We start from the raw sequence: 57,671 nt of genomic DNA on the forward strand, positions 1-57,671 counted from the left end.
GTGCCGGGTGAAGCCGCGCCGGAAGGCAGTGGTGGACGGTACACGAGTGAGAATGCAGGCATGAGTAGCGATACACACGTGAGAAACGTGTGCGCCGATTGACTAAGGGTTCCTGGGTCAAGCTGATCTGCCCAGGGTAAGTCGGGACCTAAGGCGAGGCCGACAGGCGTAGTCGATGGACAACCGGTTGATATTCCGGTACCCGCTTTGAAACGCCCAGTATCGAATCCTCTGATGCTAAGGCCGTGAAGCCGTCCCGGAGCCTTCGGGCAAAGGGAAGTGGTGGAGCCGCCGGCCCAAGGTGGTAGTAGGTAAGCGATGGGGTGACGCAGGAAGGTAGTCCAGCCCGGGCGGTGGTTGTCCCGGGGTAAGGGTGTAGGCCGAGGGGTAGGCAAATCCGTCCCTCATCAAGGCTGAGACCTGATGCCGAGCCGATTGTGGTGAAGTGGATGATCCTATGCTGTCGAGAAAAGCCTCTAGCGAGTTTCATGGCGGCCCGTACCCTAAACCGACTCAGGTGGTCAGGTAGAGAATACCGAGGCGTTCGGGTGAACTATGGTTAAGGAACTCGGCAAAATGCCCCCGTAACTTCGGGAGAAGGGGGGCCATCACCGGTGACGAGTCTTGCACTCCGAGCTGGGGGTGGCCGCAGAGACCAGCGAGAAGCGACTGTTTACTAAAAACACAGGTCCGTGCGAAGCCGTAAGGCGATGTATACGGACTGACGCCTGCCCGGTGCTGGAACGTTAAGGGGACCGGTTAGTGACCTTTCGGGGTTGCGAAGCTGAGAACTTAAGCGCCAGTAAACGGCGGTGGTAACTATAACCATCCTAAGGTAGCGAAATTCCTTGTCGGGTAAGTTCCGACCTGCACGAATGGCGTAACGACTTCTCGACTGTCTCAACCATAGGCCCGGTGAAATTGCACTACGAGTAAAGATGCTCGTTTCGCGCAGAAGGACGGAAAGACCCCGGGACCTTTACTACAGTTTGATATTGGTGTTCGGTTCGGCTTGTGTAGGATAGGTGGGAGACTTTGAAGCATGCACGCCAGTGTGTGTGGAGTCAATCTTGAAATACCACTCTGGTCGTGCTGGATGTCTAACCTCGGTCCGTGATCCGGATCAGGGACAGTGTCTGATGGGTAGTTTAACTGGGGCGGTTGCCTCCTAAAGAGTAACGGAGGCGCCCAAAGGTTCCCTCAGCCTGGTTGGCAATCAGGTGTTGAGTGTAAGTGCACAAGGGAGCTTGACTGTGAGACCGACGGGTCGAGCAGGGACGAAAGTCGGGACTAGTGATCCGGCAGTGGCTTGTGGAAGCGCTGTCGCTCAACGGATAAAAGGTACCCCGGGGATAACAGGCTGATCTTCCCCAAGAGTCCATATCGACGGGATGGTTTGGCACCTCGATGTCGGCTCGTCGCATCCTGGGGCTGGAGTCGGTCCCAAGGGTTGGGCTGTTCGCCCATTAAAGCGGTACGCGAGCTGGGTTTAGAACGTCGTGAGACAGTTCGGTCCCTATCCTCTGCGCGCGTAGGAATATTGAGAAGGGCTGTCCCTAGTACGAGAGGACCGGGACGGACGAACCTCTGGTGTGCCAGTTGTCCTGCCAAGGGCATGGCTGGTTGGCTACGTTCGGAAAGGATAACCGCTGAAAGCATCTAAGCGGGAAGCCTGCTTCGAGATGAGTGTTCCCACCCCCTTCGAGGGGTTAAGGCTCCCAGTAGACGACTGGGTTGATAGGCCAGATGTGGAAGCCCGGCAACGGGTGGAGCTGACTGGTACTAATAGGCCGAGGGCTTGTCCTCAGTTGCTCGCGTCCACTGTGTTGTTCCCGGGTTGCGAACAGTTATCGCACCGGTTGAACAGCTCCACTTACTTAATTGAAGAGTGTGCTTGTTCGCTAAACCCGATAGGGTTTCGGTGGTCATAGCGTTAGGGAAACGCCCGGTTACATTCCGAACCCGGAAGCTAAGCCTTTCAGCGCCGATGGTACTGCAGGGGGGACCCTGTGGGAGAGTAGGACACCGCCGAACAATCTTTCAGGACCCTTGGTCCAGCGTTCATGCTGGACCAAGGGTCCTTTTTGTTTTTCCGAAGCGCGTCGGACGACCGACTGCGCGAGAATGACTGCGTTACCCCAAGACAGGAGCCAACCGATGTCCACCAACTCTTCCGACGATCGTCCGGAGCGCGAGCCGCGCCGGCGAGACGGCGATGACAGGGGCGGCTACCGCGGCGGTCGTGACGACCGTGCGCCGCGCCGGGACAACGATCGCGGTGGGTTCCGTCGTGACGACCGTCCCACCGGCGGAGCTGCGCAAGGCGGTCGTGATGACCGAGGCGGGCGCCCGAGCGGTGGTGGCGGTGGCTTCCAGCGTCGTGACGACCGGCCGAGCAGCGGCCCTCGTCGGGACGACAGCCGAGGTGGCCGTCCGGCCGGCGCTGGTGGCGGTTACCAGCGTCGTGATGATGAGCGTGGTGGGTTCCGTGGTGGTCGTGACGACCGCGGGCCGCGTCGTGACGATCGTCCGGCCGGTGGTGGCTTCCAGCGGCGTGACGACCGTCCCAGCGGTGGTGGTTACCAGCGTCGTGATGATCGTCCGGCCGGTGGTGGGTATCAGCGTCGTGATGACCGTCCCAGCAGTGGCGGTGGGTTCCGTGGTGGTCGTGATGACCGTGGGCCGCGTCGGGATGATGACCGCGGTGGTTTCCAGCGTCGTGACGACCGTCCCAGCGGTGGTGGGTATCAGCGTCGTGATGACCGTCCCAGCAGTGGCGGTGGGTTCCGTGGTGGTCATGACGACCGCGGGCCGCGTCGTGACGATCGTCCGGCCGGTGGTGGGTATCAGCGTCGTGACGACCGCCCCAGCGGTGGTGGGTATCAGCGTCGTGATGACCGTCCCAGCAGTGGCGGTGGGTTCCGTGGTGGTCGTGACGACCGTGGGCCGCGTCGGGATGATGACCGCGGTGGTTTCCAGCGTCGTGACGACCGTCCCAGCGGCGGTGGTTTCCAGCGTCGTGATGATCGTCCGGCCGGTGGTGGGTATCAGCGTCGTGACGACCGCCCCAGCGGTGGTGGTTACCAGCGTCGTGACGACCGTCCCAGTGGTGGTTTCCAGCGTCGTGATGACCGTCCCAGCAGTGGCGGTGGGTTCCGTGGTGGTCATGACGACCGCGGGCCGCGTCGTGATGATCGTCCGGCCGGTGGTGGGTATCAGCGTCGTGACGACCGCCCCAGCGGTGGTGGTTACCAGCGTCGTGATGATCGGCCGAGCAGTGGGCCGCGCCGTGATGACGAGCGTGGTGGGTTCCGTGGCGGTCGTGACGACCGCGGGCCCCGCCGTGACGACCGGGCGCCGCGTCGTGACGACCGCGGGCCCCGCCGTGACGACCGGGCGCCGCGTCGGGACGACCGCGGTGACCGTGACGCGTACCGCGGGCAGCGTGACGACCGGGAGCGTGAGCCCATCAGGCGGCTCCCCATTCCTGAGGACGTCACGGGTCACGAGATCGACAAGGACGTTCGCCAGGAGCTCCAGAGCCTGCCGAAGACCCTTGCCGAGGACGTCGCCAAGAACCTCGTCATGGTCGCGAACCTCATCGACGACGATCCCGAGGAGGCGTACGCCTACTCGCGCATCGCGCTGAGGCTCGCCTCGCGGGTGGCCGCAGTGCGTGAGGCCGCGGGCTTCGCGGCGTACGCGACTCAGCGGTACACGGAGGCGCTCGCGGAGTTCCGCGCGGCCCGCCGTATGACCGGGAGCGTGGAGCTGTGGCCCGTCATGGCCGACTGCGAGCGCGGTCTCGGGCGGCCGGAGCGGGCGATGGCGATGGCCGGTGAGCCCGAGGTGCAGAAGCTCGACAAGGCGGGTCAGGTCGAGATGCGTCTGGTCGCGGCCGGAGCGCGCCGGGACATGGGGCAGATCGATGCCGCCATCGTGACTCTTCAGGGGCCCGAGCTGGCGTCGAACTCGGTGCAGCCGTGGACCGCGCGACTGCGGTACGCGTACGCCGATGCGTTGCTGACGGCCGGGCGCGAGGCTGAGGCCCGCGAGTGGTTCGCCAAGGCGATCGAGGCCGACAAGGACGGTTTGACGGACGCTTCCGATCGGCTTGCCCAGCTCGACGGTGTCGACTTCGTCGACGCTCTCGACGAGGAGAGCGGTGGGAGTGGTGAGCCGGTGGCCGAGCCTGCCGCGGAGGATCAGGACGAGGCCGGCGTGGAGCCTGTCGAGGGCGACAAGGACTGAGTCCGTGTGAGTGAGGGCGGCACCCCGACGGGTGCCGCCCTTTCGCGTTCCGGGACCGGTTCGGCTCAGCTCAGGTCGAGGCTGCGCAGGACCAGGCCCGTCGCCGGCTTCGGGCCGAACGACGTGGACTTGCGGGGCATCGTGACGCCCTGGCGGGCCAGGTCCCGGACGACTTCTTCGCGTACCGGATGCATCAGGACGGCCGTGCCGCCGTGGCGCTCCGCCTGGGTGACGGCCGCCTCGGCGCCGTGGATGTACGTGATGTCCTCGGGGGCGTCGGGGATCGACCACACGTGGTCCAGGAGCGTGGCGTGCAGGACGGTCGCGTCCAGGGTCCGCCAGGCTTCGGGCCGGCCGGCCGGGACCGTACGTGACAGCAGGGCCTCGTCGGGGCGGTCGACGAGGTGGAAGGTGCCGTCTCCGGCCAGGAGGAACGCGTTGCCGGCGGTGGCCGCCTCGCCGAGGGCGTCCAGGGCCCGGGGGAGCGGGCCCGGGACTTCGCGGATGCGGAAGGCGTCCGCGGCGGCGGCGAGGGCGTCGGCGACGGGGAGGCGGCGCAGCAGGCGGTGGATGGCCCGGACCTGGAGCGGGTAGCGGACCGTGTCGATGAGGAGGACGAGACCGGAGTCCCAGGGGCCGGGGGCAGGTTGTTCCGCCTTGAGGCGGAGGTACGTGGCCCAGCGGTGGTGGCCGTCCGCGATGAGCGCCTGGCGGTGGGACAGGTCCGCCGTGACTTCGGCCAGCTCGGCCGGATCCGTGATGGACCACAGGCGGTGGCTGAAACCGTCCTCGGTGGTGGTGGCCAGGAGGGGGGAGCGGAGGATGGTGCGTTCGATGACAGCGGTCGCGCCGGTGGCGTCCCCGCGGCTGCGGTAGGTCAGCAGGAGCGGTTCGAGGTTGGCCGCGGTGGCGCGCATCAGGGCCGCGCGGTCGGCGACGACGTGCGGCATGACGTCCTCGTGGGGGAGGACGATGCCCTCGGCGGGCGGGGTGAGGGCGAGGGCGCCGATGAGGCCGCGCTGGAGGAGATCGCCGCTGCGCTGCTCGTACACGTACAGGGCGGGCTCGGGGTCCAGGGCGAGCACGCCCTCCGACAGCCAGTGGTGGAGGGTGTCGGCGGCCTGCTGGTTGCGGGACGCGGAGGTGGCGGCCTGCGGGAGGATCAGGCGGACGATGTTGTACGGGTCGGCCGATTCCAGGTGGTGGAGGCCGTCGGGCCGTACGACGACGTCGTACGGCGGGGACGTCACGGCGGCCAGGCTGCTCACGCGTTCGGGGACGTAGCGCAGTCCACGGAACGGAGCCAGGCGCAGGCCGTGGTCCTCCTCGGGCCGACCAGGTGTGCTCATTGGTGCATCGTAAGTGGGGTCCTGTGATGAGCGATGATCGGGGGACAAGCAGCTATCTAGGAGCGAGGCCCGATGAGCCAGCAGACCAGGACCCGGCCCGACGCGAGCGCGCGTGCGCTGAGGGAGGCGTACGACACGGCTCTGCTGGACCTGGACGGTGTCGTCTACGCGGGCGGTGAGGCCATCGCGCACGCGGTGGACGCGCTCAGGGTGGCCCGGCAGGGCGGGATGCATCTCGCATATGTGACCAACAACGCGCTGCGGACGCCCGATGCGGTCGCCGGGCACCTCACGGAACTCGGGGTGCCTGCGGAGGCCGGGGACGTCATCACGTCGGCGCAGGCCGTGGCCCGGCTGATCGCCGATCAGATTCCGCAGGGGGCGCGGGTCCTGGTGGTGGGCGGGGACGGGCTGCGGATCGCACTGCGCGAGCGCGGGCTGGTGCCGGTGGAGTCGGCCGACGACGGCCCAGTGGCCGTGGCGCAGGGTTACGGCGGGCCCGACATGTCGTGGGGGAGGCTCGCGGAAGCCTCGTACGCCGTCGCGCGCGGGCTGCCGTGGTTCGCGTCCAACACCGATCTGACGATTCCCAGTCCGCGGGGGATCGCGCCGGGCAACGGTGCGGCGGTGGAGGTCGTACGGATCGCCACGGGCGCCGAGCCGCAGGTGGCGGGCAAGCCGCTGCCGCCGATGCACAGGGAAACGATCCTGCGGACCGGCGCCGAGCGGCCGCTGGTGGTCGGGGACCGGCTGGACACGGACATCGAGGGCGCGAACGCGGGCGGCGTGGACTCGCTGCTCGTACTGACCGGGGTGACGGACGCCGCGCAACTGCTGGCGGCCGCGCCGAAGTACCGGCCGACGTATGTGGACGCGGATCTGCGGGGATTGCTCACCGGGCAGCCGGAAGTGTCCGGGGCGGACGGCGGGTTCACGTGCGGCGGGTGGACCGCTTCCGTGCGGGGCGAGGCGCTGGTGATCGACGGCGAGGGCGCGGCGCTGGACGGGCTGCGGGCGCTGTGCGCGGCGGCCTGGACGTACGCCGGGGACGGGGAGTGCGGGCTGGACGCGGGCAAGGCGCTGGCCCGGGTGGGTCTTTGACGCACGCGCTGTGACGCACGCGCTGTGCCTGCCCCGGCCGCGGTCGCGGCTCTGGGGGCGGGTGCGGGTGCGGGTGCCCGGGGGCCGGGAGGGGCAGGACTGTTTGTCGCGATGCCAGGGTAGGCTAACCTAACTCCGTGTTGGTCGACAGTCCTCCCAGACAGAGCGCGATACAGGCCCCGCCGGCCCCCGCGCCCCGGAAACGCAACGCCGTACGAGCTGTGGGATTGTTCCTCTCCCTCGGCGTGCTGCTGCTGGTCGTCGTCGCGAGTATCGCGATCGGCGCCAAACCGCTTGCCCCGGGCGACGTGTGGCACGGCCTGTTCCACGCCTCGGGCACCGGCAACGACGTGATCGTCCAGGACGTGCGGGTGCCCCGCACCCTGCTGGGCGTGCTCGTCGGCGCGGCGCTCGGGCTCTCCGGAGCGGTCATGCAGGGGCTCACCCGCAACCCGCTCGCGGAGCCGGGGATCCTGGGCGTGAACGCGGGGGCCGCGGCCGCCGTCGTCTCCGCGATCAGCTTCCTCGGGGTCACCTCGCTGACCGGGTACGTGTGGTTCTCCTTCGTCGGCGCGGGAGTCGTCTCCGTGCTGGTGTACTTCCTCGGCGGCAGCCGCGGTGCGACGCCGATACGGCTCGCGCTCGCCGGCACCGCCGCGACCGCCGCGCTCTACGGCTACGTCAACGCCGTACAGCTGATGGACTCGGCGGCGCTGGAGCAGATCCGTTTCTGGACCGTCGGCTCGCTGGCCTCCGCCGACATGGAGATCATCGGCAAGGTGTGGCCGTTCATCGCCGTCGGTGTCGTGCTCGCGCTGTTCATCGCGCGGCCGCTCAACGCGATGGAGATGGGTGAGGACACGGCGAGGGCCCTGGGCGCGCATCTGACCCGTACCCGCGTACTCGCGATGGTCGCCGTGACGCTGCTGTGCGGCGCCGCGACCGCCGCCTGCGGGCCGATCGTCTTCATCGGGCTGATGGTGCCGCACCTCGTCCGGACCCTCACGGGGCCCGACATGCGCTGGATCCTGCCGTACGCCACGGTGCTCTCGCCGGTGCTGCTGCTGGGCTCGGACGTCATCGGGCGGGTCGTCGCCCGGCCCTCCGAACTCCAGGTCGGCATCGTGACCGCGCTGGTCGGCGGGCCCGTGTTCATCTATCTCGTACGCCGCCGGAAGATGGCCCAACTGTGACTGTTACCTCTCCCGCCCCCCGTTCCGCCCGGGGGGTCCGCGCGATACGCACCCGCGGCGGACTCTCCTTCAGGATCGAGCCCAGGGCGCTCCTCGTCGTGCTGCTGCTCAGCGCCGCGGCACTGGCCATGGGGGTCGTGCTCATCGGCAGCGGTGACTTCCCGATGTCGCCGGGCGACGTCGTCCGTACGCTCCTCGGAAACGGCACCTCGTCGCAGGAATTCATCGTCACCGAGCTGCGTCTGCCGAGGGTCGTCGTCGCGCTGCTCGTCGGTGCGGCGCTCGGGATGTCCGGGGCGGTCTTCCAGTCCATCTCCCGCAATCCGCTCGGCAGTCCCGACATGATCGGCTTCGGACAGGGTGCGACGGCCGGCGCGCTGGTCGTGATCGTGCTGTTCAAGGGCAACGCCTTCGCGGTGACGGGCGGCGCGCTCGTCGGCTGTCTGCTGACGGGAGCCGCCGTCTATTTCCTCGCGTGGAAGCGGGGCGTGCACGGCTTCCGCCTGGTGCTCGTCGGAATCGGCGCCGCCGCCATGCTCACGGCGCTCAACCACTACCTCATCACCAAGGCCAGCATCGTCGACGCGACCCGGGCCACGGTGTGGATGACGGGCTCGCTCGACGGGCGGGGCTGGGAGCAGGCGTGGCCGCTGCTCGGCGTGTGCGCCGTGCTCGTTCCGCTGGTGCTGGGGCACGGGCGGTCGCTGCGGATGATGGAGATGGGCGACGACGCGGCGTACGCCCTCGGAGTCGGCGTCGAACGCGGCCGGCTGGTGCTGATGCTGTCCGCCGTGCTGCTCATCGCGGTGGCCACGGCCGCCGCCGGCCCCATCGCCTTCGTGGCGCTGAGCGCGCCGCAGCTCGCCCGCAGGCTGACGCGCTCGCCGGGGGCCAACCTCGGGGCCTCGGCCTCCATGGGAGCCGTCCTGCTGGTGGTCGCCGACTGGGTCGCGCAGCAGGCCTTCGGCGGCAAGCAGCTGCCGGTGGGTGTGGTGACCGGGGTGCTCGGCGGCTGCTATCTGCTGTGGCTGCTGGTCACCGAACGCAAGGCGGGACGCATATGAGCCGTCGCCGTACGGAACCGGACGCGGATGCGGGTCCGGACCCGCATCCGACGATCCCGCACGTGAACGAGAAGAACCCCAGGAGCATGCCAGTGCAGCGTCAGCGCCTCAGTGCGGAATCGGTGACCCTCGCCTACGACCAGCGGGTCATCGCCGAAGACCTGTCCGTCGAGATACCCGACAACTCCTTCACCGTCATCGTCGGGCCGAACGCCTGCGGCAAGTCGACGCTGCTGCGCGCCCTCTCACGGATGCTCAAGCCCACGCAGGGGCGGGTGCTGCTGGACGGGAACGCCATCGGCTCCATGCCCGCGAAGAAGGTGGCCAGGACCCTCGGGCTGCTGCCGCAGTCGTCCATCGCGCCGGACGGGATCACGGTCGCGGACCTGGTGGCGCGCGGCCGCTACCCGCACCAGGGGCTGCTGCGGCAGTGGTCGCCCGAGGACGAGCGGATCGTGGAGGAATCGATGGCCTCGACGGGCGTCGGCGAACTGGCCGACCGTTACGTCGACGAGCTGTCCGGCGGACAGCGCCAGCGCGTCTGGATCGCGATGGCCCTCGCCCAGCAGACGCCGCTGCTGCTGCTCGACGAACCGACGACATTCCTCGACATCCAGCACCAGATCGACGTGCTCGATCTGTGCGCGGAACTGCACGAGACGCGGGGGCGCACCCTCGTCGCCGTACTGCACGACCTGAACCATGCCGCGCGCTACGCCACGCACCTGATCGCCATGCGGGGCGGCGAGGTCATCGCGCAGGGGCCGCCGGCCGAAGTGGTCACGGCGGAGCTCGTGGAGCGGGTCTTCGGGCTGCGCTGCCAGGTCATCGACGATCCGGAGACCGGGACGCCGCTGGTGGTGCCCGCGGCGCGGAAGGCGCGCGACGGCCGGACGGTGGCCGCGGCGGCCACAGCAGCTTCCTGAGGCGGCTACAGCAGCTTCCTGAGCCGGATCAGGTCACGGAAACCGGCCTCCAGCCTCACCCGGCCCGAGGCCCAGGCCTTCGCGAAGTTCAGCTCGCCGCCGACCAGGGCGACCAGGTCGTCACCGGTCATGGCCAGGCGGATCTCGGCGCGCTCGCGCGGGGGTCCGTCGTGCATGTCCCGTACGTCGATGCGGCCGTCCGCGAGACGGCCGGTGAACGTGGTGTCCAGATCCGTGATGTGACAGCTCAGGGAACGGTCGAGCGAGGCGGCGCTGCGTACGCCGTCGTCGCCGGCCCGAGCCAGATTGTCCGAGAGTTCACCGAGTGCACTGCGGCACTCTTCCATCGTTGCCATCGGGACCGACGGTACCCCAGCCCTTCGGGGTAGCGTCGGGGCATGAACGACGAGGACGAGACGGCGGCAGCCGCCGCCGCGGTGTACGACCCGGCCGCACCGGCGCCGCTCGGGGCCGGGCGCACCCCCACCGGGCACGCCGCTGTCGACGCGCTGCTCGAGCGGCTGGGCGCTGCGGACGACCTCCCGGCGGACGGGCACATCGCGGTGTACGAGGATGTACACCAGGGGCTGCGTGAGGCGCTGACCGCGCTGGACGCACGACCGGGTCCTCCGGCGCCCCTTCCCTCGTACGACCACAGGAGCTGAACCGAACGTGGCAGGAGTCGCGCGCCGACGCCTCGACGCCGAGCTGGTCCGCCGGAACCTCGCACGCTCACGGGAGCACGCGAGCCAGCTGATCGCCGCAGGGCGGGTGAAGGTGGGCGGCGCCGTCGCGACCAAGGCCGCCACGCAGGTCGAGACCAGCGCTCCCGTGGTGGTGCTCAAGGACGACAACGACCCCGACTACGTCTCGCGGGGCGGGCACAAGCTGGCCGGCGCGCTGGCGGCGTTCGTACCGCTGGGGCTGGAGGTCGAGGGGCGGCGGGCGCTGGACGCCGGGGCTTCGACCGGCGGGTTCACCGATGTCCTGCTGCGGGCCGGGGCCCGGGAGGTCGTCGCCGTCGACGTCGGGTACGGCCAGCTCGCGTGGTCGCTCCAGTCCGATGAACGCGTGGTCGTCAAGGACCGTACCAATGTGCGGGAAATGACGCTGGAGACGATCGACGGGGAGGCGGCCGACCTGGTCGTCGGTGATCTGTCCTTCATCCCGCTGGGGCTGGTGCTGCCGGCGTTGGTGCGGTGCGCCGCGCCGGACGCCGATCTCGTGATGATGGTGAAGCCGCAGTTCGAGGTGGGCAAGGACCGGCTGGGCAGCGGCGGTGTCGTACGCAGCGCCGAGCTCCGGGCCGAAACGGTACGGGCGGTGGCCCGGCAGGCGTGGGAGCTCGGGCTGGGCGTACGGGGCGTCACCGCCAGTCCGCTGCCCGGGCCTTCGGGGAACGTCGAGTACTTTCTGTGGCTCCGGGCCGGAGCTCCCGAGCTCGACCCGGCGGATGTTGACCGTGCAGTGGCGGAGGGGCCGAGTTGACAGTGACGACGACAGACAGACCTGCTGGAACACGCACCGTATTCCTGCTCGCGCACACCGGGCGCCCGGCGGCGATCCGCAGTGCGGAACTGGTCGTACAGGGGCTGCTGCGCAGTGGAATCGGCGTACGCGTGCTGGTGGCGGAGGCGGCCGACCTGCCGCTGCCGCCGTCCGTCGAGCTGGTGGCGGAAGCCTCGCCCGCCGTACTCGACGGGTGTGAACTGCTGATCGTCCTCGGCGGGGACGGAACGCTCCTGCGCGGCGCCGAGTTCGCGCGCGCCTCCGGGGTGCCGATGCTCGGCGTCAACCTCGGCCGCGTCGGCTTCCTCGCGGAGGCCGAGCGGGACGACCTCGACAAGGTGGTCGACCGGGTCGTCACGCGTGCCTACGAGGTCGAGGAACGTATGACCCTCGACGTCACCGTGCGCAACAACGGCGATGTCGTGCACGAGGACTGGGCACTCAACGAGGCCGCCGTGCAGAAGGTTTCGCCCGAGCGGATGCTCGAAGTCGTCCTGGAGATCGACGGCCGGCCGGTGACCGGTTTCGGCTGCGACGGCATCGTCTGCGCCACCCCGACCGGCTCCACGGCGTACGCCTTCTCGGCGGGCGGGCCGGTGGTCTGGCCCGAGGTGGAGGCGCTGCTGATGGTGCCGATCAGCGCGCACGCGCTGTTCGCCAAGCCCCTGGTGACGTCGCCGGCCTCGGTGCTCGCGGTGGAGGTGCAGCAGCACACGCCGCACGGCGTGCTGTGGTGCGACGGACGCAGGACCGTCGAACTGCCCGCCGGTGCGCGGGTGGAGGTGCGGCGGGGCGCCGTTCCCGTGCGGCTGGCGCGGCTGCACCATGCGTCGTTCACCGATCGGCTCGTCGCCAAGTTCGCCCTTCCCGTGTCGGGGTGGCGCGGGGCGCCGCACTGATCACCGGCCGTTCCGGCGCGCCCGCGCCGTCGCGCCGGCCGTGGTGATCACGCGGCGAAGCCCTCGTGGAGGAGGGTCAGGACGAGGAAAGCGCCCTCGGCGGCCGGCCGATGCTCGCCGGGGGCCTCGCCCGGGCGGAGCGGGGGAGAAGCACGGGGACGCCGGCAGAGCGGCCTCCGCCGGCGTCACCACCGCCTCCGCGAGGCAGACCGGCGCCGGCCCAGACGGTGCGGAAGGCCGTGTCCCGGAGGATCGGACCGGCACCCCGCCGAAGGGGGAGCCGACGCGGTGCCCGGGTGGGTACGACCATGAAAATCGACATGTAGATCAAACCGATCGGGAGGGCCGCGGCCGTGCCGCTCACGCTCGCGGACACGCCGTCTGCGGCGGCGAAGGCGGGGCGGCGAAGGCGGGGCGCCGGCCGCGCAGGGCCGGCCCTGCCCTCCCGGTCCCATGGATTCAGGGTGTGGGCGGGAGAGCATGTCGCGCCCGGGGGTGATCACCCGGACCCGGACGGGGTTTTCGGCAGGACAGTGAGGCCGGAGCGCACGGGAGCGAGGGGCAGCGCGGGGGAGTGTCGGAGCGGGGTCCGTCGCACAGTGGGGTCAGGACCTCGTAAGGTCGTGTCCGTGTTGGAGGAGATGCGGATACGGTCGCTGGGCGTCATTGACGATGCCGTCGTCGAGCTGTCACCGGGGTTCACCGCGGTGACCGGCGAGACCGGCGCGGGCAAGACCATGGTCGTCACCAGCCTCGGGCTGCTGCTCGGCGGGCGCGCCGACCCCGCCCTCGTGCGGATCGGGGCCAAGGCGGCGGTCGTCGAGGGGCGGATCACCGTGCCCGCCGACGCGCCCGCCGCCGTACGGGCCCGGGAGGCGGGTGCCGAACTCGACGACGGGGCGCTGCTGGTCAGCAGAACGATCTCGGCCGAGGGACGCTCGCGCGCCCACGTGGGCGGGCGGTCGGTTCCGGTGGGGCTCCTCGCGGAGCTGGCCGACGACCTCGTCGCCGTACACGGGCAGACCGATCAGCAGGGCCTGATGAGGCCGGCCCGGCAGCGGCAGGCGCTGGACCGGTACGCGGGCGACGCCGTCGCCGTCCCCCATACGAAGTACGCGGCCGCGTACCGGCGGCTGCGTACCGTCGTGGCGGAGCTGGACGAGCTGACCACCCGGGCGCGTGAGCGTGCGCAGGAGGCCGATCTGCTGCGCTTCGGGCTCGACGAGATCGCGGCGGTGGAGCCCCGGGCGGACGAGGACGTGGAACTCGCCGCGGAGGCCGAGCGGCTCGGGCACGCCGAAGCCCTGGCCTCGGCGGCTGCCGTCGCGCACGCCGCGCTCGTCGGGAACCCCGAGGACCCGGAGAGCGTCGACGCGACCACCCTGGTCGCCGGGGCGCACCGGGCGCTGGACGCCGTACGCGCCCACGACCCGGCGCTCGCCGCGCTGGCCGAGCGCATCGGTGAGATCGGCATCCTGCTGGGGGACGTGGCGGGGGAACTGGCCGGGTACGCCGACGACCTCGACGCCGATCCGCTGCGGCTCTCCGCGGTGGAGGAGCGGCGGGCCGCGCTCACCCAGCTCACGCGCAAGTACGGCGAGGACATCAGGGCGGTGCTCGCGTGGGCCCAGGACGGCTCCGCACGCCTGACCGAGCTGGAGGGCGACGACGACCGGATCGGCGAGCTGACGGCCGAGCGGGACGCGCTGCGGGAAGAACTGGCCGGGCTGGCGCAGGCATTGACCGACGCGCGCACGGAGGCGGCGAAGAGATTCGCCGACGCCGTCACCGAGGAACTGGCGTCGCTCGCCATGCCGCACGCGCGGGTCACCATCGACGTACGGCAGGCCGAGGACCCGGAGGGCATCGAGGTCGGCGGGCGGCTGGTGGCGTACGGGCCGTCCGGGGCCGACGAGGTCGAGCTGCTGCTCGCGCCGCACCCCGGTGCCCAGCCCCGGCCGATCGCCAAGGGCGCTTCGGGCGGTGAGCTCTCCCGGGTGATGCTGGCGGTGGAGGTGGTCTTCGCCGGGTCCGATCCGGTGCCGACCTACCTGTTCGACGAGGTCGACGCGGGTGTGGGCGGCAAGGCGGCGGTCGAGGTCGGACGGCGGCTGGCGAAGCTCGCCAAGTCGGCGCAGGTCGTCGTGGTGACGCACCTGCCGCAGGTCGCGGCGTTCGCCGATCGGCAGTTGCTGGTGGAGAAGACCAGTGACGGGTCGGTCACCCGCAGCGGGGTCACGGTGCTGGAGGGCGAGGACCGGGTGCGGGAGCTGTCGCGGATGCTGGCCGGGCAGGAGGACTCGCAGACGGCCCGGGCGCACGCGGAGGAACTGCTGGCGGCGGCGCGGAGCGACGGGTAGGGCGGTGGCGGTGGTGGCCGCCCGCGCCGCTCACTTGGCCGGCCCCGCCGCTGTACGGCCGCCGGCCCGGGGGCGCCGGGTCCGCTGACACCGGGCGCCGGCGGCGTGCGTGCTGCGGTGTTCCACGGAGACCGTTGATCACCTATGTGGGTGACACCGGTGAAGTGCGACCAGGGGTTCGACCCTTCCGCGGCGCCGGAACGCACGTACGGACTGGCATTCTTGGCGCAGCACGCCCGCTGTTCGCGGCACGCCCCGTGCGCAGCACGCCCGCCGTTCGACGCCGACTCAGGAGCTCCGACCGACGTGAGCAGCACCCCGGTCCCGCCGTACGGCCAGTCGCCGCTGAGCGTGGTCCAAGTCCTCGGTGGCGACAGCGCGGGCAGCAGCGCGCACGTCAGGTCGCTGGCCGCGGGGCTCGTCGCGCACGGTCTGCGAGTGGCGGTCTGCGCCCCCGCGGGGGTCGAGGTCCCGTACGACTTCAATGGTTCGGGGGCGAGTTTCGTCCCCGTGCCGCGGCGCAGTGATCCCGTGGCCGTGGCGGCGCTGCGGGCGGCCTGCGCCGGGGCGGACCTCGTGCACGCCCATGGGCTGCACGCCGCCGTGCGCAGCGCGCTGGCGCTGAAGGGGCGGCGGATCCCCCTCGTGGTCACCTGGCACACCCGGGCGGACGCCGACGGACCGCGCGGTCCCGTGGTGCGGCTGCTGGAGCGCAGGGCCGCCAGGGCGGCCGCGGTCGTGCTGGGCACGTCGTCCGACCTGGTCGCCCGGGCCCGCAGCCGGGGTGCCCGTGACGCGCGGCTCGCGCCGGTCACCGTGCCCGCGCCGCGTCCGCCCGTGAACGCGTCCGAGAACAAGGCGCGCGCGGAACTCGGCGCCGTGGAACGGCCGTTGGTCATGGCCGTCGGAAGCCTCGTGCGCGGCCGGGGGTACGAGGCACTCCTCGACGCCGCCCGGACCTGGCGCGATCTCGACCCCGCGCCCCTCCTGGTCGTCGCGGGCGAGGGGCGCGAGCGCGGCGCCCTCCAGCGGCGTATCGAGGACGAATCGCTGCCTGTCAGGCTCATCGGCCGCCGTGACGACATCGGCGAACTCCTCGCCGCCGCCGATGTCGCGGTGCTCGCCAGCCGGTGGGAGGCACGTTCCGTGCTCGCCCAGGAAGCGCTGCGCTGCGGCGTGCCGCTCGTCGCCACAGCGGTCGGTGGGGTGCCGGAGCTGGTCGGCGACGCCGCCGAACTCGTCCCGTACGGGGACAGCGAGGCGCTCGCGGGAGCGGTCGTCCGGCTGCTGGCCGACCCCGCGCGACGGCTGTGGCTGGCCGAGGCGGGCAGGGCGCAGGCCGCGACCTGGCCGACCGAGGACGAGACCGTGGTGCAAGTGCTCAGCGTGTACGACGAGTTGACCGGCCAGGGTTAGCCGGACGGGGTGGCGCCCTGGGCCGTGTGGCGACGGGCGCGCAGGGCGAGACTCAGGGCCAGGACCGTCTGGGGATCGTCCAGGTCCGTGCCGAGGAGTTCGGAGATGCGGGCCAGGCGGTTGTAGAGGGTCTGGCGGTTCAGATGCAGCTCGCGGGCCGTCTCCGCCTTGCGGCCCGCGTGCGCGAGATACGTCTGCAGCGTGGGCAGCAGGGGCGGGCGGGACGTCCGGTCGTGGTCGCGGAGCGGGCCGATCGCCCGGTCCACGAAGGCCGCCAGGTCCGGATGGTCGCGCAGGCGCCACAGCAGCAGGTCGATGTCGAGACGCCGGGCGTCGTACCAGGGACGGTCGGAGAGCCCCTGGGCCGCCGTGGCCGTCTCCGCCGCGTGCCGCAGGCCCGCGGACGCCGCCGCCCAGCTGCCCGCGACGCCGACGACCACGACCGGGGAGTGGCCGCCCGCGCGCTCCAGGCCGGCCCGCTGCACCCCGGCGCGCAGCGCGGCGGCCACCCGGTCGGCGACCGCCGTACGTTCCGATTCGGAGCGCAGGCCGAGCAGCAGCGGTACGCGGCCTTCCACGGGGCGTACACCGAGGAGGACCGGCACGCCGACAGCCGAGAGCTCTTCCAGGACGGCCCGCGCCAGCACCGCCCAGTTGCCGGCCGGCGCCAGCTCGGCCGCGAGCCGCATCACCACCGGCAGCAGCGGCCCCTCGCCCGGTTTGAAGCCGAGCACCCCGGCCTGCGCGGGCGCGTCCTCGGCCGCGATGCGGCCCTCCGCCAGGTCTGTCAGGAAGTCACCTCGCCCGCGCGCGGCGAGCTCCTCCTCCTGGCGCGCCTGCATCAGGACGACCGCGAGGATCCCGGCCGCCCGCTCGGCCGCGATCCGGTGGACGGGCAGAAGGGGCGACACGACCGCGAGCAGGGCGATCCTGGCCCGCACCGCCCCCGCGCCGTGTCCGCCACCCGGTACGTCCACCAGCACGCCGTTCGCGGGCGGGCCCGCCTCGCGCGTCTCCCGCTGACCGCGCAGGCCCTCCCACACCTGGAGGAGGTCCGCGCACGCCTCGCCCGATCCGGGCGCCGCCGCGTACAGCAACTGCCCGTCCACCGTCTCCAGGAAGACCGGGTTGGCGGTGAAGTCCGCGAGGATGCCGAGGACCTGGGGGATGCCGCCCCCGCCGAGCAGCGCCTCCGTACAGCGCCGGTGGACCTCCTCGGCGCGCCGCAGAAGGGTGTAGTGGCCGTTGACGATCTCGGTGTGGACCTCTTCGGTCACGGACACGAACGGCACCTCGCGGTGCAGCTGCACGAGCGGCAGCCCGGCCGTCCGCGCGGTCTCCACGATCGTCGAAGGCAGCCGGCTGAAGCGCGGGCCCAGCTCCACCACCAGCGCCGCGATGCCGCGGTCCGCGAGGCGGCGTACGAAGGCGCGCTGCTCGGCGGGGCGCGTACCGAGGCCGAGGCCGGTCGTCAGGAGCAGCTCGCCGCCCTTGAGCAGCGAGGCGATGTTCGGCACCTCGCCCGCGTGCACCCAGCGCACCGTGCGGTTCAGCCGGTCGGCGCCGGCGACGACCTCGGGAAGTCCGCCGCGGAGCCCCGGCAGCTCCAGCGCCCGCTGCACGGTGATGCCGCCTTGCGTTTCCACTGAGATGTACCTCGTGACGTCGTTCCTGCCGTGCCCCGGGAGGGCACCGCATCCGGTGGACGCTACCCGCGTGTCCGTTCCGGGAACATCCCCCTGCGGTCACGAGACACACCGCGTGGTCCCGCGGGCCGACAAGTCGTCGCTCCCGCACGGCTTTTGAGTGACCCCGTGTCGATTGTGCCCTGTGTCACCCGGGCCGAGACTGTCGCCCTCCGTACACAGAGAGGGCGCGGCATGTCTGACGAACCCGCACGTGAGGTCCAGCGGCTCGAGGCGAACTCCGTCGGACTGGTCGGTGTGGTCCCCATGGCGGTCGCCACCGCGGCGCCGATCACCACGATGACCGGGAACCTCCCCATGTCGTGCTCGTCGCCGAGATCACCGTGCTCTTCGCCGTCGCCGTCGCCGTCGCCGCCGCCGTGCTGCTCGCGGGCGGCGGCCCGGACGGCACCCCCGTGGAACCCGTCAACCCGGTGAACGCCTTCACCGGCACGTCGGCCGGGCTCGGTCTCTTCTTCGACCCGGCGCGGGCGTTCATCGGCGCCTGGGCCGTCGACGCCTTCCAGTGGCTGCTGCTCACCGGTTCGTTCGCCTGCGGCATGGCGTTCCACCAGTGCGCCTCGCGCTACCTCTACGCGATCGGCCGCGAGGGCTTCCTGCACCCCGCCCTCGGCCGTACGCACCCCGCGCACGGATCGCCGTGCATCGCGTCGTACGTCCAGTCCGCCGTCGCCACCTCCTGGTCGCGGCCTTCTGGCTGATCGGCGAGGACCCGTACATCCACCTGTACACGCTGCTGGCGATCCTCGGCACGATGGCGATCCTCATCGTCCAGACGCTCTGCTCGTTCGCGGTGATCGGCTACTTCCGCAAGAACAACCCGCAGGACCGGCACCGGTTCGGGACCTTCACCGCCCCGCTGCTCGGCGGCATCGGCATGATCGCCGTCGTCGTACTGCTCGTGATCACCATGGAGACCGCGGCCGGACTCGCCGCCGACTCCCTCTTCTTCGAGCTGATCCCGTGGATCGTCGGCCTGGTCCTCTCCGGCGGCCTCGGACTCGGTTTCTGCCTCAAGGCCAAGCGGCCCGGCCGCTACGCGGTCATCGGCCGGATCGTCCTGGAGGACGCGGTCGAGCGCACCGACGACAGCGAGACCGGTCAACCGGCCGCGACCGTCTGAGGGGCGCTCCCGCGTTCCGTACGCACGCGGTGCGCGGACCGGGCGCCGGGCGGCGCGGGCGAAGGAGCCCGCGCCGCCCGGAAGCGACCGGTGAGCCGGCCCGGTCAGCCGCCGTACGCCCCACTGGCCGTCAGCCGCAGTGCCGTGTCGATCAGCGGCACGTGGCTGAAGGCCTGCGGGAAGTTGCCGACCTGGCGCTGCAGCCGGGAGTCCCACTCCTCGGCCAGCAGTCCGAGGTCGTTGCGCAGCCCCAGCAGCTTCTCGAAGAGATCGCGCGCCTCGTCGACCCGGCCGATCATCGCCAGGTCGTCGGCCAGCCAGAACGAGCACGCCAGGAACGCGCCCTCGTCACCCGCGAGACCGTCCACACCCGCGTCCTCACCCGCGGTCGGGTAGCGCAGTACGAAACCGTCCTCCGTGGACAGCTCGCGCTGGATCGCCTCGATCGTGCCGATGACCCGCTTGTCGTCGGGCGGCAGGAAACCCACCTGCGGAATGAGCAGCAGGGAGGCGTCCAGCTCCTTCGACCCGTACGACTGGGTGAAGGTGTTGCGCTCCGGGTCGTAGCCCTTCTCGCACACCGTGCGGTGGATCTCGTCGCGCAGTTCGCGCCACTTCTCGATCGGGCCGTCCGCGTCGCCCATCTCGATCAGTTTGATGGTCCGGTCGACGGCGACCCAGGCCATCACCTTGGAGTGCACGAAGTGGCGGCGCGGACCGCGTACCTCCCAGATGCCCTCGTCCGGCTGGTCCCAGTGGGTCTCCAGGTAGCGGATCAGCTTGAGCTGGAGCAGCGAGGCGTAGTCGTTGCGCGCCAGACCCGTCATGTGGGCCAGGTGCAGCGCCTCCGTGACCTCTCCGTACACATCGAGCTGCAACTGGTGCGCGGCGCCGTTGCCGACCCGTACGGGGGTCGAGTTCTCGTAGCCGGGCAGCCAGTCCAGCTCGGCCTCGCCCAGCTCCCGCTCACCCGCGATCCCGTACATGATCTGGAGGTTCTCCGGGTCGCCCGCGACCGCCCGCAGCAACCACTCGCGCCAGGCGCGCGCCTCTTCGCGGTAGCCGGTGCGCAGCAGCGACGACAGCGTGATCGCGGCGTCCCGCAGCCAGGTGTAGCGGTAGTCCCAGTTGCGTACGCCGCCGATCTCCTCCGGCAGCGACGTCGTCGGCGCGGCGACGATGCCGCCGGTCGGGGCGTACGTCAGCGCCTTCAGGGTGATCAGCGAGCGGATCACGGCCTCGCGGTAGGGCCCGTGGTACGTGCACTGCTCGACCCAGTCGCGCCAGAAATCGGCGGTCGCCTCCAGCGCGGCCTCGGGCTCCGGCAGCGGCGGCTCCTCCTTGTGCGAGGGCTGCCAGCTGAGGGTGAAGGCGATCCGCTCACCGGGCGAGACGGTGAAGTCGGAGTACGTCGTGAGGTCCTCGCCGTGCGTTTCGGCGTCGGTGTCGAGCCACACCGAGTCGGGCCCGGCGACGGCGACCGTCCGCGCCTCGACCTTGTGGACCCAGGGCACCACACGGCCGTAACTGAAACGCATCCGCAGCGCGGAGCGCATCCGCACCCGGCCGCTGACGCCCTCGACGATCCGGATCAGCTGGGGCGCGCCGTCGCGCGGCGGCATGAAATCGGTCACCTTGACCGTGCCGCGCGGTGTGTCCCACTCCGACTCGAGGATCAGGGAGTCCCCGCGGTAGCGGCGGCGGTCGGCCGCCGGCGGGCCGGCCTCGGCCGCGTGCGCGGGGCCGATCCGCCAGAATCCGTGTTCCTCGGTGCCGAGGATCCCGGCAAAAATGGCGTGTGAGTCGAAGCGCGGGAGACACAGCCAGTCGACCGTGCCGTCCCTGCAGACCAGTGCCGCTGTCTGCATGTCTCCGATGAGTGCGTAGTCCTCGATGCGCCCGGCCACGTTGCAATCTCCAGTCGAACGGCCACGTCCGCCCTCTAAGGGGCACTTGCGGTCAGGGGATTCTCGACGAGCTCTTGGTCCCGGGAGCGGGCGATGATGGTGCCTTCGCCGGCCGGCTCGCAGCGATGTATCAGAGCAGGATACGTCGCGTCCAAGTGCTCTGCGCGACGGTACCGGCAACACCGGTCGGCCGAACGGGCGAGCTAAGGGTGAGTCGCCGGTCGCGGACGATGCGGCGTGTGGCCGGAAGCGGCCTCCTCCCGTCGCTGATACCCTGGTACCCCGTGGACCGGTGGCCAGTCTGTGAAATTCAGAGGCCCCGAAACCGCAGCGACGGCACCACCCGCACTCCGGGCCGGCAGCCGGTACGCACCTCACCTCGCGACCACGGGAGCCCCCTCTTGGCGATGCCGCCCAAATCCATGACGACCAAGCACATCTTCGTCACCGGGGGTGTCGCCTCCTCCCTCGGTAAGGGCCTGACGGCCTCCAGCCTGGGTGCGCTGCTCAAGGCGCGGGGCCTTCGGGTCACGATGCAGAAGCTCGACCCCTACCTCAACGTCGACCCCGGCACGATGAACCCCTTCCAGCACGGTGAGGTGTTCGTCACCAACGACGGCGCCGAGACCGACCTGGACATCGGCCACTACGAGCGCTTCCTCGACGTCGACCTCGACGGCTCGGCCAACGTCACCACCGGCCAGGTCTACTCGCAGGTCATCGCCAAGGAGCGGCGCGGCGAGTACCTCGGCGACACCGTCCAGGTCATCCCGCACATCACCAACGAGATCAAGCACCGCATCCGGCGCATGGCGACCGACGACGTCGACGTCGTCATCACCGAGGTCGGCGGCACGGTCGGCGACATCGAGTCGCTGCCGTTCCTGGAGACGGTCCGCCAGGTCCGCCACGAGGTCGGCCGCGACAACGTCTTCGTCGTGCACATCTCGCTGCTGCCCTACATCGGCCCGTCCGGTGAGCTGAAGACCAAGCCGACGCAGCACTCGGTCGCGGCGCTGCGCAACATCGGTATCCAGCCGGACGCCATCGTGCTGCGCGCCGACCGCGAGGTCCCGCTCTCCATCAAGCGCAAGATCTCGCTGATGTGCGACGTCGACGAGGCCGCCGTGGTCGCCGCGATCGACGCCAAGTCCATCTACGACATCCCGAAGGTGTTGCACACCGAGGGCCTGGACGCGTACGTCGTCCGCAAGCTGGACCTGCCGTTCCGCGACGTGAACTGGACCCAGTGGGAGGACCTGCTGGACCGCGTCCACAACCCCGACCACGAGGTCACGGTCGCGCTCGTCGGCAAGTACATCGACCTGCCCGACGCCTACCTGTCGGTGACCGAGGCCATGCGCGCCGGCGGTTTCGCCAACAAGGCCCGCGTCAAGGTGAAGTGGGTCACCTCCGACGACTGCAAGACGCAGGCGGCCGCCGAGAAGCAGCTCGGGGACGTCGACGCGATCGTCATCCCCGGCGGTTTCGGCGAGCGCGGCGTCAACGGCAAGGTCGGCGCCATCCAGTACGCCCGCGAGAACAAGATCCCGCTGCTCGGCCTCTGCCTGGGCCTCCAGTGCATCGTCGTCGAGGCGGCGCGCAACCTCGCGGGCATCGCGGACGCCAACTCCACCGAGTTCGACGCGGCGACCGCCCACCCGGTGATCTCCACCATGGAGGAGCAGCTCGCGTACGTCGAGGGCGCGGGCGACCTGGGCGGCACCATGCGCCTGGGCCTGTACCCGGCGAAGCTCGCCGAGGGCTCGATCGTCCGTGAGGTCTACGGCGACCAGCCCTACGTCGACGAGCGCCACCGCCACCGCTACGAGGTGAACAACGCCTACCGCGCGGAACTGGAGAAGAAGACGGGAATCGTCTTCTCCGGCACGTCCCCGGACAACAAGCTCGTCGAGTACGTCGAGTACCCGCGCGAGGTGCACCCCTACCTGGTCGCCACCCAGGCGCACCCCGAGCTCCGCTCCCGCCCGACCCGCCCGCACCCGCTCTTCGCGGGCCTGGTGAAGGCGGCCGTGGAGCGCAAGACCGGCAAGTAGGCGCAAGAGATACGGTTGCCGGGGTACGGGCCTTTCGGGCCCGCACCCCGGCTTTCTGCTTTCTGCTTTGGGAGGACGCTTTCATGGCCATCAAGGACACCCCCGAGGAGTGGCAGGTCACCGCGACCGTGGTTCCCTTCACGGGCAACAAGACGAGCGTCCGCACCGACGACGTGGTCATGCCCGACGGCACCGTGGTACGCCGCGACTACCAGGTCCACCCCGGTTCCGTGGCGGTCCTGGCCCTCGACGACGACGACCGCGTCCTGCTCATCCGCCAGTACCGGCACCCCGTGCGCCAGCGGCTCTGGGAGATCCCGGCGGGCCTGCTCGACGTACCCGGCGAGAATCCGCTGAGCGCCGCTCAGCGCGAGCTCTACGAAGAGGCACACGTCAAGGCCGAGGACTGGCGGGTGCTGGCCGACATCTACCCCACGCCGGGAGGGTGCGACGAGGCCGTACGGATCTTCTTCGCCAGCGGTCTCTCCGAGGCCGAGGGCGAGCGCTTCCTGGTCGAGGAGGAGGAGGCGGACATGGAGCACGCGCGGGTCCCGCTCCCGGAGCTCGTGCGGGGCGTGCTGGCCGGGGACCTGCACAACACCTGCCTGGTGACGGGCGTTCTCGCGCTGACGGCCGCGCTCGCCGGTGACGGGGTCGACGCGCTCCGCCCGGCCGGTACGCCGTGGCCGGCGCGCCCCTTCGACGCCTAGACCGGCCCGCGGGACTCCGTCGTCCCGCCCTGCCGCCGAGCCGGGGCGGGGAATGAAAATCTGCTGATCCGATCGGGGGACGTCCCCGCCGCGCTCCGCACAGTCCGTAGCAGAGAGTGAACTACGCTCGAAGTTCCCGGCCGCAGACGCGGACGGGCTTGTGCGCAGGCGGACGGGAGCGTGGCCCGTGACGGATCAGGCGGTGGACACCAGCGGCACGGCGGCGGGTTCCGCGGCAGGGCGGGCGACGGGTGAGTTCTTCGGCAGAGCGCGCGAGCTGAAGGAGCTGCGGGCCGACATCGAGCGGGCCGGGCTCGACACCCTCGCCGGCCGCAAGGCGCCGAGGGCGCGCGTGCTGCTGATCGCGGGACGCCCGGGCTCCGGGCGCACCGCCCTCGCCGGGGAACTCACCGCGAGCCTCGCCGGCGACTACCCCGACGGCGTGCTGCGTGCCCGGCTGACCGACCCGGGCGGCGAGCGCGTGCCCACCGAGCGCACGGCCCGCGCGCTGCTCGACGACCTCCGGATCGCCGCCCCGCCCGGGGCCGGGGACGACGAGCTGTCCGAGCTGGTGCGCGAGGCGCTCACCGTACGGCGCGTCCTGCTGGTCCTCGACGACGCCGCCGACGCCGAGCAGGTCGATCCGCTGCTGCCCGACAACCCGGACTGCCTGGTCGTGGCCACGGCCCGGGGCCCGCTCACCGGTATCCCCGGCGTCCGGCCCTGCACGATCGGCGGCCTGGACACCGGATCCGCCGTCGAGTTCCTGGCCCGTTCCACGGGAGCGGTCAGGATCACCGTCGACCCCACGGCGGCCCACACGCTCGCCGAGGAGTGCGGGGGACAGCCCGCCGCGCTGGCGCTGATCGGAGGCTGGCTCGCGGCCAGCCCCAAGGCGTCGGTGTCCGACGTGACCAAGCGGCTGCACGACATCCCGGTCGACCCCGCGCAGCCCACCGGGGCCAGGCCGCTCGCCCGCGCCTTCCGGTTCGTGTACGAGTCGCTGCCGCAGCCCACGGCGCGGATGCTGCGCCTGCTCGCCCTGGCACCCGCCGGCCTCGTGGACGCGCACACCGCCTCCGCGCTGGCCGGCTGCTCGGTCTCCGGCGCCCAGACCACACTGGACGACTTCGTCGCGCTCGGCCTGCTGAGGAGGCAGGCGGACCGGGAGCGGGAGACCGGCCCGCAGTACGGGGTGCCCGGCTGCCTCGCGCCCATGATGAAGGCGCTGATGGAGGACCTGGACCGGCCCGCCGAGGTGCAGCTGGCCCGGGCCAGGATGCTGGAGCGGACCGTACGCCGGCTCCAGTCCTGCTGGGCGGTCACCGAGCCCGACGGTTCCCCGGCCCGCAAGAAGCTGTCGGGGCTGCCGCGCGCGCTGCGCTTCCCCAACGTCCCGGCCGCCGCCGAGTGGCTGCGGGTCCGGCAGCCCGCGCTGCTCGCCTCCGCCCGGGTCGCGGTGGAGGACGGTGAACTCGACACCCTGGCGCGCCGGCTGGTGGCCGCGCTGGTGCGGGCGCTGGTGGCGCACCGGGGCCCCGAAGCCGCGGCCCCCGAGCTGTACGGGCTGCACCGGCTCGTACTCGATGTGGCCGAGCGGTGCGGTCTGCACCGCGAACAGGCCGCCGCGCTGCTGAACCTCGCCGACCTGGACGCGCGGACCGGACGCACGCAGGAGGCGCTGACGCGCTACCGGGCGGCGCTGGACGCGGGCCGGGCGGCCGGCGACCCGTACGCGACGGGCCGCGCGATGGAATCCGTAGGGGGGCATACCAGGAATTGGGCGACTGGTCACGCGCCTCCGACTGGTACGGCCGGGCGCTCGAACAGCGGCTGACGCGTGGAGAGCACGCCGACGTGGCGCGGCTGTACGGGCGGCTCGGGACCGTGCACACCTATGCGGGCCGTTACGGCGAGGCGCTGCGCAACTGGCGGGCTTCGGCGGCGGGTCACCGCAGGACGGGCGATCTGCCGGGTCACGCGCGGGCGTTGAGCGAAGTCGCGCGGGTGCAGGAGTACGCGGGCCGGCCCGAGGAATCGCTGCGCACGTGCCGCGAGGCCGTCGAGTGGGCGCGCCGGGCCGGCGACGTGCGGCTGCACGCGGCGCTGGAGCTGAGGCTCGCGGACACGCTCGACAGGCTGGGGGACCCGGCGGCCGCGCGGCTGCACAGGGCCACTGCGGAAAGACTGCTCGAAGAAGAAGGTTCTGCCTACGAAATCCGCAGTGGTTCGCTGGGAGATTGATGCTTTGTAAGGCTAGACAGCTGGAAATCCTTCATTAGACTGGCTCTGCCGCGTCATATTGCGGTGTTCCCCGGGTGTGCCGTGCGTACCTGGGTATGTATGGCATTGACCCTTTTATTCCCCTGAGCCAAGGACCGTGATCGACGTGAAGGTCGGCATCCCCCGCGAGGTCAAGAACAACGAGTTCCGGGTGGCCATCACCCCTGCCGGAGTGCACGAGCTGGTGCGCCACGGGCACCAGGTCTTCGTCGAGCAGAACGCCGGCGCCGGATCCTCGATCACGGACGGCGAGTACGTCGCCGCCGGTGCGCAGATCCTGGCCACCGCGGACGAGGTCTGGGCCACCGCTGACCTGCTGCTGAAGGTCAAGGAGCCCATCGCCGAGGAGTACCACCGCCTCCGCAAGGACCAGACGCTCTTCACCTACCTGCACCTCGCCGCCTCCCGCGAGTGCACGGACGCCCTGCTGGAGTCCGGCACCACGGCGATCGCGTACGAGACGGTGGAGACCGCGAACCGCGCCCTGCCGCTGCTCGCCCCGATGTCCGAGGTCGCGGGCCGGCTGGCCCCGCAGGTCGGCGCGTACCACCTGATGCGCTCGGTCGGCGGCCGCGGCGTGCTGCCGGGCGGCGTCCCGGGTACGGCGGCCGGCGAGGCCGTCGTCATCGGCGGTGGCGTCTCCGGCTGGAACGCCACGCAGATCGCCGTCGGCATGGGCTTCCACGTGACCCTGCTCGACCGTGACATCAACAAGCTGCGCGAGGCCGACAAGGTCTTCGGCACCAAGGTGAAGACGATCGTCTCCAACGCCTACGAGCTGGAGAAGGCCGTCGTCGAGGCCGACCTCGTCATCGGCGCCGTGCTCATCCCCGGCGCGAAGGCCCCGAAGCTCGTCACCAACGAGCTCGTCGCCAAGATGAAGCCCGGAAGTGTTCTTGTCGACATCGCGATCGACCAGGGCGGCTGCTTCGAGGACTCGCACCCGACGACGCACGCCGAGCCGACGTTCAACGTCCACAACTCGGTCTTCTACTGCGTCGCCAACATGCCGGGCGCCGTCCCGAACACCTCGACGTACGCACTGACGAACGCCACGCTGCCCTACATCGTGGAGCTCGCGAACCGCGGCTGGGTCGAGGCGCTGCGCCGCGACGCGGCCCTCGCCAAGGGTCTCAACACCCATGACGGCCAGGTGGTCTACCGCGAGGTCGCCGAGGCCCACGAGCTGCCGCACGTCGAGCTGGGCACGCTTCTCGCCTGACGCGTCAACAAAAGTCGTCAACCTCACGCATCCGGCCGGACCTTGTCGACAAGGTCCGGCCGGATGCGTGTCCGGCTGCGTTCGAGGACTTGTTCAACTCGCCGCGAACGTAACACTTTAACCGTTTCGCGACCCTGTGAAACGCGTGGCCCGTGCCCCGGTTTGCCGCTCGCGCACCCTTGACACAGGGGTGTTCCATTGCCGACACATCGGGCCGGGTCCGGCGGATTGTGTTGCTGCGGACCGGTGACACGCCATAGAGTCGCCAACCGTCGGCATGGTGCCACGCTGACCTATCGATAAGTTTCCTGGTCACGTCCAAGGAGGTAAGACGACTTGTGAATGAGTCGACATTTACTCCCGGGGGTGGTCAACCAGGGATGCCTGCGCGGAGCCAGGACCCGTCGGGGCTCCAGGCTGTCGGCTCCGTCGCTGTCCGCACCTTCGCCACCCATCAGCACATGACGACAGCCCACCAGAGCATGGACGGCCTACACGTGAACGCCATGGCCGGCGACCAGAGTGGGGACAAGTCCACCACCCGTTTCGCCGACTTCGACGAGGTGCCCGAGGGGCACTTCTACGATCCCGACGCAGAGTACGAGCCCGACCCCGAGTACGCGGCCACCCTCGCCCCCGACGCTGCCCGCCAGCGCCGCGAGCGGATCGGCCCGACCGGACGGCCGCTGCCGTACTTCCCGATCCCGGGCCCGCTGGCCGACCACGGCCCCGCGAAGATCATCGCCATGTGCAACCAGAAGGGCGGCGTCGGCAAGACGACGTCCACGATCAATCTGGGTGCGGCCCTCGCGGAGTACGGACGACGGGTCCTGCTCGTCGACTTCGACCCGCAGGGAGCCCTGTCGGTCGGGCTCGGCGTGAACCCGATGGAGCTCGACCTCACGGTCTACAACCTGCTCATGGAGCGGGGCATGTCGGCCGACGAGGTCCTCCTGAAGACCGCGGTGCCCAACATGGACCTGCTGCCGAGCAATATCGACTTGTCGGCGGCCGAGGTCCAGCTGGTCAGCGAGGTGGCCCGCGAGTCGACACTTCAGCGGGCGCTCAAGCCGCTGATGGCCGACTACGACTACATCGTGATCGACTGCCAGCCCTCGCTCGGTCTGCTCACCGTGAACGCCCTGACGGCGGCCCACAAGGTGATAGTGCCGCTCGAGTGCGAGTTCTTCGCGCTGCGCGGCGTGGCCCTGCTGACCGAGACGATCGAGAAGGTCCAGGAGCGGCTCAACCCCGACCTGGAGCTCGACGGCATCCTCGCCACGATGTACGACTCCCGCACGGTGCACAGCCGTGAGGTGCTGGCGCGGGTCGTCGAGGCCTTCGACGAGCACGTCTACCACACGGTGATCGGGCGTACGGTCCGCTTCCCGGAGACCACGGTCGCCGGTGAGCCGATCACGACGTACGCCTCCAACTCGGTCGGTGCGGCCGCTTATCGCCAGCTCGCCAGGGAGGTGCTCGCCCGGTGTCACGCCGAGTGAGTCTGCCGGGGGCCGACGAACTGTTCCGCACGACCGGGGGAACGGCGCTTCAGCCGTCGTCCCCTCGCCGCCCGCCCGCGGGCGGCGAGGCGCGTGTGCCCGGCCCTGCGGCGGAGAGCGACCCCACGACGGCGGCCGAGCAGTCCGAGGGTGCGCCGCCCCGGGGCTCTGCCGACTCCGGTGACGCGGCTGAGCACACCGCCGCCGACGCGGAGGCCGGCGGGCACCGCAGCCGGGCCGTGGAGGGCGACCAGGCGGCCGCTGCCGCCGCCGAGGCCCGCCGCGCGCCGGAGGGCCAGCGGGCTTCGCAGCAGCCCTCCCAGCAGCGTTCTGCGGCCCCTGCCACGGGCGCCCAGCCGCGGCGCCGGGGCGGACGCGGGGCGAACCGTCGTCCCAGCGGCCGCGAACGGCACGACGAGAAGATCACGGTCTACGTCTCGGCCGAGGAACTGATGGACCTGGAGCACGCGCGGCTGGTGCTGCGCGGTGAGCACGGGCTTGCCGTCGACCGCGGCCGGATCGTGCGGGAAGCGGTCGCCGTCGTACTCGCGGACCTGGAGTCGCGCGGCGACGCGAGCATTCTCGTACGGCGCCTGCGCGGCCGCTGACCGGACCGGAGGTAGCCTGCGCTGCCCCTGCTTCTTTTCCCGCACCTGGACCCGCGATGCCGCCCACCGACGTCCCCGCCCAGCTCGCCAGGGCCCCACGCCGCAGCCTGGGGCGCGGGCCGGGGGCGGCGCGTCCCGCGGCCCCGGAGGACGCGGACGCGCCGGAGGTGGAGGCGGGAGGCCCGGGGGACGCGCCTCCGTCCGGCGGGCCGGTCGTGGGGGACGGGCGGTTCACCGTCCGGCTGGTGAACTTCGAGGGGCCCTTCGACCTGCTGCTCCAGCTCATCTCGAAGCACAGGCTCGACATCACCGAGGTCGCCCTCTCGAAGGTCACCGACGAGTTCATGGCGCACATCCGCGCCATGGGGCCCGACGGCGACCTCGACCAGACCACCGAGTTCCTCGTCGTGGCCGCCACCCTGCTCGACCTCAAGGCCGTGCGGCTGCTGCCCGCCGCCGAGGTGGAGGACGAGGGGGACCTCGCGCTGCTGGAGTCGCGGGACGTGCTGTTCGCGCGGCTGCTGCAGTACCGCGCGTACAAGAAGATCGCCGACATCTTCAGCGCGCGGCTGGACGCGGAGTCCCGGCGGTACCCGCGTACGGTCGGTCTCGAACCGCACCACGCCGCGCTGCTGCCCGAGGTCGTCATCAGCATCGGCCCCGACGGCTTCGCCGGGCTCGCCGTGAAGGCGATGCGTCCCAGGGCCGAGCCGCAGGTGTACGTCGATCACATCCATGCGCCCCTCGTGTCCGTGCAGGAGCAGGCCGAGGTGGTCGTCGCGCGGCTGCGGGAGATGGGGGAGGCGGATTTCCGGACGCTCACGGAGGACGCCCCGGACACGCTCACCGTGGTCGCGCGGTTCCTGGCGCTGCTGGAGCTCTACCGGGAGAAGGCCGTCGTCATGGACCAGGAGGAGGCCCTGGGGGAGCTCAGGGTGAGGTGGACCGGCACGGAGGCGGCGCAGCCCGTCGTCACGGACGAATTCGATCAGGTGGTGGAGGAGACACGGTGAGCGAGTCCCCCGCGGTCGCGGACCTCGGCCTCAAGCCCGCCCTGGAGGCGGTCCTCATGGTCGCCGACGAACCCGCCGCAGAAGAGCACCTCGCCAAGATCCTGGAGCGGCCCCGCAGAGCCGTCGCGGACGCCCTGCGGGAGCTGGCCGACGAGTACGCCGTGCAGGGGCGCGGGTTCGAACTCAGACCGGTCGCCGGGGGGTGGCGCTTCTACTCGCGGCCCCGGTACGCGGCGGCGGTCGAGAGCTTCCTGCTGGACGGCCGGCAGGCCCGCCTCACCCAGGCAGCCCTGGAGACCCTCGCGGTCGTCGCGTACCGGCAGCCCGTGAGCCGGTCACGGGTCTCGGCCGTACGCGGCGTGAACTGCGACGGCGTGATGCGCACCCTCCTCCAGCGCGGCCTGGTGGGGGAGGCGGGCACGGAACCCGAAACAGGTGCGATCCTGTACAGGACGACGAACTACTTTCTGGAGCGGATGGGCCTGCGTGGCCTGGACGAGCTCCCGGAGCTCGCGCCATTCCTCCCGGAGGCGGACGCGATCGAGGCTGAGACGCTAGAGGGTGCGCCGTCGTTCGATCCGGACGCCCCGGACACCGACGCAGACGACAAGACGGAATTTTGATGCGAAGCAGTAGCGGCAGGAACAGCGGAAGCGGCAACGACCGGAATCAGCGGGGCGCGGGCAAGGGGCGCGACGACGGGCAGAAGCGCAGCGACCGCCCGGAGCGCCCGGACCGTCCCCGTCCGGAGGAGCGCCGTTACGACGTCGGCCGTGACGCCCCCGGTGCCCGTGGTGGCAGCGGTGGTGGCGCCGGGCGTGGCGGTAGCGGTGGTGGCGTCGGGCGTGGCGGTAGCGGTGGTGGCGCCGGGCGTGGTGGCAGTGGTGGTGGCGTCGGGCGTGGTGGCAGTGGTGCGGCTGGTGGCCGTGGCGGCAGCGCCGGCGGCGCAGGGCGCGGCGGCAGCACCGCCGGCAGTGGCCGTGGCGCGTCCGCGCGCGGTGGCGCCAAGGGCGGCCCCAAGGCTCCGCAGAGCAGCAGGGGCGCGGCTCCGCGCCGTGGCCCGCACGGCCAGCGCGAATCCCGCCCGCGCGAGCTCGACGCCAAGCTCGAGGAGCGCGTCCGCGAGCGGCACAGCAAGCCCCAGGTGAAGACGCCCAAGACGTTCCCGGGTGCCGAGCAGGAGGGCGAGCGCCTGCAGAAGGTCCTCGCCCGCGCCGGCATGGGTTCGCGGCGTGCCTGCGAGGAGCTTATCGAGCAGGCCCGCGTCGAGGTCAACGGCGAGATCGTCACCGAGCAGGGCCGCCGGGTCGACGTCCACAAGGACGAGGTCAAGGTCGACGGCCTGACGGTCGCCACCCAGTCGCACCTCTTCTTCGCGCTCAACAAGCCGGCCGGAGTCGTCGCCACCATGGGCGACCCGGACGGGCGTCAGAACCTCAACGACTACGTGAACAACCGTGAGACGCGTCTCTTCCACGTGGGCCGGCTGGACACCGAGACCGAGGGCATCATCCTGCTCACCAACCACGGCGAGCTGGCCCACCGCCTCACCCACCCCAAGTACGGCGTGAAGAAGACCTACCTCGCCGCGATCCAGGGGCCGCTCCCGCGCGACCTGGGCAAGCGCCTCAAGGACGGCATCGCGCTGGAGGACGGGTACGCCCGCGCCGACCACTTCCGCGTCGTCGAGAACACCGGCAAGAACTACCTGGTCGAGGTGACCCTCCACGAGGGCCGCAAGCACATCGTGCGCCGCATGCTGGCCGAGGCCGGCTTCCCGGTCGAGCGGCTCGTGCGGACGTCCTTCGGGCCGATCCCGCTGGGCGACCAGAAGTCCGGCTGGCTGCGCCGCCTCACCAACACCGAGGTCGGCATGCTGATGAAGGAAGTCGGTCTGTAACCGACGCCCTCTCCGCTTCGAGGCCCCGGCCGGTTCCTGTACGTACAGGAACCGGCCGGGGCCTCTTGCCGCTTGTGGTGCGGGCCCTCAAGCCTTTATAGTCACCATGACCATAAAGGAGGCGGGCGTGAGTCTCGCGGACATGCTCGAACCGCTCCAGCGACCACTGGTGACCGTCCTGGACACCCCGGTGAGCTGGACAGAGGTACTCGGGTTCGGCAGTGGAGCGCTCTGCGTCTGGCTCGTCGCCCGGCAGCACATCGCCAACTGGCCGATCGGCATCGCCAACAACGTCTTCTTCGTCCTCCTCTTCACCCAGGCGGGCCTGTACGCCGACGCCGGCCTGCAGGTCGTCTTCATCGCCCTCGCCGCCTACGGCTGGTGGACCTGGACCCACGGGGGTGGACCAGGCTCCTCGTCCCTCCCGGTGCGGCGCACCAGCCGTACCGAGTGGACCTGGCTGCTGGCGGCGGGGGCGGTGGGGACCTTGTCCCTCACGCTGCTCCTCGACCGCGCCACCGACTCGACCGTTCCCTTCTGGGACGCCCTGACGACCGCGCTGTCCTTGATGGCGACGTACGGGCAGTGCAGGAAGCGCCTCGAATCGTGGTGGCTGTGGATCGCGGCGGACGTCGTGTACGTCCCGCTGTACGTCTACAAGGAGCTGTACCTGACCTCACTGCTGTACGTCGGTTTCATGGCCCTGTGCGTGCTCGGGCTGCTCAACTGGCGGCGCGGCGCCGCTTCCCGGGAAGAGCCGCTCGCCGAGGCCGCCGTATGACGGACTACAAGCACGGCCTCGTGCTCGGGAAGTTCTACCCGCCGCACGCGGGACACCACCACCTCGTGCGCACCGCGCGGGAACGCTGCGAACGGCTCACCGTTCTCGTGTGCGCGTCCTCCGTCGAATCCGTACCGCTCGACGAGAGGGTGGCGTGGATGAAAGCCGTACACCCGGACGCCGTTGTCGTCGGCGCCGTGGACGACATCCCGGTCGACGTCACCGACCCCGCCGTGTGGGACGCGCACATGGCGGTCTTCCTGGCCGCCGTTCCCGAGGCCGTCGACGCCGTCTTCACCTCGGAGGCGTACGGCGAGGAGCTGGGCCGGCGCTTCGGCGCGGAGGCGGTGTGCGTCGACCCGGACCGCACGGCTTTTCCTGTCTCGGGAACGGCCGTACGGGCGGACCCCGTCCGCCACTGGGACTTCCTGGAGGCACCCGTACGGGCCGCCCTGGCCCGGCGCGTCGTCGTCCTGGGTGCCGAGTCGACGGGGACCACGACCATGGCAGGGGCGCTCACGGCGCACTACCGGGCCCGCGGCGGCGTCTGGGAACGGACGCGGTGCGTTCCCGAGTACGGCAGGGAGTACAGCGAACAGAAGCTGGCCGCCCTGCGCGCGGAACGCCCTGAAGCCGACTGGACGGACGTCGTCTTCGGCACGGAGGAGTTCCCGCTGATCGCGCGGCGGCAGTGCGAAACCGAGGACGAGGCGGCCCGCGCGGGCTCTCCCGTGCTGTTCTGCGACACCGACGCCTTCGCCACCACGGTGTGGCACGAGCGCTACCTCGGCGCCCCCAGCCCCGATGTCGCCCGCATCGCCGCACGCGGCGGGCAGCACCTGTGGCTGCTCACCGACCACACGGACGTGCCCTTCGAGGACGACGGCCTGCGCGACGGCGAACACCTGCGGCCCTGGATGACGGGACGCTTCCGCGAGGAACTCGTCCGTACCGGGCGCCCCTTCGTCACTCTCGGCGGACCGCACGAGCGGCGGCTCGCGGCCGCTGTGGCCGCCGTCGACGCGCTGCTCGCCGGAGACTGGGGCTTCACCGACCCACTGCCGGAGAAACGATGAGCGACGACAGCCGGCCGCCGTACGACCCGCGCGCCTTCGAGCCGTTCGCCGTGACCGTCGACCTCGCCGTCTTCACCGTCCGCGAGAGCCGGCTGCACGTCCTGCTGATCCGGCGCGGCCAGGACCCGTACGCCGGGGCGTGGGCGCTGCCCGGCGGCTTCATACTGCCCCGGGAGTCCGCCGAGGCCGCCGCCCGCCGGGAACTGGCGGAGGAGACCGGTCTGTCGCAGGAGTCCGCCGCCGCGCTCCACCTGGAGCAGCTGCGTACGTACAGCGATCCCGACCGCGACCCGCGCATGCGCGTCGTCTCCGTCGCGTACACCGCCCTCGTACCGGGGCTGCCGGAGCCGCGCGGCGGCGGCGACGCCGCGCACGCGCAGTGGACGCCCCTGGGCGCTCTGCCGGAGCCGGCCTTCGACCACGCGCGGATCATCGCGGACGCGCGCGAGCGCATCCGCGCCAAGCTCGAGTACACCTGCCTGGCCACGGCCTTCTGCCCGCCCGAGTTCACGCTGGGCGAGCTCCAGCAGGTGTACGAGACGGTCTGGGGCGTCGAACTGGACCGGCCCAACTTCCGGCGCAAGGTACTCGCCTCGCCCGGCTTCGTGGAGCCGGTGGAGGGGGCGCCCCGGCGTACCGGAGGACGCGGCAAGCCCGCCGCGCTCTACCGGGCGGGGAACGCCACCACCCTGCATCCGGCGCTTCTGCGCCCCGAACGTCGATCCGAAGGAGAACGGTCCGTATGAAGCAGGCAGCCACCGGGGCCCTCGTCGGGCTCGCGCTCGGGGACGCGCTGGGCTTCCCCACCGAGTTCAACGACGTACCGGCGATCCTCGCGAAGTGCGGGCCGTGGCGGGAGATGGAACTGCCGTCGCCCGCGATCGTCACGGACGACACCCAGATGACCCTCGCGTTGGGGCGGGGGATACGGACCGCGATGGACCGCGGTGTGCTCGGGCCGCCGGGGCTGGAGCGTCCCGTGCGCGAGGAATTCGTCGACTGGTACCACTCCCCGGAGAACAACCGGGCCCCCGGCAACACCTGCCTCGTCGCCTGCCGGCTGCTCGACAGCGACCGGCCGTGGCAGCAGGCCAGTCAGCTGGGCTCCAAAGGGTGCGGGGCCAACATGCGGGTCGCGCCGCTCGGGCTCGTACCGGGGCTGAGCGACGAGCAGCGTGCCGGAGCCGCGCAGTTGCAGTCGGCACTCACGCACGGCCACCCGACCGCACTGGCGGCGAGCGACCTGACGGCGCACGCGGTGCACCTGCTCGCACGGGGGGCCGAGCCCACCGGTCTGGTGGGGCTGCTCCGTTCGTACGCGTACGAGAACCGCGTCCGGTACCACGAGCGCTGGCTCGGCGACCTGTGGACGCACGCCCACGACGCGTCGCCCGAGGACTTCATGGCGCGCGGCTGGGACGAGTGCCTGGCCGTACTGGAGCGGCTCGCGGCGGCCCTGCGCACCCCGTCGCCGGAAACCGACCCCTGCCTGGCGACGGGCGACGGCTGGATCGCGGAGGAGGCCCTCGCCACCGGGCTGCTGTGCTTCCTCCTGTTCCCCGGGGATCCGGTCACCGCGCTGCGCCGCGCCGCGTGCACGAAGGGCGACTCCGACTCGATCGCCTGCCTGGCGGGAGCCTTCGCCGGGGCGCACCTGGGGGCGGAGGCGTGGCCCGCGCGGTGGGCGGAGCGCATCGAGTACAGGGGGGAACTGCTGGCCCTGGGAGCGCTCTGGGACGCTTGATCCATGAGTGCGTACGAGAAGCGTCTGCGCGAGGCCGGGCTGCCGGACACCGACCTCGCCCCCGTCCTCGCGGACGAGACCGATCCGCTGCTGTTCGCGTCCGTCTCCGGGGCGCACCTGTACGGGTTCCCGTCCCGGGACTCGGACGTGGACCTGCGCGGCGCGCACCTGCTGCCCGTGCCGGCTCTCGTCGGCCTGGGGGAGCCGGAGGAGACGCGGAGCCGCATGTGGGTGCGCGACGGCGTGGAGATGGACCTGGTCACGCACGACCTGCGGAAGTTCGTACGGCTGATGCTGCGGCGCAACGGCTATGTGCTGGAGCAGCTGCTCTCGCCACTGGTGGTGCGCACGAGCGACGCGCACGCGGAGCTGGTCGCGCTCGCGCCGTCCGTGCTGACCAGCCACCACGCCCATCACTACCGTGGGTTCGCGCTCACGCAGTGGCGGCTCTTCGAGAAGACGGGGGAGCTGAAGCCGCTGCTCTACACCTTCCGGGTGCTGCTCACCGGCATCCACCTGATGCGCAGCGGCGAGGTGCAGGCCCACCTGCCCACGCTGCTGGCCCAGGTGGACGCCCCGGCGTACCTGGGGGAACTGATCGCGGCCAAGGCGGAAGCCGAGCACGGAGCGGCCCCGGGGCCGGACCGCGACCGGCTGCGTGAGGACGTCGACGCCCTCCACGCCGTGCTCGACGCGGCGCAGGCGGCGTCACGGCTTCCGGCCGAGGCGGCGGCGTACGAGCAGCTGGACGACCTCGTCGTCCGGGCCAGGCTCACCCGCGACGCGCAGGACGCCCCGGGCCGGGGAGGCGCGCCGACCGCTCTTTCAGCGGGCTGAGGCGCGGCGTACACGGAGCAGGAAGTCCTCCACGCGGGGGCGGTCCGGCTCCGGCGGGAGCGGGCTCTTCGCCCCGGCCGCGTCCGCCTCCGCCTCGAGGCGCTCCATCCGGCGCTCGACCTCCGGCCACACCACCTCGCCCCGCTTGACCTCCAGCAGCCGCTCGCGCTCCTCGCCGGCGTCGATCACCAGCTCGCCCGTGCGCAGCAGATCGCGGCAGCTGCCGAGCAGCCGCAGCAGATGCATGGCGTGCTTCCAGCGCGGGGCGCCGTGCTGCCGTACGTCCGCCTCCAGCTTCCTGCGCTGGCCGGCCGCGTACCGGACGAACGTCTGGTGGGCCCGGCGGGAGAGGAACGCGTCCCGCAGGGCGACCAGCTCGTGGCCGGTGGCGTCGATCCGCTCGACCAGCGGGGAGTGCAGGCACTCCAGGATGTTGGGGTTGGCGCGCAGGGCCAGCTCGCAGAAGCGTTCCAGCTCCCAGGAGAACTGCTCGTCCATCGGACCCTCGACGTGCGTCGGGGGCTTCTCGAAACGCCAGTACAGCGGCGTCGGCGCGACGAAGACACCGCGCCGGTCCGTGTCGCTGCCGTCCGTCGCCAGACCGAAGGCGCGCGAGCCCATCACACAGGAGTAGACCGTGTGGCGGCGTACGAGGTCTTCGGGCGTCGGCGGGGCGGCGGGCGGGTTCATGCTCCGGATTGTGCCGCGTCAGGCGAGCCGGATCGAACCACTTTCCACGGTGATCTGCCGCGGCGGGAGCGGTTTGCGGGCCGGGCCGCCCGCGACCGAGGCGTCCGCGACCCGGAACCTGCTGCCGTGGCAGGCGCAGTTGATGGTGCCGCCCTCGACGCTGCTGACGGTGCAGCCCTGGTGCGTGCACACCGCGGAGAAGGCCATGAAGGTGCCCGGCTCCGGCTGGGTCACCACCACCTTCTCGTCCGCGAAGACCTTGCCGCCGCCCACCGGGATCTCCGAGGTCCCGGCGAGCGCCGCACCGCCGTCGGGAACTTCCCCGGTGGGTGACGCACCGCCGGAGGGGGTGGGCGAATCCGAGGGTGCCGGTTCGGTCTCCTCGGCGCCGCCGTTCAGGCCGTCGCCGGTCTCTTCCCCGCCGCCGTTGCCGCAACCGGCCACCAGCGCGGTGCCCGCGGCCGCGGCTCCGGCCGCGAGGACCGCCCGGCGGCTCGTACCCTTGCCCATCACGTGCTCCTCCTGCCCGTCGCACCGGAGGTTCGGCGCGAAGCAGCATCTTCGCGCCCATCGCCCCGCAGAAGAAGCATCCCGGGCGCGAATGCCGCATCACGTGGCCGCTGTACGTCCGTCGGCCCAATCCGGGCGGGCCGTGGACGGCGCCGGGCACGGCCGGACCCGCGCGTCTCACCTGCGGAACGCGCCGGGCCCCGCCGGGCCCTGCCCAACTACGCTGGATCAAGCAGGGCACATGAGGTACGGAACGAGGAGCACGACGTGGCAGTACGAGCGGTGCGTGGGGCCGTCCAGCTGGAACGGGACGAAGCCGGGCACATGGACGAGCAGGTCGGCGAGCTGCTCTCGGCCATCCTGGAGCGCAACGGGCTCACCTCCGACGACCTCATCAGCATCTGGTTCACGGCCACCCCGGACCTCCACAGCGACTTCCCGGCCGCCGCGGCACGCAAGATCGGCATCGTCGACGTACCGCTGATCTGCGCCCAGGAGCTGGACATAGCGGGAGCCATGCCGCGCGTCGTGCGGATCCTCGCGCACGTCGAGTCGGACCTGCCCAAGTCGTCGGTCTCCCACGTCTACCTCGGCGCCGCAGGCGCCCTCCGCAAGGACATCGCCCAGTGAGAACCGCCCTCGTCATCGGAACCGGCCTGATCGGCACCTCGGCGGCCCTCGCCCTCGCCGGGCGCGGTGTCACCGTCCACCTCACCGACCACGACCCGGCGCAGGCCCGCACCGCCGCCGCGCTCGGCGCCGGCATCGACGAGGCGCCCGAAGGCCCCGTCGACCTGGCCGTCGTCGCCGTACCGCCGGCGCACGTGGCCACGACGCTGGCCGACGCCATGCGGCGCGGGACCGCCCGCGCGTACATCGACGTCGCCAGCGTCAAGGGCGGACCGCGCAGGGAGCTGGAGGCGCTGGGCTGCGACCTCGCCTCGTACATCGGCACGCACCCGATGTCCGGCAAGGAGCGTTCGGGCCCGCTGGCCGCGACCGCCGACCTCTTCGAGGGCCGCCCCTGGGTCCTCACCCCGACCCGCGACACCCACACCGAGGTCCTCAACCTCGCACTGGAGCTGATCGCGCTGTGCCGGGCCGTGCCCGTGGTGATGGACGCCGACGCCCACGACCGCGCGGTCGCGCTCGTCTCGCACACCCCGCAGCTGGTCTCGTCGATGGTCGCGGCGCGGCTGGCGGACGCGGACGAGACGGCGGTACGGCTGTGCGGTCAGGGCATCAGGGACGTCACCCGCATCGCCGCCTCCGACCCCCGGATGTGGGTCGAGATCCTCTCCGCGAACCCGGGGCCCGTGGCGGACGTGCTCACCGGCGTCGCGGCCGACCTGGAGGAGACCGTCCGGGCGCTGCGGGCCCTCCAGTCCGCCGACGACGACAAGCGCAGGGGCGGCGCCGACGGCATCGAGGACGTCCTGCGGCGCGGCAACACGGGCCGTGAGCGCGTGCCGGGCAAGCACGGGGCCGCCCCGGCGGCGTACGAGATCGTCGCCGTCCTCATCAGCGACCGTCCCGGTGAGCTGGCCCGGATCTTCGCGGACGCGGGGCGTGCGGGCGTCAACATCGAGGACGTGCGCATCGAGCACGCGACCGGGCAGCAGGCGGGCCTGGTGCAGCTGATGGTGGAGCCGGCGGCCGCATCCGGGCTGAGCGCCTCACTGCGCGAGCGGGGCTGGTCGATCCGCCAGTAACGGCGCCTTCGCGTACCGACGCGGTGTCCGGTTTGCGGTGGCTTCGCAGGGGCGTCGAGGGCGGGGCCGGGGACTCGGTAACCTTGTGTGGGGCCCGTCGGGTCCCCGCCCGCCCAAGCCCGTGTACCAGGAAGGTGTCCTACACCGTGGAAACCGCCGCCCGGACCGCCCCGGCAGCAGTGATTGTCGCCATCGACGGCCCCTCCGGCACGGGCAAGTCCAGCACCTCCAAGGCCGTCGCCGCCAAGCTCGGTCTCAGCTACCTGGACACCGGTGCCCAGTACCGGGCGATCACCTGGTGGATGCTGAGCAACGGCATCGACGTCACGGACCCCGTCGCCATAGCGGACGCCGCGGGCAAGCCCGTGATCGTCTCCGGCACCGACCCGTCCGCTCCGACCATCACGGTGGACGGCGTCGACGCCTCCGGGCCGATCCGCACCCAGGAGGTCACCTCCAAGGTGAGCGCCGTGAGCGCCGTGCCCGAGGTGCGCACCCTGATCACCGACCTGCAGCGGTCCATCGCGAAGGGCGCCGCACTCGGTATCGTCGTCGAGGGACGCGACATCGGTACGACCGTGCTGCCGGACGCGGACCTCAAGATCTTCCTGACCGCCTCTCCCGAGGCGCGCGCCGCCCGCCGCAGCGGCGAGCTGAAGGGCGCGGACGTGTCCGCGACCCGCGAGGCCCTGCTGAAGCGGGACGCGGCCGACTCCAGCCGCAAGACGTCGCCGCTCGCCAAGGCGGACGACGCGGTCGAGGTCGACACCAGCGACCTCACGCTGGACCAGGTCATCGAGTGTGTCGTCACCCTGGTCGAGGGGAAGCGGGCCGCGAAGTGACGGCGCCCACGCTGCGTGGCGCGGCGGTCGGACGGGGCATCGGCATCGGTCTGATGCACGGGCTGTTCAAGCCCCGCGTCCTCGGCGCCTGGCGGGTGCCCGTGAGCGGTCCGGTGATCCTGGCCGTGAATCACTCGCACATGGTCGACGGGCCCATGCTGATGGGGACGGCCCCCCGGCCGGTGCACTTCCTGATCAAGAAAGAGGCGTTCGTCGGTCCCCTCGACCCGTTCCTGCGCGGAATCGGTCAGCTGAAGGTGGACCGTGCGACCGCCGACCGCACGGCGATCTCGAACGCGCTGGGCGTCCTCGCGGACGGCGGGGTGCTGGGAATCTTCCCGGAGGGCACCAGGGGAGAGGGCGACTTCGCGTCACTGCGCGCCGGCCTCGCGTACTTCGCCGTACGCGGCGGGGCGCCGATCGTCCCGGTGGCGGTGCTCGGCTCCACGGACCGCCGCGGCCGGCTGATACCGGGCCTGCCGCCGCTGCGCAGCCGGGTGGACGTCGTTTTCGGCGACCCCTTCGAGACCGGCGACGGCAGCGGACGGCGCACGCGCAAGGCGCTGGACGAGGCCACCGTACGGATCCAGGAGCGGCTGACCGCCCACCTGGAAAGTGCCCGGCGTTTCACCGGGCGCTGAGTGAGACTTGAGTAGTGGACCGCACGGAATGACCGGTGGTCCATCGATGATGAACGAGGAACGGACTTCATGAACGACCAGATTCACTCCGGCGACGAGCACGGAGCACTTGGCGATGCCGAGTACGCGGAGTTCATGGAGCTCGCCGCGCTGGAAGGCTTCGACGCCGAAGAGGTCGAAGGCGCGATCGGCGAAGCCGGTCATGGCCCGCTGCCCGTCCTCGCCGTCGTGGGCCGCCCCAATGTCGGTAAGTCGACCTTGGTGAACCGCATCATCGGCCGCCGCGAGGCCGTCGTCGAGGACAAGCCCGGCGTCACCCGTGACCGGGTCACCTACGAGGCCGAATGGGCGGGCCGCCGCTTCAAGGTCGTCGACACCGGCGGCTGGGAGCAGGACGTCCTCGGCATCGACGCGTCCGTCGCCGCCCAGGCCGAGTACGCGATCGAGGCGGCCGACGCCGTCGTCTTCGTCGTCGACTCCACGGTCGGCGCCACCGACACCGACGAGGCCGTCGTCAAGCTGCTGCGCCGGGCCGGCAAGCCCGTCGTGCTCTGCGCCAACAAGGTCGACGGCCAGAGCGGCGAGGCGGACGCCACCGCGCTGTGGTCGCTCGGCCTCGGCATGCCGCACCCGGTCTCCTCGCTGCACGGCCGCGGCACCGGCGACATGCTGGACGCCGTACTCGAAGCCCTGCCCGAGGCACCGGCCCAGACCTTCGGCCAGGCCGTCGGCGGCCCGCGCCGCATCGCGCTCATCGGCCGCCCGAACGTCGGCAAGTCCTCGCTCCTGAACCGGGTGGCGAACGAGGACCGCGTCGTCGTCAACGAGATGGCCGGCACCACCCGTGACCCGGTCGACGAGCTGATCGAGCTCGGCGGCATCACCTGGAAGTTCATCGACACGGCCGGCATCCGCCGCCGCGTCCACCTCCAGGAGGGCGCGGACTACTACGCCTCGTTGCGTACCGCCGCCGCCGTCGAGAAGGCCGAGGTCGCGGTCGTACTGATCGACGCGAGCGAGTCCATCAGCGTGCAGGACCAGCGGATCATCACGATGGCCGTCGAAGCGGGCCGCGCGCTGGTCATCGCGTACAACAAGTGGGACACCCTCGACGAGGAGCGCCGCTACTACCTCGAGCGCGAGATCGAGACCGAGCTCGCCCAGGTCGCGTGGGCGCCGCGGGTGAACGTGTCGGCGCAGACCGGCCGGCACATGGAGAAGCTGGTCCCGGCGATCGAGACGGCGCTGGCGGGCTGGGAGACCCGGATCCCGACCGGCAGGCTCAACGCCTTCCTCGGCGAGATCGTCGCCTCCCACCCCCACCCGGTCCGCGGCGGCAAGCAGCCCCGCATCCTCTTCGGGACGCAGGCGGGAACCAAGCCGCCGCGGTTCGTCCTCTTCGCCTCGGGCTTCCTGGAGGCCGGTTACCGGCGCTTCATCGAGCGTCGGCTGCGCGAGGAGTTCGGCTTCGAGGGCACTCCGATCCACATCTCGGTGCGGGTGCGCGAGAAGCGCGGCCGCAACAAGTGACGCGGGAGACCTGCCGACAGGGCTAGAGCCCCCGGCGGGGAGCGGGCGGCAGCGCTGCCGGGAATCGGTTTCCGGTGTGCTGCCGCCCGTTGCTGTGGGGGGCGTCACCGCTGCCGTGGCCGGCGCTCTGCCAGGGACCGCTGTGCCCGCCGTGCGTCCCCTGGCCGGTGCGACCGGTGGGGCCGGGGCTGCGGTGCACCCCGGTGGCGAAGGCCGTGAATCCCAGATGCTCCTCGCCGCTGCGGTCGCCGGGCAGGGCCCGGAAGGACCTGCGGTACTCCGAGTAGAGAGCGTCGTAGATCGGGGTGTGCGAGTGGTCGGTCCGAGATTCCCGCGAAGGGCGCATCGCGGGAATCTGGCTCTGGTACGGCTGGGGGCGTGGGGGGTCGTATGAGTGCACGTACGTGCCAACGACCCCAGCGCCTGTCGGATGCGGGCCGAGCAGGGGGTTACCCGCTCGGCGGGGGCACGCGGGGCGCGCCGTCCGGGCGTACGGCCCGTCAGGTGCCGGCCAGCGGCATGGCCGCGGCGGCCAGCACGCCGTGGGCCGCGGCCTTCTCCAGCGCGTTGCGCAGCAGGTCTTCGCGCGGCTGCTGGCCGATGGCACCGACGGGCGCGGCGAAGACGAGGACGCTGCTCGACTTGTTGGCCGCCGTCCGCCATCCGTCGGTGACCTGGAGCGGCTGGTGGGCCTGCCACCAGGAGACCGGGCTGCCACCGCCGGCCCCGGGCTGGAGTACGGCGTGCAGCTGGCCCATGGCGAGCAGGACGGACCAGCCGGGCAGCGCGGCGGGCACCTGGGCCAGGTCGGCGACCGGCTGGAACCCCTGCTCGATGACGAGCGGGAGGAACTCGTCGGTGCTGCCGTCGGAGCCCGGACGGGCGACGGGACCGGTCGGCTCGACCACCAGGGCCGGGTGCAGCTGGCCGCTGATCAGTACGAGACCGCTGGTGACCCCGAGCACGGCCTGGTCGGGCGCGCCGGCGTGCTGGGCGCCGGGGAGGTCGGGGCTGCCCGTGATGCTGCGTACGGCCCCCTGGAGCTGCTCCTCGGCGACCTGGACGACCTGCGAGGGGATGCAGGTGGCGTGAGCGAACGCGAGCACAGCGGTTTCGTCTCCGACGAACAGCACGGTGCTGGTGCGTTCCGTGTCGGAGTCGCCCTGGGTGCGGCAGGAGGTGCAGTCGTAGCTGCCCGGGGCGTTCTCGCCGGCGAGCAGCCGGTCGGCTTCTTCGTCGCCGATCTCGGCGCGTACGTCGTCGCTGACGTCGAGCATGCGCGGCACGGGGGACTCCTCGGACTCGGTGCGGGTGCCGGGAGATTCCCGGCTCGTCAAGGAAGACAACGGGCGAGTCGTGGCCGGAGTCACGCGAACAGGCGAACAGAATCGAACCGACCGGCGCGGAGCGCGGAACGAGCGCCGGGCGGGCGGCTCGAACGTGCCGGCGCCGCGGCGACCGCCGGCCGGCCTGTCCGCCGCAGCCCCGACCCTCCTTCAGGCGGGCGCGCGGGCCGTGTCGGAGTCACCCCTTCCCCCGCCGCCCGCCGGTGCCGGCCACGGTCTGCGGGACCGCGCCGCGGGGCAGTACCGGCGACGGCCGCTACGGGGACCGCGGTTCCGGCAGCCGACGCGGGGGAGCGCGGGGGAGCGCGGCGGATCGAGGTCGCGGAGAAGGCGCTCACCGCCCGGGGAGGGAAGGTGCTCCACCGGGCCGGCGCGAAGGCGGACGACCCCGGCCCGGACCGGCTCGGGACCGGGGCCGTACCGGTCGTTCCGCCGGAGGGGGACGGGGCGGAACGCACCGCGGCCCGGACGCCTCCGCGCTGAACACGGCTGTGCCGGGGCAGAGTTCGGCGCGGCCGTGCCCCGGATTTCCCACCGGGCCCGATGCACGGAACGGCGGTTTGGTTGCTCCGTCCGCGCTATCGATGTCACAACCGTATTGGAACGATTTGGCGCGGACCAGACCAATCACGTTTTGCCCAGTTACAGTCATTTTCTGACACACACGCGGATCACCGACCACACCACGGTCCGCGGGAAAACGGGGAGTCACGTCGGCGTATGCACATCTCTTTCCTACTCCACAACGCGTACGGCATCGGCGGCACGATCCGTACGACGTTCAACCTCGCCCAGGCGCTGGCCGAGCACCACGACGTCGAGATCGTCTCGGTCTTCCGCCACCGCGACGAGCCGGTGCTGGGCGTCCCCGCCGGCGTACGGCTGGACTACCTGGTGGACCACCGGAAGAAAAGCCATGGGTACGACGGCCACGACGAGCGGTTCGCGCTCCCCGCCAAGGTCTTCCCGGAGGGTGACGGCCGCTACAAGCAGTACAGCCGCCTCACCGACGCCCGGATCGCCACGCACCTGAAGTCCCTGGAGGCGGACGTCGTCGTCGGCACCCGCCCCGGACTCAACGTGCACATCACCCGGCAGGCCAGGCGCGGCCCCGTGCGGGTCGGCCAGGAGCACCTCACCCTCGACGGCCACAGTTACCGGCTGCGCCGCGAACTGAGCCACCGCTACGGCCTGCTGGACGCCGTCACCACCGTCACCGAAGCCGACGCCCACGCCTACCGCACCCGTCTCAAGCTGCCCGGCGTACGCATCGAGGCCGTGCCCAACAGCGTGCCCGCGCCCGCCGTCGCCCCGGCCGACGCCAGTGCCAAGTGGGTCGTCGCGGCCGGCCGGCTCACCAAGGTCAAGCGGTACGACCTGCTGATCAGGGCCTTCGTGAAGGTCGTCGCCGCCCGCCCCGACTGGCGGCTGCGCATCTACGGCGGCGGCGACGCGAGCGGCAACGAGAAGGACAAGCTGCGCGCTCTCATCAACGAACTCGGGCTCTACAACCACGTCTTCCTGATGGGTTCCGCCAGCCCCATAGAGTCCGAATGGGTCAAGGGCTCGATCGCCGCGGTCACTTCCAGCCACGAGTCCTTCGGCATGACCATCGTCGAAGCGATGCGCGCCGGCCTGCCGGTCGTCTCCACCGACTGCCCGCACGGACCCCGCGAGATCATCGCCGACGGGACCGACGGACGGCTGGTGCCGGTCGGTGACGCCGGCGCGGTCGCCGACGCGCTCCTCGGCCTCATCAACGACGACGAGCTGCGACGCACCATGGGAGCGGCCGCGCTCGAGAACTCGGCCCGCTTCGACCCGGGGTCCATCGCCGAGCGCCACGAGGCGCTGTTCACCGAACTGGTCTCGCGCGGCGCACACGGCCGCTCGCGCAGCCGGGTCCACGAAGCGCTGTACCTCTCCCGGGGGGCGGTACTCGACAAGGCGTACTCCCTCCGCCACAAGGCCGCCTCCGCGATCCGGAAAGGGCAGACCGCATGACCGGCACCCCCACCCGTACCGAGCCGCCGCGCGCCCACTGCATCGCGGACTCCGCGGGCGGCGTCACCTTCGACATCGTGGGCGACGCGTCGCCGGGCGCCGTGCTCGTACTGCGGCGGCGCGGCGGGAAGACGGCCGCGGACACGATGCGGCTGCCGCTCACCCCCACCGGGGCGGGCCGGCTGCGCGCCGTGCTGCCCAGCACGGTCGAGCTGGCCGAGGGCCGCTGGGACGCCTTCACCACCCAGGGGGACGAGACCGGCGAACAGCGCATCGAGCCCGGCCGCAGGGACCTGCGCTCGCTCGTCGACCGCGCCCCCGACCCCGGGCGCGCCCAGGTCGCCGTACGCATCCCGTACCCGACCCTCGACGGCAAGCTCGCGGTGCGCAGCTGGTCGCGCGCGCCGCACGCCGAGGCGGGGGCCGTCACCTTCGCGTCCGGCGCGATGACGGTGGAAGGACGGCTGTACGGGGCCGGGCTCGGCGAGGGCGCGGCCGTCGAGGCCAGGCTGCGCGGGGCGGAGAAGGACGTGCGCCGGGTGCCGGTGACGGGCGGGGAGGACGGCATGTTCACCTTCACGCTGGCGTACGAGCCGCTGGCCGAGGGGCGCGGGGACGAGCAGCGGCTGTGGGACCTGTGGCTGTGCCCGGCCGACGGTTCGCCGGGGATCCGGATCGGGCGCATCCTGGACGACGTCTGGGACAAGAAGACCGTCTTCCGCTACCCGGTGCTGCCGGTCGAGGGCCCCCGGGTGACCCGGCCGACCACGGCCTACCCGTACTTCACCGCCGACAACGACCTCAGCGTGCGTCTCGACACCGCGAAGCACACCGCCGGGTAAGGGGAAGCAGGGGCGGAGCGGCCGGTGTTCGAGGACAGTAGCTGTCCTCGAACACTGGCAGACTCGCCCTCATGTTGGAGACTTCGGCACGTCTGCTGCGCCTGCTCTCGCTGCTCCAGGCCCACCGGGAGTGGACGGGACCCGACCTGGCCGAACGGCTCGGCGTCACCCCGCGCACCGTGCGCCGCGACGTCGACCGGCTGCGCGAGCTGGGCTACCCCGTCAACGCCAGCCCCGGCACGGGCGGCGGCTACCAGCTCGGCGCGGGCGCCGAACTGCCGCCGCTGCTGCTCGACGACGAGGAGGCCGTGGCCGTCGCGGTCGGTCTGCGTACCGCCGCGGGGCAGGGCATCGAGGGCATCGGCGAGACGTCCGTACGGGCCCTGGCCAAGCTCGAACAGGTGCTGCCCGGCCGGCTGCGCCGCCGCGTCGGCGCGCTCAACGCCTTCACCGTCCCCATGCTGCGCGGCCCGCAGGCGTCCACCGTCGACGCCTCGGTGCTGACGGAGCTGGCCAATGCCTGCCGGGACAGCGAGCGGCTGCGCTTCGAGTACCGCGACCACGGCGGGACCCTGTCGCGCAGAACCGTCGAGCCGCACCGCCTGGTGTGCACCGAGCGCCGCTGGTACCTCGTCGCCTGGGACCTGGACCGCGCGGACTGGCGTACGTTCCGGGCGGACCGGATCACCCCGGCGCCGCCGCACGGCCCGCGCTTCGTGCCGCGCGACCCCCCGGCCGGGGACCTCGCGGCGTACGTCTCGAAGGGCGTGTCCACCGGGGCGTACGCCGCTACGGCGGTGGTCCGGCTGCGGGTGCCGCTGGAGGAGGCGGCGCAAGTGGTCTCGCCCAGCGCCGGCGTGCTGGAAGCCGTCGACGCGCACAGCTGTCTGCTGCGGGCCGGGGCGGCGAGCCTGGACGTGCTGGTCATTCACATCATGCTCATGGGCTTCGACTTCGAGGTGGTCGAGCCGCCGGAGCTCACCGAGCGGATCAGGTCGGCCCGTGACCTCCTCGCGCGCGCTCTGGGCCCGGACGCACCGGCGGGCAGGAGGCCCGCGGACGCGAGTGAACGGCCGTAGCCCCACGGACCGCCGGCGCCGGCTCTCCCGCCGTGCGCCGTTAAGGTCCGCGGCCCACGACCGCGCGGCCTGACTCGTGCTCCCCGTGCCCCTCGTATCGCCCTCGGTCCGGCAGGGATGGCGCGGGACCGGATACACCCGTGGGCCCACAGGCCCCGAACCGTGCGGTGCGGATTCTGTGCGGGACCCGTGAATTCGCTACGGACTGTCATTTCCCGCGGCCGACTCGCGGGCGCAATTACGGAGGAGCGCCCATGAGGTTCCGGGAATGAATTCAGAACCTGTTATTGCGTGATCATTCGCGGGGGCGCAATTAGCATCCCGACACGCCGGGCGGTCCTTTCGGGTGAAGGAGTTCATGTCAAACGCCCGTCGTGATCCTGTGACACAAGTGTGACCGCCGAGGCACCCGGGACGGTGGCACACCGCTCGCGCCCCGGGCTTCCTTCCCCGTCTCCGGCGGCCTACGGTGAGTTCCATGGCACCCGTACCGACCCCTTCCGCACAGCCCGACGACGCCCCCGAGTCCTACGTCGGCCTCGACGCGGCCGACGCGGAGCGACTGGCCCGAGACCGGGGCTGGAGCACCGTCAGGGCGCTGCCGCCCGGCTCGATCATCACCATGGAGTACGTGGGGGGGCGCCTCAACTTCGAGGTCGAGAAGGACACCGTCATCCGCTGCTGGCAGGGCTGACGCAGCCACGCGAAGGCCCCGGACGGCTCCATGGGAGCCGTCCGGGGCCTTCGCGTGCGGGGAGGCTGTGCGTACCGTCCCCACGGGTCCCGCGGTGGGTCAGCCGCCGGCCACCGGCCGGGGCGACGTCCCGGGACGGGTCGCGCCCGTACGGTCGGCGTGCGGCAGGCGGCGGCTGCCGGCCGGTGCGACCGGGGTCCGCTCCGAACGGGCCGTGTGCGGCCGCGTCGTGAGGTGACCGGTGGCCCTGGCGCCCGTGGCGCGGCTGCCGCTCCCGCTGCCCGCGCCCACCGGCTCGCGGGCCGACTTCTCGTTCGGGGCGGGGTGCCGGTGCGCGAAGGGAGCCGGCGCCAGGCGGCCGCCGGCCGGTGCGGGCTGTGCGGCGCCGAGCCTGCGACGTCCGCGCCAGGCCGCGCGCACCGCGAAGATCCGGGCCTCGGTGCGGCCGATCAGCGGCTCGAACCAGGGCAGGCTCAGCAGGATCAGCAGCCCCGCGGCCCAGCCGAGGAGTACATCGCTCAGCCAGTGGGTGCCCAGGTAGACGGTGGTCGCGCCGACGCCCAGTGCGACGACGGCGGAGAGCACCGACAGATGGCGCCGGGCCCGAGGGGTGGTGGCCAGGTAGGCCAGGATGCCCCAGGTGACCACGGCGTTCGCGGTGTGGCCGGAAGGAAATATATCGCCGCCCGCGAACATCTCGGCCGAGCCGATCTCCGTCGCGTAGTGCGGGCCGAGACGGCCGAGGCCGAGCTTGACCGCGCCCACCGTGACGTTCAGCAGGAGGAGCGCGGCGCCCAGTACCAGCAGCGGGCGCAGCGTGTGCTGGCGCCAGGAGCGCCAGCCGAGCCAGGCCGCCACCATCACGGCGGTGGGCCCGCGCTGGCCGAGCACCACGAAGTAGTCGAGGAAGGGGTGGAGTTCCGGCCATTGCTCGTACGGCCGGAACAGCATCACCTTCCAGTCGAGGGCCACCAGCCAGGACGTGATCAGCACGGCCCAGACGATGGCGATGTAGAACGCCATCGTCGAACCGAAGAGGACCGTGCGGGTACGGCTCATCCCGGGGATCTCTATCTTCGGCGGCTCCGGTTCCCGGTCCAGCCGGGCGAAGATTCGGTCGGTACGCACTGAATCGACGTTACAGCGGGTGAGTGACAAGCCCGGCCCATCCGGCATCTTTGTGATGACGATGTGATGTGGGGTGCGTCTCATCGGGGAGTTTATCCCGGCCGCCCCAGGAAAGCGGAGCAGTCTTGCGCCCTATTCATTCGGAGGTTCGCGCGTAAGAGTGAATGCGTGCCGACGAATTCGGTTCACCGGAACTCAACGTGGAATTTCCCGCCCGCTCACGAGGGGATCAAGATCGAGAACGGACCCCGCCGCGTGGCGTACGCCACACCGCGCCGTCCGCCCCGATGAGAGGTGCGCCACGCGGCACGGGTGTGAACTCGCGTACTCTGACGGCCCACTCGCCCGTCGATGCCGGGCCCCGCGGAGGCGTTGGACACGCCGTCCCCGCCGGTCCGCCGAGCGCGAGGGATTTCACTGGGAGGTACGTACATGTCAGGGACGGCCACGGCCGGAACACAGCGGTCCGCGGACGCCCCCCGGCATCGGCCGGATCCGGCAGCCGTCTCCGGCAACCGCTGGGCCGTACTGGCCGTACTGTGCGCCAGTCTCCTGCTGGTCGCCCTCGACGCGACGATCCTGCACATCGCCGTCCCGGCCGTCTCCGAGGACCTGCGCCCCGGCGCGATGGAACTGCTCTGGATCGTCGACGCCTATCCGCTGGTCTGTGCCTCACTGCTGATCCTCTTCGGCACGCTCGGCGACCGCGTCGGGCGCCGCCGCGTCCTGCTGCTCGGTTACGGACTCTTCGGCGCCGCGTCCGCGCTCGCCGCCTTCGCCGACACCCCGCACGTCCTCGTCGCGGCCCGCGCCCTGCTCGGCGTCGGCGGCGCGATGATCATGCCCGCGACGCTCTCGATACTCCGTCACGCCTTCCCCGACCGGCGCGAGCGCGCCGTCGCCATCGGCATCTGGACCGCGGTCGCGGCCATCGGCGCCGCCACCGGGCCGGTACTCGGCGGCTTCCTCGTCCAGCACTTCTGGTGGGGCTCGGTCTTCCTCATCAACATCCCCCTGATGGCGCTGATCCTGCCGGCCGGCCGCTGGCTGCTGCCCGAGTCCCGGGGGAGCGGCCAGGGGCCCTGGGACGTGCTCGGCGCGCTGATGGCGGCGGCCGGTGTGCTCGGCGTGGTCCTCGGTGTGAAGCGGGCGGGCGCCGGCGAGGGCGTCGCCGACGTCAGGACGCTGCTGCCGCTGCTCGTCGGGTCCGTGCTGCTCGTCCTCTTCGTGCGGCGGCAGAAGACGCGGGCGCATCCGCTCGTCGACGTGACGATGTTCGCCAGGCCCGCCTTCTCCACTTCCGTCGGGTGCATCGTCCTGGCGATGCTGGCGCTGGTCGGCCTGGAGCTGATAGCCGTCCAGTACCTCCAACTGGTGCTCGGACTGAGCCCGCTGGAGACCGGGCTGCGGCTGCTGCCGCTGACCTTCGCCGCGATGGCGGCCGGCGCCACCGGTTCGTACACCCTCCAGCGGCTCGGCCCGCGCGCCATGGTGTCGTTCGGCTTCGCGCTGACCGCCGCGGCCGTTCTCGTGCTGACCCTGATGGGGCAGCACGACCGGCCCGCCCTCCTGACCGCCGGCTTCGTACTGCTCGGCTTCGGGCTCCAGACCACGCTCTTCGGCGCGTACGAGTCGATGCTCAGCGAGGCCCCGGCCGAGCACGCGGGCGGCGCCGCCGCCATTGGGGAGACCTCCTACCAGCTCGGCGCCGGCATGGGCATCGCGCTGCTCGGCAGTGTCATGAACGCCGCCTACGCCCCCGGGGTCGCCGCGGTTCCCGGGGTCTCCCCGGCGGACAGCGCGGGCGCGGCGAACTCGCTCGGCGAGGCATACACGGTCGCGTCCCAGCTCGGCGGAACCGCCGGTGACACACTGCGTTCCACGGCGCGGCACGCCTTCGTCCACGGCCTGCACGTGACGCTCTTCGTCAGCGCGGGCCTGCTGCTGCTCGGGGCGCTGGCCGCGCTGAGGCTGCCGCGGCTGATGGACTGCGGGGCGCGCGAACCGGAGAAGGGGCCGGACCGTCCGGTGCCGGACGCCCGGGTACCCGGTCCCCAGACGCCCGTACACCAGGAACCCGGGCCCCGGGTGAAGGTCCCGGCGCGCCGGGAGCCGGTGGAGCGGGCCGGGTCTGGACGGGCCGCGCGCTGACCCCGTAACGTCGGCGGCGAGCAGTAACTATCACTGCTAGTTTCGCGCAGCACCGTGAGCCGAGCAGCCGCCGGAGGGCCAGGAATGTCCGTCACTTCGAAGCTTCCGCCGTTCGACCCCGCCGACCCGATCGGCATCGACGATCTGCTGGCACCCGAGGACCTCGCGATCCGCGAGACCGTACGGTCCTGGGCGGCCGACCGCGTCCTGCCGCACATCGCCGACTGGTACGAGCGCGGCGAACTTCCCGGCATCCGCGAACTGGCCCGCGAGCTCGGCTCGATCGGAGCCCTCGGCATGTCCCTGGAGGGTTACGGCTGCGCGGGCGCGTCCGCCGTCCAGTACGGCCTGGCCTGCCTGGAGCTGGAGGCCGCCGACTCCGGCATCCGCTCGCTGGTCTCCGTGCAGGGCTCGCTCGCCATGTACGCGATCCACCGCTTCGGCTCCGAGGAGCAGAAGCAGCGCTGGCTGCCCGGCATGGCCGCGGGCGAGATCATCGGCTGCTTCGGCCTGACGGAGCCCGACCACGGTTCCGACCCGGCCGGGATGCGGACGTACGCCAAGAAGGACGGCGGCGACTGGGTGCTGACGGGGCGCAAGATGTGGATCACGAACGGATCGGTGGCGGGGGTGGCCGTCGTCTGGGCGCAGACGGACGACGGCATCCGCGGCTTCGTCGTGCCGGCCGGCGCCGCCGGTTTCTCGGCGCCCGAGATCAAGCACAAGTGGTCGCTGCGCGCCTCGGTCACCAGCGAGCTGGTCCTGGACGAGGTGCGGCTGCCCGCCGACGCCGTACTGCCGGACGTCACCGGACTCAAAGGGCCGCTGAGCTGTCTGAGCCACGCGCGGTACGGAATCGTGTGGGGCGCGATGGGAGCGGCCCGCGCCAGCTTCGAGGCCGCGGTCGACTACGCGAAGACCCGCGAGCAGTTCGGGAAGCCGATCGGCGGGTTCCAGCTCACCCAGGCCAAGCTCGCCGACATGGCGGTCGAGCTGCACAAGGGCATCCTGCTCGCCCACCACCTGGGGCAGCGCATGGACGCGGGGTGCCTGCGGCCCGAGCAGGTCAGCTTCGGCAAGCTCAACAACGTGCGCGAAGCGATCGAGATCTGCCGTACGAGCAGGACGATCCTCGGCGCGAACGGCATCTCGCTGGAGTACCCGGTGATGCGGCACGCGACGAACCTTGAATCGGTGCTCACCTACGAGGGCACCGTCGAGATGCATCAGCTCGTACTGGGCAAGGCGCTCACCGGCCTGGACGCCTTCCGGTGAGCGGCTCCGCTCATCAGCTCTGGTTGAAGAAGCCGTTCGTGTCGCGGCCCGCGGCCTCGCCGCTGACGACCTCGGTGTCGGCGGGGCTCAGCAGGAAGACCCGGGTCGCGACGCGCTCGATCGAACCGCGCAGACCGAAGGTGAGGCCGGCGGCGAAGTCCACGATGCGCTTGGCGTCGGAGGGCTCCATGGACGTGAGGTTCATGATGACCGGGACGCCGTCCCGGAAGAGCTCGCCGATGGCACGCGCGTCCCGGAATCCGTCCGGGGTGACCGTGGCGATCCTGGGGCTCTTGTCCCCGGCCGGTTCGGAGGCCACCCGGACCCGCGGGTCCGTGACCCAGGGTTCGGCTGTCTCGTTGTTTCCCTCGGCGTACTCGTCGTCGTAGTAGCGGTCGTCGTCGCTGTCCTCGACGAGTCCGAGCCAGGCACTGGCCTTGCGCACCGATCCCATGGACGCCTCCTTTCACCGCGGTCGTGTCTGTGTTCCGCTCCCCCTATGGTCGTCCATCATGCGGATTGCGCGCCAAGTGGATAGTCGCCGCGCAGGTGATTCGTGACGGTACTGGTGCAGAACTTGTGGCGATTCGTCAAGGTTCCCACCGCGTAAGGCTGCTGACAGGGTGAAAAATACGACCGTCGGTCCACATGGGTGACGAGGGGGACGGACGGGTGAACAGGTGCCCGCTCGGGCCCCTTCGAACCATCTCGGTACGATGCGGGCGCACCGTCGAACGACACCTGGGGGGGAAGGCCGTGTTCGGAATCGTCAGGCCCTGCAGCCATCGGCTCCCGGAGGGACTCAGGGCCGAGTGGACGGCCCATCTCTGCGGTCTGTGCCTGGCACTTCGCGGTGACCACGGGCAGCTGGCCAGGGTCGTCACCAACTACGACGGGCTCATCGTCTCGGTCCTGACGGAGGCTCAGTCCGAGCGCGTCACGGGGTGGCGGCGCACCGCCGGACCCTGCCCGCTGCGCGCGATGCGGACCGCGCCCGTCGCCCAGGGCGAAGGGGCCAGGCTCGCGGCGGCCGTCTCACTGGTCCTGGCTTCCGCGAAGGTGCGGGACCACGTCGCCGACCGGGACGGGGTGTTGGCGCGCAGGCCGGTGGCCGCGGCCGCGCGCCGGGTCGCCGCCGGCTGGGACAGGGCGGGCGCGCGTACGGGCGCCTCGCTGGGCTTCGACACCGCGCTGCTCGTCGACGCGGTCGACCGCCAGGCCGGCATCGAGGCGCTGGCGGGCCCCGGCACCTCCGTCCTCACGGTCACCGAACCGGCCGAGACGGCGACCGCGGCGGCCTTCGCGCACACCGCCGTGCTCGCCGGGAAGCCGCAGAACGTGGCGCCGCTCGCGGAGGCGGGGCGCCTCTTCGGGCGGCTCGCGCACCTGCTGGACGCCGTGGAGGACCTGCAGGCCGACGCGGTGTCGGGTGCGTGGAACCCGCTCACCGCGACCGGCACCGGGCCGGCCGAGGCGCGTCGGCTGTGCGACGACGCGGTGCACGGCGTGCGGTTGGCGCTGCGCGACGCGCACTTCACGGATGCCAAGCTGGCGCACGTGCTGCTGGCGCACGAGCTGGAGCGGGCCGTGGACCGGGCTTTCGGGACGGCGGCCTGCGGCCATCAGGCGCGGGCGCAGGCGTACGGGACGCCGCCGCCCGCGTCCGGGAACGGCGGTGGCGGACCGTACGGACCGTACGGCTCGAACAATCCCTACGGCGGTGGCCCCGGAGTGCCCGGCGGTCCCGGCGGGATGCCGCCCGGGTTCACGGGCGAACCGCGCAGGCCCGGCAGGCGCGGCTTCTGGGCCGGGTGCGCCGTCGCGGTCGGACTGTGCTGCACCTGCAAATGGTGCTGCGCCGCGGAGTACGAAGGGCCCTGGTCCAGGAAGAAGCGCGAGGGCTGCTGCCACAAGTGCGACTGCTCGGACTGCGGCTGCGACTGCTGACGCGGGCGGCGTCCCGGGCTCCCCGTGCCCACAGCGCCCGTGTGGAAAAGTCGAGCGCATGAGCACAGACCCTCAGCAGGACTGGAAGCACTGGCACGAGCAGCGCGTCGAGACGGTCTCCGGGCCGTACGGCCCGCTCTCGCTCACCGGCACCCACTGGCTCTCCGACTACCCGGAAGGTCGAATTCCGGACGTGCCGGGGAAGTGGACGGCCGACGGTGACGAGGTGGTCCTGACCGCCGCGCCCGAGGACGGGATCACCGTCGACGGGCAGCCGCTCACCGGTGAGGCCAGGCTGACCGCGGACACCGGGCCGATCCCGGAGTCCCGCGTCGAGGCCGACGGGCGGCGGCTGGTCGTGCTGCGCCGCGAAGGGCTGTGGGCGGTCCGCGTCTTCGACCCCCGGTCGCCGGCGCGCCGCGCCTTCGCGGGCCTGGAAGTGACGCCGTACGACGCGAAGTGGGTGCTGCCGGGCCGCTTCCGTCCGTACGAGGAAGGGCGTACCACCATCCAGGTCGAGAACGCGGACGGGCGCGAGCGCGGACTGGGCCTCGCCGGGGAGATCGTCTTCGGGATCGACGGCGTCGAGTACACGCTTCAGGTCGCGGTCGAGAACGACGGCTCGCTCTGGGCGGTCTTCGCCGACGCGACCAGCGGAGCCAGTACGTACCGCTTCCGCTTCCTGCGGCCGCCCGCGCCCGCGGCCGACTCCACGGTGACCGTCGACTTCAACCGGGCGCTGCTGCCGCCGTGCGCGTTCGCCGACCACTTCATCTGCCCGTTCCCACCGCCGGGCAACACCTTGCCGGTCCCGGTCCCGGCGGGGGAGAGGAACCGGATCGACCGCTGATCCGTCCCAGCACCGCAACGGCTCCGTACGGAACGGCGCCCTGGAGCGCGGCATCACGCGGAGCGCCGCGCCGGACACCGCACAGCCCCGTCGGCCCCAGCGCCGCCGGGGCCGCCCGTCGTGGTGCCCGGTCGGCCGAAAGGCGCCCTTGCGCGGGCAGTTGGCGCCCCGAATACTCCCGAACAGCGCTTGTCAGGAGCACAACCTGTCGGAATCCGGACGACGGGTTCACTGACTGCGCCTCACGGGTCCGTTTCACCCCACGGGCGGGCCCCCTACTTCCCCTCGGGAGGAACGAGAAGTGAGGAACAAGCGCACCACCCCCCGCACCGGTGTGGCGAGACGATCCCGCCTGGTCGCCGTCACGGCAGGACTCGTCGCCACCGCCGCGCTCGCCGTACCGAACGCAAGCGCCGACACGGCCCGTACGTACAGCGCCGACCAGCTCTCCTCCGCGAGTGACGCGGTCCTGGAGGCTAATGTCGCCGGCACCGCCTGGCACATCGACAAGTCGACCGACACCCTGGTCGTCACGGCCGACAGCACCGTCTCCGGCGCCGAGATCGCCAAGATCAAGCGGGAGGCCGGGACGAACGCGGGCGCCATCCGCGTCGAGCGGACCCCCGGCAAGTTCTCCAAGCTCATCTCCGGCGGCGACGCGATCTACGCCACCAGCTGGCGCTGCTCCGCCGGCTTCAACGTCCGCAACAGCGCGGGCACCTACTTCTTCGTGACCGCCGGCCACTGCACCGACGGCAACCCGCCCTGGTACACCGACTCCGCCCGCACCACGAGCATCGGCCCGACGGCCGGATCCAGCTTCCCCGGCAACGACTACGGCCTCGTGCGGTACGCCAACACCTCGGTACCGCACCCCGGCACCGTCGGCAACCAGGACATCACCAGCGCGGCCAACGCCACCGTCGGCATGTCCGTCACCCGCCGCGGTTCCACCACCGGCACCCACAGCGGTTCCGTCACCGGCCTCAACGCCACGGTGAACTACGGCGGCGGCGACATCGTCTACGGCATGATCCGCACCAACGTCTGCGCCGAGCCCGGCGACAGCGGCGGCCCGCTCTACTCCGGCACCCGTGCCATCGGCCTGACCTCGGGCGGCAGCGGCAACTGCTCCACCGGCGGTACGACCTTCTTCCAGCCGGTCACCGAGGCCCTGAGCGCGTACGGCGTCAGCGTCTACTGAGAAGAACTCACTCCGAGGACCGACCACGGTCGGCAGCAGACGAGTCCCCGCCCGGCCGACCGGGCGGGGACTCGTCGTCGTGTGGACGCATACCGGCCAGGACGGGTCCTCGCTCGCTGCCGCCCAGATGGTCGCATCCGGTGTTCGCGAACGTGACCGACTGGGCAGAACTCGGAAGGTGAGGACACGGGGGGCGCACTACGGCCCTGACCCCCACGTTGCAGGGCCGAACCCCCACAGGAGGTCATTACGTGAAGCACCGACGCACGATCAAGCGGCGCGTGGCCGTGACGGGAGCCGGTGTCGCGGCTCTGATGACAGCGGGAGTCACCTTCCAGACCGCGAACGCCAGTGACGAAACCCCCCGGCACACCGTCAAGAGGCTGACCGCGACGGGGGCCGAAAAGCTCGCCTCCGACCTCCAGTCGGCCCTGGGTGACGACGCGGCCGGGGCGTACTACGACAGCGAGTCCGAGGTGCTCGTGGTCAACGTCATGAACGAGACGGCGGCCCAGAGCGTACGGAAAGCGGGCGGCAAGCCCCGGACCGTCAAGAACTCCCTGGCCGAACTGACCGCCGTACGGTCCACCCTCGCCGGCGAGGCCACCGTCCCCGGTACCGCGTGGGCCACCGACCCGGTCACCAACAAGGTGGTCGTGACGGCCGACCGTACGGTCGGGGGCGGCGCG

48 protein-coding genes, 2 rRNA genes and 3 pseudogenes (2 of these 53 cut by a window edge) are annotated in these 57,671 nt (G+C 71.6%); 43 read left to right on the forward strand and 10 right to left on the reverse strand.

The window, feature by feature from the left end:
* The 4 genes and pseudogenes from BN1555_RS25190 to BN1555_RS41345 form a co-directional block, all read left to right on the forward strand.
* Nucleotides 1-1,806: ribosomal RNA gene (locus BN1555_RS25190) — 23S ribosomal RNA — on the forward strand; it begins 1,319 nt to the left of the window's first position.
* A 111-nt stretch (nt 1,807-1,917) separates the two neighbouring features.
* A 5S ribosomal RNA gene (rrf, locus tag BN1555_RS25195) occupies nt 1,918-2,034 on the forward strand.
* A 90-nt stretch (nt 2,035-2,124) separates the two neighbouring features.
* Nucleotides 2,125-3,309 (forward strand): annotated as a pseudogene (locus tag BN1555_RS41340) (hypothetical protein); the annotation flags it as partial.
* 159 nt (nt 3,310-3,468) lie between these two features.
* A complete protein-coding gene (locus tag BN1555_RS41345; protein WP_218058250.1) occupies nt 3,469-4,251 on the forward strand; it encodes a tetratricopeptide repeat protein in 783 nt (260 codons plus the stop codon).
* Between the two features lie 65 nt (nt 4,252-4,316).
* Here the strand turns inward: BN1555_RS41345 and BN1555_RS25205 are convergent, their stop codons facing one another.
* Nucleotides 4,317-5,600, reverse strand: a complete 1,284-nt coding sequence (locus BN1555_RS25205; protein ID WP_093801511.1) for a DUF1015 family protein — start codon at nt 5,598-5,600, stop codon at nt 4,317-4,319.
* A gap of 72 nt (nt 5,601-5,672) precedes the next feature.
* On the opposite strand from BN1555_RS25205, the gene BN1555_RS25210 reads away from it, so the two are divergent.
* The 4 genes from BN1555_RS25210 to BN1555_RS25225 all read left to right on the forward strand — a co-directional run bounded on the left by BN1555_RS25210 (nt 5,673) and on the right by BN1555_RS25225 (nt 9,884).
* Nucleotides 5,673-6,701 carry an HAD hydrolase-like protein gene (locus tag BN1555_RS25210; RefSeq protein WP_093801512.1) on the forward strand — a complete coding sequence of 343 codons (1,029 nt, stop codon included), beginning with the start codon at nt 5,673-5,675 and terminating at the stop codon, nt 6,699-6,701.
* 221 nt (nt 6,702-6,922) lie between these two features.
* A complete protein-coding gene (locus BN1555_RS25215; protein WP_255306153.1) occupies nt 6,923-7,894 on the forward strand; it encodes a FecCD family ABC transporter permease in 972 nt (323 codons plus the stop codon).
* Nucleotides 7,891-8,958: a FecCD family ABC transporter permease gene (locus tag BN1555_RS25220; protein ID WP_093801514.1), complete on the forward strand. Its 1,068-nt coding sequence runs from the start codon at nt 7,891-7,893 to the stop codon at nt 8,956-8,958. The genes BN1555_RS25215 and BN1555_RS25220 overlap by 4 nt, the downstream gene beginning before the upstream one ends.
* 86 nt (nt 8,959-9,044) lie before the next feature.
* Nucleotides 9,045-9,884 carry an ABC transporter ATP-binding protein gene (locus BN1555_RS25225; protein WP_093803633.1) on the forward strand — a complete coding sequence of 280 codons (840 nt, stop codon included), beginning with the start codon at nt 9,045-9,047 and terminating at the stop codon, nt 9,882-9,884.
* A gap of 5 nt (nt 9,885-9,889) precedes the next feature.
* On the opposite strand, the gene BN1555_RS25230 is transcribed toward BN1555_RS25225, so the two are convergent.
* The gene (locus BN1555_RS25230) at nt 9,890-10,240 is read right to left on the reverse strand and encodes an SCP2 sterol-binding domain-containing protein (RefSeq protein WP_093801515.1); all 351 of its coding nucleotides are present in this window, start codon (nt 10,238-10,240) and stop codon (nt 9,890-9,892) included.
* Nucleotides 10,241-10,282: 42 nt separating this feature from the next.
* Here BN1555_RS25230 and BN1555_RS25235 point away from each other — a divergent pair, with 42 nt between their 5' ends.
* The 5 genes from BN1555_RS25235 to BN1555_RS25255 all read left to right on the forward strand — a co-directional run bounded on the left by BN1555_RS25235 (nt 10,283) and on the right by BN1555_RS25255 (nt 16,068).
* Nucleotides 10,283-10,549 (forward strand): hypothetical protein, encoded by a 267-nt coding sequence (locus BN1555_RS25235; RefSeq protein ID WP_093801516.1) that lies wholly within the window; start codon nt 10,283-10,285, stop codon nt 10,547-10,549.
* 7 nt (nt 10,550-10,556) lie between these two features.
* Nucleotides 10,557-11,372: a TlyA family RNA methyltransferase gene (locus BN1555_RS25240; protein ID WP_093801517.1), complete on the forward strand. Its 816-nt coding sequence runs from the start codon at nt 10,557-10,559 to the stop codon at nt 11,370-11,372.
* A gap of 2 nt (nt 11,373-11,374) precedes the next feature.
* Nucleotides 11,375-12,292: an NAD kinase gene (locus tag BN1555_RS25245; RefSeq protein ID WP_093801518.1), complete on the forward strand. Its 918-nt coding sequence runs from the start codon at nt 11,375-11,377 to the stop codon at nt 12,290-12,292.
* A 641-nt stretch (nt 12,293-12,933) separates the two neighbouring features.
* Complete coding sequence (recN, locus tag BN1555_RS25250) at nt 12,934-14,652, forward strand: DNA repair protein RecN (RefSeq protein ID WP_093803634.1); 1,719 nt, start codon at nt 12,934-12,936, stop codon at nt 14,650-14,652.
* Nucleotides 14,653-14,958: 306 nt separating this feature from the next.
* The gene (locus tag BN1555_RS25255; protein WP_255306154.1) at nt 14,959-16,068 is read left to right on the forward strand and encodes a glycosyltransferase family 4 protein; all 1,110 of its coding nucleotides are present in this window, start codon (nt 14,959-14,961) and stop codon (nt 16,066-16,068) included.
* Here the strand turns inward: BN1555_RS25255 and BN1555_RS25260 are convergent.
* Nucleotides 16,065-17,714 carry a PucR family transcriptional regulator gene (locus tag BN1555_RS25260; protein WP_093801520.1) on the reverse strand — a complete coding sequence of 550 codons (1,650 nt, stop codon included), beginning with the start codon at nt 17,712-17,714 and terminating at the stop codon, nt 16,065-16,067. The genes BN1555_RS25255 and BN1555_RS25260 overlap by 4 nt on opposite strands.
* A gap of 234 nt (nt 17,715-17,948) precedes the next feature.
* On the opposite strand from BN1555_RS25260, the pseudogene BN1555_RS25265 reads away from it, so the two are divergent.
* Nucleotides 17,949-18,897: pseudogene (locus BN1555_RS25265) on the forward strand (hypothetical protein).
* A 104-nt stretch (nt 18,898-19,001) separates the two neighbouring features.
* Here the strand turns inward: BN1555_RS25265 and BN1555_RS25270 are convergent.
* Nucleotides 19,002-20,804 carry a glycoside hydrolase family 15 protein gene (locus BN1555_RS25270; protein WP_093801521.1) on the reverse strand — a complete coding sequence of 601 codons (1,803 nt, stop codon included), beginning with the start codon at nt 20,802-20,804 and terminating at the stop codon, nt 19,002-19,004.
* Nucleotides 20,805-21,226: 422 nt separating this feature from the next.
* On the opposite strand from BN1555_RS25270, the gene BN1555_RS25275 reads away from it, so the two are divergent.
* From BN1555_RS25275 to BN1555_RS25340, 14 genes and pseudogenes are all read left to right on the forward strand, one after another.
* On the forward strand, nt 21,227-22,861 hold the full coding sequence (locus BN1555_RS25275; protein ID WP_255306155.1) for a CTP synthase: 1,635 nt from the start codon (nt 21,227-21,229) through the stop codon (nt 22,859-22,861).
* An 83-nt stretch (nt 22,862-22,944) separates the two neighbouring features.
* A complete protein-coding gene (locus tag BN1555_RS25280) occupies nt 22,945-23,571 on the forward strand; it encodes an NUDIX domain-containing protein (RefSeq protein WP_093801523.1) in 627 nt (208 codons plus the stop codon).
* A 187-nt stretch (nt 23,572-23,758) separates the two neighbouring features.
* A pseudogene (locus tag BN1555_RS25285) lies at nt 23,759-25,815 on the forward strand (tetratricopeptide repeat protein).
* Nucleotides 25,816-25,960: 145 nt separating this feature from the next.
* Complete coding sequence (ald, locus tag BN1555_RS25290) at nt 25,961-27,076, forward strand: alanine dehydrogenase (protein WP_093803636.1); 1,116 nt, start codon at nt 25,961-25,963, stop codon at nt 27,074-27,076.
* 380 nt (nt 27,077-27,456) lie between these two features.
* On the forward strand, nt 27,457-28,578 hold the full coding sequence (locus tag BN1555_RS25295; RefSeq protein ID WP_093801524.1) for a ParA family protein: 1,122 nt from the start codon (nt 27,457-27,459) through the stop codon (nt 28,576-28,578).
* On the forward strand, nt 28,563-29,186 hold the full coding sequence (locus tag BN1555_RS25300) for a hypothetical protein (RefSeq protein WP_176710129.1): 624 nt from the start codon (nt 28,563-28,565) through the stop codon (nt 29,184-29,186). The genes BN1555_RS25295 and BN1555_RS25300 overlap by 16 nt, the downstream gene beginning before the upstream one ends.
* Nucleotides 29,187-29,242: 56 nt before the next feature.
* Nucleotides 29,243-30,199: a segregation and condensation protein A gene (locus BN1555_RS25305; RefSeq protein ID WP_093801526.1), complete on the forward strand. Its 957-nt coding sequence runs from the start codon at nt 29,243-29,245 to the stop codon at nt 30,197-30,199.
* A complete protein-coding gene (gene scpB, locus BN1555_RS25310) occupies nt 30,196-30,822 on the forward strand; it encodes an SMC-Scp complex subunit ScpB (RefSeq protein ID WP_093801527.1) in 627 nt (208 codons plus the stop codon). The genes BN1555_RS25305 and scpB overlap by 4 nt, the downstream gene beginning before the upstream one ends.
* The gene (locus tag BN1555_RS25315) at nt 30,822-32,099 is read left to right on the forward strand and encodes a pseudouridine synthase (RefSeq protein ID WP_093801528.1); all 1,278 of its coding nucleotides are present in this window, start codon (nt 30,822-30,824) and stop codon (nt 32,097-32,099) included. Before scpB ends, BN1555_RS25315 begins: the two co-directional genes overlap by 1 nt.
* A 127-nt stretch (nt 32,100-32,226) precedes the next feature.
* Nucleotides 32,227-32,880 carry a nicotinamide riboside transporter PnuC gene (gene pnuC / locus BN1555_RS25320; RefSeq protein WP_093801529.1) on the forward strand — a complete coding sequence of 218 codons (654 nt, stop codon included), beginning with the start codon at nt 32,227-32,229 and terminating at the stop codon, nt 32,878-32,880.
* Nucleotides 32,877-33,956, forward strand: coding sequence for an AAA family ATPase (locus BN1555_RS25325; protein ID WP_093801530.1), 1,080 nt, complete (start codon nt 32,877-32,879; stop codon nt 33,954-33,956). Before pnuC ends, BN1555_RS25325 begins: the two co-directional genes overlap by 4 nt.
* On the forward strand, nt 33,953-34,702 hold the full coding sequence (locus BN1555_RS25330) for an NUDIX hydrolase (RefSeq protein WP_093801531.1): 750 nt from the start codon (nt 33,953-33,955) through the stop codon (nt 34,700-34,702). Before BN1555_RS25325 ends, BN1555_RS25330 begins: the two co-directional genes overlap by 4 nt.
* Nucleotides 34,699-35,700 carry an ADP-ribosylglycohydrolase family protein gene (locus BN1555_RS25335; protein ID WP_093801532.1) on the forward strand — a complete coding sequence of 334 codons (1,002 nt, stop codon included), beginning with the start codon at nt 34,699-34,701 and terminating at the stop codon, nt 35,698-35,700. Before BN1555_RS25330 ends, BN1555_RS25335 begins: the two co-directional genes overlap by 4 nt.
* 3 nt (nt 35,701-35,703) lie before the next feature.
* Nucleotides 35,704-36,537: a nucleotidyltransferase domain-containing protein gene (locus BN1555_RS25340; protein ID WP_093801533.1), complete on the forward strand. Its 834-nt coding sequence runs from the start codon at nt 35,704-35,706 to the stop codon at nt 36,535-36,537.
* Here the strand turns inward: BN1555_RS25340 and BN1555_RS25345 are convergent.
* Nucleotides 36,526-37,227 (reverse strand): nucleotidyltransferase domain-containing protein, encoded by a 702-nt coding sequence (locus BN1555_RS25345; protein WP_093801534.1) that lies wholly within the window; start codon nt 37,225-37,227, stop codon nt 36,526-36,528. The genes BN1555_RS25340 and BN1555_RS25345 overlap by 12 nt on opposite strands.
* An 18-nt stretch (nt 37,228-37,245) precedes the next feature.
* On the reverse strand, nt 37,246-37,737 hold the full coding sequence (locus BN1555_RS25350) for a Rieske (2Fe-2S) protein (RefSeq protein ID WP_093801535.1): 492 nt from the start codon (nt 37,735-37,737) through the stop codon (nt 37,246-37,248).
* 267 nt (nt 37,738-38,004) lie between these two features.
* Between BN1555_RS25350 and aroH the strand changes: the two genes are divergently transcribed.
* The 5 genes from aroH (at nt 38,005) to der (ending at nt 42,462) form a co-directional block, all read left to right on the forward strand.
* Nucleotides 38,005-38,367: a chorismate mutase gene (gene aroH / locus BN1555_RS25355; protein WP_093801536.1), complete on the forward strand. Its 363-nt coding sequence runs from the start codon at nt 38,005-38,007 to the stop codon at nt 38,365-38,367.
* Nucleotides 38,364-39,449, forward strand: a complete 1,086-nt coding sequence (locus tag BN1555_RS25360; protein WP_093801537.1) for a prephenate dehydrogenase — start codon at nt 38,364-38,366, stop codon at nt 39,447-39,449. Before aroH ends, BN1555_RS25360 begins: the two co-directional genes overlap by 4 nt.
* Before the next feature lie 134 nt (nt 39,450-39,583).
* Nucleotides 39,584-40,291: a (d)CMP kinase gene (gene cmk, locus BN1555_RS25365; RefSeq protein ID WP_093801538.1), complete on the forward strand. Its 708-nt coding sequence runs from the start codon at nt 39,584-39,586 to the stop codon at nt 40,289-40,291.
* A gap of 53 nt (nt 40,292-40,344) precedes the next feature.
* The gene (locus BN1555_RS25370; RefSeq protein ID WP_093803637.1) at nt 40,345-40,932 is read left to right on the forward strand and encodes a lysophospholipid acyltransferase family protein; all 588 of its coding nucleotides are present in this window, start codon (nt 40,345-40,347) and stop codon (nt 40,930-40,932) included.
* Nucleotides 40,933-41,001: 69 nt separating this feature from the next.
* Nucleotides 41,002-42,462, forward strand: a complete 1,461-nt coding sequence (der, locus tag BN1555_RS25375) for a ribosome biogenesis GTPase Der (RefSeq protein ID WP_093801539.1) — start codon at nt 41,002-41,004, stop codon at nt 42,460-42,462.
* Nucleotides 42,463-42,484: 22 nt separating this feature from the next.
* Here the strand turns inward: der and BN1555_RS25380 are convergent, their stop codons facing one another.
* Both BN1555_RS25380 and BN1555_RS25385 read right to left on the reverse strand, forming a co-directional pair.
* Nucleotides 42,485-42,862: a hypothetical protein gene (locus tag BN1555_RS25380; protein WP_093801540.1), complete on the reverse strand. Its 378-nt coding sequence runs from the start codon at nt 42,860-42,862 to the stop codon at nt 42,485-42,487.
* A 100-nt stretch (nt 42,863-42,962) separates the two neighbouring features.
* Nucleotides 42,963-43,748, reverse strand: coding sequence for a hypothetical protein (locus BN1555_RS25385; RefSeq protein WP_093801541.1), 786 nt, complete (start codon nt 43,746-43,748; stop codon nt 42,963-42,965).
* A 780-nt stretch (nt 43,749-44,528) separates the two neighbouring features.
* On the opposite strand from BN1555_RS25385, the gene BN1555_RS25390 reads away from it, so the two are divergent.
* The 4 genes from BN1555_RS25390 (at nt 44,529) to BN1555_RS25405 (ending at nt 48,427) form a co-directional block, all read left to right on the forward strand.
* Nucleotides 44,529-45,812 carry a glycosyltransferase family 4 protein gene (locus tag BN1555_RS25390; RefSeq protein WP_093801542.1) on the forward strand — a complete coding sequence of 428 codons (1,284 nt, stop codon included), beginning with the start codon at nt 44,529-44,531 and terminating at the stop codon, nt 45,810-45,812.
* A complete protein-coding gene (locus tag BN1555_RS25395; protein ID WP_093801543.1) occupies nt 45,809-46,654 on the forward strand; it encodes a hypothetical protein in 846 nt (281 codons plus the stop codon). The genes BN1555_RS25390 and BN1555_RS25395 overlap by 4 nt, the downstream gene beginning before the upstream one ends.
* Nucleotides 46,655-46,725: 71 nt before the next feature.
* Complete coding sequence (locus BN1555_RS25400; protein WP_093801544.1) at nt 46,726-47,733, forward strand: helix-turn-helix transcriptional regulator; 1,008 nt, start codon at nt 46,726-46,728, stop codon at nt 47,731-47,733.
* 478 nt (nt 47,734-48,211) lie between these two features.
* Nucleotides 48,212-48,427, forward strand: coding sequence for an I78 family peptidase inhibitor (locus BN1555_RS25405; RefSeq protein ID WP_093801545.1), 216 nt, complete (start codon nt 48,212-48,214; stop codon nt 48,425-48,427).
* 99 nt (nt 48,428-48,526) lie between these two features.
* Here the strand turns inward: BN1555_RS25405 and BN1555_RS25410 are convergent, their stop codons facing one another.
* Nucleotides 48,527-49,555 (reverse strand): phosphatase PAP2 family protein, encoded by a 1,029-nt coding sequence (locus BN1555_RS25410; RefSeq protein WP_093801546.1) that lies wholly within the window; start codon nt 49,553-49,555, stop codon nt 48,527-48,529.
* 432 nt (nt 49,556-49,987) lie between these two features.
* Between BN1555_RS25410 and BN1555_RS25415 the strand changes: the two genes are divergently transcribed.
* Together BN1555_RS25415 and BN1555_RS25420 are read left to right on the forward strand one after the other, a co-directional pair.
* Complete coding sequence (locus tag BN1555_RS25415; protein ID WP_093801547.1) at nt 49,988-51,706, forward strand: MFS transporter; 1,719 nt, start codon at nt 49,988-49,990, stop codon at nt 51,704-51,706.
* 84 nt (nt 51,707-51,790) lie between these two features.
* Entirely contained in the window at nt 51,791-52,981 is a 1,191-nt protein-coding gene (locus BN1555_RS25420) for an acyl-CoA dehydrogenase family protein (protein ID WP_093801548.1), read from the forward strand.
* A gap of 13 nt (nt 52,982-52,994) precedes the next feature.
* Here BN1555_RS25420 and BN1555_RS25425 read toward each other — a convergent pair whose 3' ends face one another.
* Nucleotides 52,995-53,435 carry a cell division protein SepF gene (locus tag BN1555_RS25425; RefSeq protein ID WP_093801549.1) on the reverse strand — a complete coding sequence of 147 codons (441 nt, stop codon included), beginning with the start codon at nt 53,433-53,435 and terminating at the stop codon, nt 52,995-52,997.
* A gap of 302 nt (nt 53,436-53,737) precedes the next feature.
* On the opposite strand from BN1555_RS25425, the gene BN1555_RS25430 reads away from it, so the two are divergent.
* From BN1555_RS25430 to BN1555_RS25445, 4 genes are all read left to right on the forward strand, one after another.
* Complete coding sequence (locus BN1555_RS25430; protein ID WP_176710130.1) at nt 53,738-54,928, forward strand: DUF5685 family protein; 1,191 nt, start codon at nt 53,738-53,740, stop codon at nt 54,926-54,928.
* A gap of 58 nt (nt 54,929-54,986) precedes the next feature.
* Nucleotides 54,987-55,778: a DUF1684 domain-containing protein gene (locus tag BN1555_RS25435; RefSeq protein ID WP_093801550.1), complete on the forward strand. Its 792-nt coding sequence runs from the start codon at nt 54,987-54,989 to the stop codon at nt 55,776-55,778.
* Between the two features lie 301 nt (nt 55,779-56,079).
* A complete protein-coding gene (locus BN1555_RS25440) occupies nt 56,080-56,982 on the forward strand; it encodes a S1 family peptidase (protein WP_093801551.1) in 903 nt (300 codons plus the stop codon).
* A 251-nt stretch (nt 56,983-57,233) separates the two neighbouring features.
* Nucleotides 57,234-57,671, forward strand: the 5' end (the start) of a protein-coding gene (locus BN1555_RS25445; protein WP_093801552.1) for a S1 family peptidase. It continues 645 nt past the right edge of the window; 438 of the gene's 1,083 nt are visible here — the first part of the coding sequence; the start codon lies at nt 57,234-57,236; the stop codon falls past the right edge of the window.

It is taken from the genome of Streptomyces sp. Wb2n-11 (assembly GCF_001049855.1).
GTDB lineage: Bacteria > Actinomycetota > Actinomycetes > Streptomycetales > Streptomycetaceae > Streptomyces > Streptomyces altiplanensis.

Bases quoted from the DNA above. Each gene is read 5' to 3' on its own strand.
- BN1555_RS25370 (WP_093803637.1), top strand. From the start codon at position 40,345: ATGCACGGGCTGTTCAAGCCCCGCGTCCTCGGCGCCTGGCGGGTGCCC.
- BN1555_RS25315 (WP_093801528.1), top strand. From the start codon at position 30,822: ATGCGAAGCAGTAGCGGCAGGAACAGCGGAAGCGGCAACGACCGGAAT.
- BN1555_RS25345 (WP_093801534.1), bottom strand. From the start codon at position 37,227: ATGAACCCGCCCGCCGCCCCGCCGACGCCCGAAGACCTCGTACGCCGC.
- BN1555_RS25400 (WP_093801544.1), top strand. From the start codon at position 46,726: ATGTTGGAGACTTCGGCACGTCTGCTGCGCCTGCTCTCGCTGCTCCAG.
- BN1555_RS25330 (WP_093801531.1), top strand. From the start codon at position 33,953: ATGAGCGACGACAGCCGGCCGCCGTACGACCCGCGCGCCTTCGAGCCG.
- BN1555_RS25210 (WP_093801512.1), top strand. From the start codon at position 5,673: ATGAGCCAGCAGACCAGGACCCGGCCCGACGCGAGCGCGCGTGCGCTG.
- BN1555_RS25415 (WP_093801547.1), top strand. From the start codon at position 49,988: ATGTCAGGGACGGCCACGGCCGGAACACAGCGGTCCGCGGACGCCCCC.
- BN1555_RS25280 (WP_093801523.1), top strand. From the start codon at position 22,945: ATGGCCATCAAGGACACCCCCGAGGAGTGGCAGGTCACCGCGACCGTG.
- BN1555_RS25230 (WP_093801515.1), bottom strand. From the start codon at position 10,240: ATGGCAACGATGGAAGAGTGCCGCAGTGCACTCGGTGAACTCTCGGAC.
- BN1555_RS25390 (WP_093801542.1), top strand. From the start codon at position 44,529: ATGCACATCTCTTTCCTACTCCACAACGCGTACGGCATCGGCGGCACG.
- der (WP_093801539.1), top strand. From the start codon at position 41,002: ATGAACGACCAGATTCACTCCGGCGACGAGCACGGAGCACTTGGCGAT.
- BN1555_RS25225 (WP_093803633.1), top strand. From the start codon at position 9,045: ATGCCAGTGCAGCGTCAGCGCCTCAGTGCGGAATCGGTGACCCTCGCC.
- BN1555_RS25420 (WP_093801548.1), top strand. From the start codon at position 51,791: ATGTCCGTCACTTCGAAGCTTCCGCCGTTCGACCCCGCCGACCCGATC.
- BN1555_RS25435 (WP_093801550.1), top strand. From the start codon at position 54,987: ATGAGCACAGACCCTCAGCAGGACTGGAAGCACTGGCACGAGCAGCGC.
- BN1555_RS25295 (WP_093801524.1), top strand. From the start codon at position 27,457: ATGCCTGCGCGGAGCCAGGACCCGTCGGGGCTCCAGGCTGTCGGCTCC.
- BN1555_RS25335 (WP_093801532.1), top strand. From the start codon at position 34,699: ATGAAGCAGGCAGCCACCGGGGCCCTCGTCGGGCTCGCGCTCGGGGAC.
- BN1555_RS25205 (WP_093801511.1), bottom strand. From the start codon at position 5,600: ATGAGCACACCTGGTCGGCCCGAGGAGGACCACGGCCTGCGCCTGGCT.
- BN1555_RS25325 (WP_093801530.1), top strand. From the start codon at position 32,877: ATGACGGACTACAAGCACGGCCTCGTGCTCGGGAAGTTCTACCCGCCG.
- BN1555_RS25305 (WP_093801526.1), top strand. From the start codon at position 29,243: ATGCCGCCCACCGACGTCCCCGCCCAGCTCGCCAGGGCCCCACGCCGC.
- BN1555_RS25350 (WP_093801535.1), bottom strand. From the start codon at position 37,737: ATGGGCAAGGGTACGAGCCGCCGGGCGGTCCTCGCGGCCGGAGCCGCG.
- BN1555_RS25235 (WP_093801516.1), top strand. From the start codon at position 10,283: ATGAACGACGAGGACGAGACGGCGGCAGCCGCCGCCGCGGTGTACGAC.
- recN (WP_093803634.1), top strand. From the start codon at position 12,934: ATGCGGATACGGTCGCTGGGCGTCATTGACGATGCCGTCGTCGAGCTG.
- BN1555_RS25395 (WP_093801543.1), top strand. From the start codon at position 45,809: ATGACCGGCACCCCCACCCGTACCGAGCCGCCGCGCGCCCACTGCATC.
- BN1555_RS25275 (WP_255306155.1), top strand. From the start codon at position 21,227: ATGACGACCAAGCACATCTTCGTCACCGGGGGTGTCGCCTCCTCCCTC.
- BN1555_RS25340 (WP_093801533.1), top strand. From the start codon at position 35,704: ATGAGTGCGTACGAGAAGCGTCTGCGCGAGGCCGGGCTGCCGGACACC.
- BN1555_RS25425 (WP_093801549.1), bottom strand. From the start codon at position 53,435: ATGGGATCGGTGCGCAAGGCCAGTGCCTGGCTCGGACTCGTCGAGGAC.
- BN1555_RS25405 (WP_093801545.1), top strand. From the start codon at position 48,212: ATGGCACCCGTACCGACCCCTTCCGCACAGCCCGACGACGCCCCCGAG.